General features: G+C 70.9%; 41 protein-coding genes. 24 read left to right on the top strand and 17 right to left on the bottom strand.

Going from position 1 to position 46,975, the window contains the following annotated elements; all coding sequences use genetic code 11:
* Positions 1–56: 56 nt before the first annotated feature.
* Positions 57–1,142 (bottom strand): hypothetical protein, encoded by a 1,086-nt coding sequence (locus BQ9890_RS09180; RefSeq protein WP_075891017.1) that lies wholly within the window; start codon positions 1,140–1,142, stop codon positions 57–59.
* A 132-nt stretch (positions 1,143–1,274) separates the two neighbouring features.
* Here BQ9890_RS09180 and BQ9890_RS09175 point away from each other — a divergent pair, with 132 nt between their 5' ends.
* Positions 1,275–2,846 carry an aspartate:alanine exchanger family transporter gene (locus BQ9890_RS09175; RefSeq protein ID WP_075891015.1) on the top strand — a complete coding sequence of 524 codons (1,572 nt, stop codon included), beginning with the start codon at positions 1,275–1,277 and terminating at the stop codon, positions 2,844–2,846.
* A 51-nt stretch (positions 2,847–2,897) separates the two neighbouring features.
* On the opposite strand, the gene BQ9890_RS09170 is transcribed toward BQ9890_RS09175, so the two are convergent.
* The gene (locus BQ9890_RS09170) at positions 2,898–3,542 is read right to left on the bottom strand and encodes a hypothetical protein (RefSeq protein ID WP_075892972.1); all 645 of its coding nucleotides are present in this window, start codon (positions 3,540–3,542) and stop codon (positions 2,898–2,900) included.
* A gap of 167 nt (positions 3,543–3,709) precedes the next feature.
* Here BQ9890_RS09170 and BQ9890_RS09165 point away from each other — a divergent pair, with 167 nt between their 5' ends.
* A complete protein-coding gene (locus BQ9890_RS09165) occupies positions 3,710–4,264 on the top strand; it encodes an NUDIX hydrolase (RefSeq protein ID WP_078062346.1) in 555 nt (184 codons plus the stop codon).
* Between the two features lie 174 nt (positions 4,265–4,438).
* On the top strand, positions 4,439–4,873 hold the full coding sequence (locus BQ9890_RS09160; protein ID WP_075891013.1) for an organic hydroperoxide resistance protein: 435 nt from the start codon (positions 4,439–4,441) through the stop codon (positions 4,871–4,873).
* Between the two features lie 182 nt (positions 4,874–5,055).
* Here BQ9890_RS09160 and BQ9890_RS09155 read toward each other — a convergent pair whose 3' ends face one another.
* Positions 5,056–6,480 (bottom strand): IS1380 family transposase, encoded by a 1,425-nt coding sequence (locus BQ9890_RS09155; protein ID WP_230297884.1) that lies wholly within the window; start codon positions 6,478–6,480, stop codon positions 5,056–5,058.
* A 261-nt stretch (positions 6,481–6,741) separates the two neighbouring features.
* Positions 6,742–8,034: a M18 family aminopeptidase gene (locus BQ9890_RS09150; RefSeq protein WP_075892970.1), complete on the bottom strand. Its 1,293-nt coding sequence runs from the start codon at positions 8,032–8,034 to the stop codon at positions 6,742–6,744.
* A gap of 87 nt (positions 8,035–8,121) precedes the next feature.
* Between BQ9890_RS09150 and BQ9890_RS09145 the strand changes: the two genes are divergently transcribed.
* Entirely contained in the window at positions 8,122–8,970 is an 849-nt protein-coding gene (locus tag BQ9890_RS09145; RefSeq protein WP_075891011.1) for an aldo/keto reductase, read from the top strand.
* A gap of 98 nt (positions 8,971–9,068) precedes the next feature.
* On the opposite strand, the gene BQ9890_RS09140 is transcribed toward BQ9890_RS09145, so the two are convergent.
* Entirely contained in the window at positions 9,069–9,668 is a 600-nt protein-coding gene (locus BQ9890_RS09140; RefSeq protein WP_075891009.1) for an NAD(P)H-dependent oxidoreductase, read from the bottom strand.
* Positions 9,669–9,786: 118 nt separating this feature from the next.
* Here BQ9890_RS09140 and BQ9890_RS09135 point away from each other — a divergent pair, with 118 nt between their 5' ends.
* Complete coding sequence (locus BQ9890_RS09135; RefSeq protein ID WP_075891007.1) at positions 9,787–10,287, top strand: MarR family winged helix-turn-helix transcriptional regulator; 501 nt, start codon at positions 9,787–9,789, stop codon at positions 10,285–10,287.
* A gap of 13 nt (positions 10,288–10,300) precedes the next feature.
* Positions 10,301–10,996 (top strand): hypothetical protein, encoded by a 696-nt coding sequence (locus BQ9890_RS09130; RefSeq protein WP_075891005.1) that lies wholly within the window; start codon positions 10,301–10,303, stop codon positions 10,994–10,996.
* 43 nt (positions 10,997–11,039) lie between these two features.
* On the opposite strand, the gene BQ9890_RS09125 is transcribed toward BQ9890_RS09130, so the two are convergent.
* The 5 genes from BQ9890_RS09125 to BQ9890_RS09105 all read right to left on the bottom strand — a co-directional run bounded on the left by BQ9890_RS09125 (position 11,040) and on the right by BQ9890_RS09105 (position 15,817).
* Positions 11,040–11,489: a GNAT family N-acetyltransferase gene (locus BQ9890_RS09125; protein ID WP_075891002.1), complete on the bottom strand. Its 450-nt coding sequence runs from the start codon at positions 11,487–11,489 to the stop codon at positions 11,040–11,042.
* A gap of 69 nt (positions 11,490–11,558) precedes the next feature.
* Complete coding sequence (locus BQ9890_RS09120) at positions 11,559–12,092, bottom strand: GNAT family N-acetyltransferase (RefSeq protein ID WP_075891000.1); 534 nt, start codon at positions 12,090–12,092, stop codon at positions 11,559–11,561.
* Positions 12,089–13,288: a bifunctional glycosyltransferase family 2/GtrA family protein gene (locus BQ9890_RS09115; protein WP_075890998.1), complete on the bottom strand. Its 1,200-nt coding sequence runs from the start codon at positions 13,286–13,288 to the stop codon at positions 12,089–12,091. Before BQ9890_RS09115 ends, BQ9890_RS09120 begins: the two co-directional genes overlap by 4 nt.
* Positions 13,285–14,376, bottom strand: a complete 1,092-nt coding sequence (locus tag BQ9890_RS09110) for a phosphodiester glycosidase family protein (protein ID WP_078062345.1) — start codon at positions 14,374–14,376, stop codon at positions 13,285–13,287. Before BQ9890_RS09110 ends, BQ9890_RS09115 begins: the two co-directional genes overlap by 4 nt.
* A 250-nt stretch (positions 14,377–14,626) precedes the next feature.
* Positions 14,627–15,817, bottom strand: coding sequence for a methyltransferase domain-containing protein (locus BQ9890_RS09105; protein WP_075890996.1), 1,191 nt, complete (start codon positions 15,815–15,817; stop codon positions 14,627–14,629).
* 600 nt (positions 15,818–16,417) lie between these two features.
* Here BQ9890_RS09105 and dnaK point away from each other — a divergent pair.
* The 7 genes from dnaK (at position 16,418) to BQ9890_RS09070 (ending at position 23,957) form a co-directional block, all read left to right on the top strand.
* The gene (dnaK, locus tag BQ9890_RS09100) at positions 16,418–18,301 is read left to right on the top strand and encodes a molecular chaperone DnaK (RefSeq protein ID WP_075890994.1); all 1,884 of its coding nucleotides are present in this window, start codon (positions 16,418–16,420) and stop codon (positions 18,299–18,301) included.
* A complete protein-coding gene (locus BQ9890_RS09095) occupies positions 18,298–18,993 on the top strand; it encodes a nucleotide exchange factor GrpE (protein WP_230297890.1) in 696 nt (231 codons plus the stop codon). The genes dnaK and BQ9890_RS09095 overlap by 4 nt, the downstream gene beginning before the upstream one ends.
* Positions 18,994–19,039: 46 nt before the next feature.
* Entirely contained in the window at positions 19,040–20,113 is a 1,074-nt protein-coding gene (locus BQ9890_RS09090) for a DnaJ C-terminal domain-containing protein (RefSeq protein ID WP_075890992.1), read from the top strand.
* Between the two features lie 35 nt (positions 20,114–20,148).
* Positions 20,149–20,679, top strand: a complete 531-nt coding sequence (locus tag BQ9890_RS09085) for a heat shock protein transcriptional repressor HspR (RefSeq protein WP_075890990.1) — start codon at positions 20,149–20,151, stop codon at positions 20,677–20,679.
* 164 nt (positions 20,680–20,843) lie between these two features.
* Positions 20,844–22,259, top strand: a complete 1,416-nt coding sequence (locus BQ9890_RS09080) for a Mur ligase family protein (protein ID WP_075890988.1) — start codon at positions 20,844–20,846, stop codon at positions 22,257–22,259.
* Complete coding sequence (locus BQ9890_RS09075; RefSeq protein ID WP_075890986.1) at positions 22,252–22,998, top strand: type 1 glutamine amidotransferase; 747 nt, start codon at positions 22,252–22,254, stop codon at positions 22,996–22,998. Before BQ9890_RS09080 ends, BQ9890_RS09075 begins: the two co-directional genes overlap by 8 nt.
* 95 nt (positions 22,999–23,093) lie before the next feature.
* A complete protein-coding gene (locus BQ9890_RS09070) occupies positions 23,094–23,957 on the top strand; it encodes a hypothetical protein (protein ID WP_075890984.1) in 864 nt (287 codons plus the stop codon).
* A gap of 118 nt (positions 23,958–24,075) precedes the next feature.
* Here BQ9890_RS09070 and BQ9890_RS09065 read toward each other — a convergent pair whose 3' ends face one another.
* On the bottom strand, positions 24,076–26,346 hold the full coding sequence (locus BQ9890_RS09065; protein ID WP_075892964.1) for a prolyl oligopeptidase family serine peptidase: 2,271 nt from the start codon (positions 26,344–26,346) through the stop codon (positions 24,076–24,078).
* 139 nt (positions 26,347–26,485) lie between these two features.
* Positions 26,486–27,028, bottom strand: a complete 543-nt coding sequence (locus BQ9890_RS09060) for a TetR/AcrR family transcriptional regulator (RefSeq protein ID WP_075890982.1) — start codon at positions 27,026–27,028, stop codon at positions 26,486–26,488.
* Between the two features lie 287 nt (positions 27,029–27,315).
* On the opposite strand from BQ9890_RS09060, the gene clpB reads away from it, so the two are divergent.
* The 4 genes from clpB (at position 27,316) to BQ9890_RS09040 (ending at position 32,659) form a co-directional block, all read left to right on the top strand.
* Positions 27,316–29,967 (top strand): ATP-dependent chaperone ClpB, encoded by a 2,652-nt coding sequence (clpB, locus tag BQ9890_RS09055; RefSeq protein WP_075890980.1) that lies wholly within the window; start codon positions 27,316–27,318, stop codon positions 29,965–29,967.
* A gap of 354 nt (positions 29,968–30,321) precedes the next feature.
* Positions 30,322–30,861: an RBBP9/YdeN family alpha/beta hydrolase gene (locus BQ9890_RS09050; protein ID WP_075890978.1), complete on the top strand. Its 540-nt coding sequence runs from the start codon at positions 30,322–30,324 to the stop codon at positions 30,859–30,861.
* A 150-nt stretch (positions 30,862–31,011) separates the two neighbouring features.
* Positions 31,012–31,752: a TetR/AcrR family transcriptional regulator gene (locus BQ9890_RS09045; protein ID WP_075890976.1), complete on the top strand. Its 741-nt coding sequence runs from the start codon at positions 31,012–31,014 to the stop codon at positions 31,750–31,752.
* Between the two features lie 10 nt (positions 31,753–31,762).
* Positions 31,763–32,659: a serine hydrolase domain-containing protein gene (locus BQ9890_RS09040; protein ID WP_075890974.1), complete on the top strand. Its 897-nt coding sequence runs from the start codon at positions 31,763–31,765 to the stop codon at positions 32,657–32,659.
* A gap of 175 nt (positions 32,660–32,834) precedes the next feature.
* On the opposite strand, the gene BQ9890_RS09035 is transcribed toward BQ9890_RS09040, so the two are convergent.
* Positions 32,835–33,647, bottom strand: a complete 813-nt coding sequence (locus BQ9890_RS09035) for an exodeoxyribonuclease III (RefSeq protein WP_075890972.1) — start codon at positions 33,645–33,647, stop codon at positions 32,835–32,837.
* A 239-nt stretch (positions 33,648–33,886) separates the two neighbouring features.
* On the opposite strand from BQ9890_RS09035, the gene BQ9890_RS09030 reads away from it, so the two are divergent.
* The 3 genes from BQ9890_RS09030 (at position 33,887) to BQ9890_RS09020 (ending at position 36,784) form a co-directional block, all read left to right on the top strand.
* Positions 33,887–34,681, top strand: coding sequence for an SDR family NAD(P)-dependent oxidoreductase (locus BQ9890_RS09030; protein WP_075892962.1), 795 nt, complete (start codon positions 33,887–33,889; stop codon positions 34,679–34,681).
* Between the two features lie 204 nt (positions 34,682–34,885).
* Complete coding sequence (pyrE, locus tag BQ9890_RS09025) at positions 34,886–35,452, top strand: orotate phosphoribosyltransferase (protein WP_075890970.1); 567 nt, start codon at positions 34,886–34,888, stop codon at positions 35,450–35,452.
* Positions 35,453–35,755: 303 nt separating this feature from the next.
* The gene (locus BQ9890_RS09020; protein WP_075890968.1) at positions 35,756–36,784 is read left to right on the top strand and encodes a DUF559 domain-containing protein; all 1,029 of its coding nucleotides are present in this window, start codon (positions 35,756–35,758) and stop codon (positions 36,782–36,784) included.
* 251 nt (positions 36,785–37,035) lie between these two features.
* Here BQ9890_RS09020 and BQ9890_RS09015 read toward each other — a convergent pair whose 3' ends face one another.
* Positions 37,036–37,860 (bottom strand): HAD-IIA family hydrolase, encoded by an 825-nt coding sequence (locus BQ9890_RS09015; protein ID WP_075890966.1) that lies wholly within the window; start codon positions 37,858–37,860, stop codon positions 37,036–37,038.
* A gap of 307 nt (positions 37,861–38,167) precedes the next feature.
* Between BQ9890_RS09015 and BQ9890_RS09010 the strand changes: the two genes are divergently transcribed.
* The 3 genes from BQ9890_RS09010 to BQ9890_RS09000 all read left to right on the top strand — a co-directional run bounded on the left by BQ9890_RS09010 (position 38,168) and on the right by BQ9890_RS09000 (position 41,470).
* A complete protein-coding gene (locus BQ9890_RS09010) occupies positions 38,168–38,788 on the top strand; it encodes a TrmH family RNA methyltransferase (RefSeq protein ID WP_075892960.1) in 621 nt (206 codons plus the stop codon).
* A gap of 86 nt (positions 38,789–38,874) precedes the next feature.
* Positions 38,875–39,900, top strand: coding sequence for a class II fructose-bisphosphate aldolase (gene fbaA, locus BQ9890_RS09005; protein WP_075890964.1), 1,026 nt, complete (start codon positions 38,875–38,877; stop codon positions 39,898–39,900).
* Between the two features lie 379 nt (positions 39,901–40,279).
* Positions 40,280–41,470, top strand: coding sequence for a hypothetical protein (locus tag BQ9890_RS09000; protein ID WP_075890962.1), 1,191 nt, complete (start codon positions 40,280–40,282; stop codon positions 41,468–41,470).
* Between the two features lie 147 nt (positions 41,471–41,617).
* Here the strand turns inward: BQ9890_RS09000 and BQ9890_RS08995 are convergent, their stop codons facing one another.
* The 3 genes from BQ9890_RS08995 to BQ9890_RS08985 all read right to left on the bottom strand — a co-directional run bounded on the left by BQ9890_RS08995 (position 41,618) and on the right by BQ9890_RS08985 (position 45,209).
* Positions 41,618–42,370 (bottom strand): glycerophosphodiester phosphodiesterase family protein, encoded by a 753-nt coding sequence (locus BQ9890_RS08995; RefSeq protein ID WP_075890960.1) that lies wholly within the window; start codon positions 42,368–42,370, stop codon positions 41,618–41,620.
* A gap of 32 nt (positions 42,371–42,402) precedes the next feature.
* Positions 42,403–43,752: a DUF4032 domain-containing protein gene (locus tag BQ9890_RS08990; RefSeq protein ID WP_078062570.1), complete on the bottom strand. Its 1,350-nt coding sequence runs from the start codon at positions 43,750–43,752 to the stop codon at positions 42,403–42,405.
* Between the two features lie 326 nt (positions 43,753–44,078).
* Positions 44,079–45,209: an ABC transporter ATP-binding protein gene (locus BQ9890_RS08985; RefSeq protein ID WP_075890958.1), complete on the bottom strand. Its 1,131-nt coding sequence runs from the start codon at positions 45,207–45,209 to the stop codon at positions 44,079–44,081.
* A 224-nt stretch (positions 45,210–45,433) separates the two neighbouring features.
* On the opposite strand from BQ9890_RS08985, the gene BQ9890_RS16300 reads away from it, so the two are divergent.
* Positions 45,434–46,975 (top strand): serine/threonine-protein kinase (locus tag BQ9890_RS16300; RefSeq protein WP_075890956.1); only part of this gene is annotated, 1,542 nt, incomplete at its 3' end.

The raw sequence follows: 46,975 nt of genomic DNA, 5'->3' as shown, positions 1-46,975 counted from the left end.
GGGGGGGGGGAGCCGTCACCGGGGCCGTCGGCGGCCGGTCCCCGGCGTTCCCGAGCTCAGTCGCGCAGCGTGACGGCCGACATGCCGGGACCACACAGGGTCAGCACGGTCGCCGCATTGAACGCCGCGACCGTGGCCACCACCTCGGCACGGGTCGCTGCGGCGGGGCGGTCACGGTCCAGGTAGAAGTCCGCGATCCGCTCGAAGGACCAGGTGTCCACCACGAAGGACTGGGGGGCGGCGTTCCCGGGCAGGGCACGGGCGAGCAGGTGGGACACCCGGGGGATGTCCACGGTGGTCCCGGGGATGGCGTTGGCCAGGACCGCGGCCTCGTGGTGCTGCCCGTGCATGACGGGAAGCGGCGCCTGGGCGTAGCCGGAGACCACACCGACGATCCCGTCGCCGGGAGGCAGGGTGAGCGCCAGGGCGGCGCAGCGCCCGACCACGGGTGCCGGCAGGTCCCCCGGGTCGACACCCCACTGGCGCAGGAGGACGTCCACCCCACGCGGGCGTTGCCCGAGCAGTGCGAGGATCGTCCCCAGGGAGTCGGCCGCGCCGCACCCGCAGTCCGCACCCTCCGCGTGGTCATCGGTGTGGGCCGAGACGGGAAGGCCCGCATCCCTCAGGGCCGCGCAGGTGAGGGACAGCCAGGCCGGGGTCCAGGTCTGGAGCTCCTCGCCCAGTCGTCCCGGGGAGATGAGCGCCATCTCGTCGGTGTCCGCCCCCCGGCGGGGGGCCTCGGGTGGCTCGGGCCGGAAGAGGCCGGTCAGCAGCAGGTCGACGATCCAGGTCGACAGGGTTCCCCCGGCCACACAGGGCGTGCCCGGATTGTGTGGCGCGGGCAGTGTCGTGGCACCCGTGGAGCCGTTGGTGGCGGCGATGCCCGCCGGGGCCGACGCCGTACCCGCTGCATCCGGGGTGGTCGGACGCCCGGTGCTGCGCCGTGGAGGGTGGCCCCAACCCCCGGTGGGCAGTGAGGGGACGTCCCAGGGGCGACCGTCCAGGCAGTGTGCGGGGTAGTCGTGGGTGACGGGGACCACCAGGTCCCGGGGCCTCTGCCGGAGTTCCTCCAGCAGTGCCGCCAGGACCTCCTGTTCCTCGGGACCGGGCTCGACGCGCCCGATCGCCCCTTCCAGTGTCATGACCCCACCCTATCGGGGTCCGTGGTCACGCCCGTGCACCCACCCTGCCCACCCACGGCCTCCCGCCCCCGGTGGGGCACCCGCGCTGGTCAACCCCCCGGGCGCGGGGCCCGCCCTCGCTACCCTTGCCCCATGGGCAACCTCCTCGCCGAGAACCACCTCCTCACCCTCTTCCTGGTGGTGGGTGTCGGCGCGGCGCTCGGCGCCATCCGCTTCGGCCCCCTGCGCTTCGGGGCGGCCGGGGCCCTCTTCGTCGGCCTCGCCGTGTCCGCCTGGCGCCCGGACGTCGGGGAGGGCATGGAGATCGTCCAGCAGATCGGTCTGGCCTTCTTCGTCTACACCGTCGGCATCGGTGCGGGGGCGACCTTCTTCCAGGACCTGCGACGCCAGACCGGTCTGCTGGCCGCATGTGCTGGCGCGTGCCTGCTGGGGGCGCTGGTGGCCGTGGGCGGGGGCTCCCTGCTCGGCCTGGACAGGGGACTGAGCACCGGGCTCTTCACCGGTGCCCTCACCGCGGCCCCCGCCCTGGACGCCGCCACCCGGGTGACCGGCGACCCGCAGGCAGCAGTCGGGTACGCCTTCGGGTACCCCATCGGCGTCGTCGTGGGCATCGTCGTGGTCACCATGACCGTGACGCGTTCCTGGGCGGGACGCAGGGACACCCCCTCCCTGGCGGGGACGGGCCTGGACGCCCTGACGGTGCGGGTGCGCCACACCGTGGGCACGCGCAGCATTCCGGCGTGGGCGGACCAGCGCATCCGCATGTCCTACCTCCGCCGGGAGGGCCGCACCCGGGTGGTCGTGCCCGGTGAGGAGCTGCGCGAGGGCGACCTGGTCCTCCTGGTCGGCGATCCGACGTCCCTCAACGAGGCCTTCAAGGACATCGGGGACCCCGTCAGCCACCACCTCTCCGACGACCGCACGGATGTCGCCTTCGAGCGCGTCGTCGTGTCGAACCCGGAGGTCGCGGGTCGCACCGTGGGAGAGCTCGGCATGGCCACACGCTTCGGGGCCGCCATCACCCGGGTGCGCCGCGGGGACCTGGACCTGCTCGCCCGCGACGACCTGGCCCTGCAGCTGGGTGACCACGCCGCGGTCGTCGTGCCCACGGAGGAGCTCGACGCCGTCCAGACCTTCCTCGGGGACTCGGAGCGCCGCGTCGCCGAGGTGGACGCCATGGCCTTCGGCATCGGCATGGTGCTCGGCATGCTCCTGGGGGCGGTGTCCTTCCCGATGCCCGGCGGTTCCACCTTCCAGCTCGGCTCGGCGGCGGGTCCCCTGGTGGTGGGCATGGTGCTGGGCGCCCTGCGTCGCACCGGGCCGTTGGTGTGGACCCTTCCGGAGTCCGCGAACCTGACGATCCGCCAGATCGGGCTCATGCTCTTCCTGGCGGCCCTGGGCCTGGGCGCCGGGCCCGACCTGGGAGGACTGCTGGTCTCCCCCCAGGGGTGGAGGGCCGCACTGCTGAGCGTCGTCATGGTCGCGGTGTGCTGCGTCGCCCTGGCGGTGACCGGCCGCTGGACGGGGCTGTCCGCCCCGCGCACCGCCGGGGGAGTGGCCGGGTTCCTCGGTCAACCCGCCGTGCTCCAGGCCGCCGCGGCCCGCCTGCCCGATGAACGCATCGAGGCCGCCTACGCGACCCTCTTCGCCTTCTCGATCATCGTCAAGATCCTCCTCGTGCCCCTCATCTGGGCGCTGCCCTGAGGGCGGTCGACGCCGACCACCCGATCCCGGGTCACGCCCGCCCGGGCGGCCTCACAACCGGGGCGGGGTGGAGTTGTTCGTCATGAGCACCGGACCCTCGAAGCCCGCGCTCCGGAGCGCGCCGGTGAGGGAGCGCTGCACCTCGACGGGGCGCGCGAGCCCGGCGTTGAGCTCCAGGTGGATGACCTCCAGGGCGGCGAGCCCGGCGGGCTCACGCACGGGGGCGACCTCGAAACGCGGGTTGAGCGCGAGAGCGACGTCCGCGAGGTCCCCCGGTGCGCCGAAGATCCAGGTCGTGGCACCGATCCCCTCGGGGGCGTCGTGGATGAAGGTGTGCACCAGGACGACACGCCGGCCCTCGTGGGGATGCGCGACTCCCACGCGGGTGAAGGCGTCGACGTGTGCGTCGGCGACGTCGTCGTGGACCAGGGTGTGGGCGTATGCCCCGATGCCGCGCAGCGTGAGCTCGTCGGCGATGCGGCCGAGCATGTCGTCCTCGACGTCCTCCTCGGCGAAGTACATGACGGCTCCGCCCCCGGGCTGGTCCTCCCCGACCAGGGACGTCTCGATCCCGGCGTCGCCGAGCGTCCGGTGGACCAGGGAGGAGGCCTCGCCCGGCCAGGTGTGGACGAGTGCGACATTGGCACCCATGCGCTGGACGAAGGCGTAGGTGTCGAATCCGGGTCTGGTCTGCATGCGGGTGGGCCTCCACGTGTGGGGACGCAGGAAGATGGGGGACACCTGCGTGCCCCCGCTCCTGGGGGTCCATCCTAGGTTCTGCCCGTCGCCACCGGGAGGGCCGACGGTGGTGGGGCCCCGGAGCGTCCGCGGGGGCTCGGGGCCACGTGGGTAGGGTGGAGGGCATGACGACTCCCCAATTCATCCTCGACCTGCGTGAACACATCGGCCATGCACCGCTGTGGGTCCCCGGCTGCACGGCGGTGGTCCTGCGCCGGGACGGTGTGGACGCGGAACCCGAGGTCCTCGTGGTGCGCCGCAGTGACACCCACGCCTGGACCCCCGTGACGGGGATCGTGGACCCCGGTGAGGCCCCTGCCGTGGCCGCAGCCCGCGAGGTCCTGGAGGAGGCGGACGTCGTGGCCACCCCGCGGCGCCTGGTCTCCGTGGACGTGGTGGGCCCTGTCGTCTACGACAACGGGGACGTCTCCAGCTACCTGGACACGGCCTTCGTGATGGACTGGGTCTCGGGGGAGCCGAGGCCGGCGGACGGTGAGAACACCGAGGCCCGTTTCGTGCCCGCCTCGCAGTTGCCCCCGATGAACGAGCGTTTCCGGCGTGTCATCGCCCGCGCACTCTCAGGAGAGGTCGCTGCCGCTTTCGAGGCCCCCCGGGGTCAGGCGTCGGGGGCGGGCTCGGTCGGTGGGTCAGCTGCGCAGCCGCGCCCCGCAGGTCTCTGAGGCCCTACTCCCCTTCGGGTCCTGACACCCCTGCACGCTGCGTCCGCTCCCCTCCCGGCCGTCCGGCGCGAGCGACCGTTCCTGCGCACCAGTGGGGCGGTGCGCACCCCACTCCCATGACGACGGTCACATCCAGCGGTTGCGGGCCCACCGACCCGGTGGTGGGATGAGGACATGGGGAACAAACCGGAGAAGATCGTGTACACCGCCGTCGCTGAGTCGACGGGAGGACGCTCGGGACGTGCCGTCTCGACGGATCCCGACATCAGCCTCGACCTGAGGGCACCCAAGGCCATGGGAGGGCCCGGCGACGGGACCAACCCCGAGCAGCTCTTCGCCATGGGCTACGGAGCCTGCTTCCAGGGGGCACTCGGACTGGCCGCCAAGGAGGCGGGGGTCTCCGTGAAGGACTCCGTCGTGCGCACCTCGGTCGGGATCGGCCCGGAGGGCGAGTCCTTCGCCATCTCCGTCCTGCTGGAGGTCTACATCCCCGACCTGCCCATCGAGCAGGTCGAACAGCTCGCCAAGCGCACCCACCAGCTCTGCCCCTACTCGAAGGCGACGCGCGGCAACGTCCCCGTCGAGGTCTCGGCGGTCGAGTCCCTCTGAGCCCTGATCCACCGTTTGTGGGGGTGGGGGTGGTGTGAGGCGAGCGGGATGGGGTTGTGGTGGTGTGTTTGTGCTGGTGTGAGGGTGTTCGGGTTCCGGGGTGTGGTGGGGTCTCCGACCACTGGTGTCGGCTTGTCCTGGGGTTCCTCGGGTTGGGCCCGCTGGGGCTGGGTGGGTGGTGGTCAGGCCGCCAGGGGCGGGTCGCTGCCGGTGGCGTGGCCCCACAGGTCCATGAACTGGCGTTGCCAGGGCCAGTGGGTCGGGTAGTGCAGGAAGCGGCGCCTGGACCTCGTGGCCACTCGTGCTGGCACGTGGATGAGTCGGGTGCGGATGGTGGGCATGCGGGCGGTGTTCATGCCTGCGGCGTGGGCTGCGGCCCGGGAGATGTTGAACGCCAGGACCGCCAACTGCAGCCAGGCGGCGTTGGCCTGGAACTTCCCCGAGGGCAGGTGCGCCAGGGCATTGCCCTTCAACTCGGCCATGACCTGCTCGATGATCGCATGTCCCCGGTGACGCTCATCGGCCTGGACCATGGGGAGGGTGGAGTTGGTGATGAAGGGGTGGTACCGGTACGTGTCGAACAGTTCCCCCTGACCCGGGCTGGCCTTCGGGTTCAACCGCTTGACACGGCGCACGACGAGCCTGCAGGTGACGTGTTCACTCACCGTGTGGGAGGTGAAGGCGGTGAAGGGGACTTCTGCGACCTCGGCGTCACTAATCCATTCTCCCGTGTCTTCTTCGAAGACGGCGTTGGGGTAGTGGATCCCCACCCACTCCTCCTCCCGGATCGCACTGATGGCTCGGGTGACGGTCTTCCACTGGGGGACGGTCACGGAGAACCAGCACCCGGCGTCGAGGAAGGCGTGGACGAAGTCGCACGTGCAAAACGCGCTGTCAGCCCGACCCATCACCCTCGCATCCGGGCGGACGCGTCTGAGGACTGTGAGGGCTCTCTTGGCGTGCCAGGCGGCGTTGCCCCCGCTGCGGATGTTGCCCCGACGCAGTTGGGCCCCGGCGATCACGGGCGGGGTGTGCTCGGTGCTGATGGTGGCGACGAGGGCGTTGAGGCCCTTGACATGGTTGTAGCCGTAGGCCACCGCCTGCTTCGAATACCCGTGCACCTCCCGGATGGTGTCATCGAGGTCCACCATCACCAGCTCATCACTGCCGAACAGGGTGGGGACCCTGGGGGCCAGGTTGGCCAGGAGCTGGCGGTTGATGGCTCCCAGCTGGAGGGTGTGACCGTGGGTGAAGGACCGCAGGAAGGTCCCCAGGGTGGAGGGGGCACGCACCGCCCCCACCACCTTCGCCGTGCCCCCCGAACGCAAGACATCCATCCCGTCAATGTCATCGGCCCCCGCCAGCATGCCCGTCACCAGCGCGCGCGTCTTGACCACCGCGTTCGGGGATGCCACCGTCAGCCGCTCGTTCAGCAGATCAGCGAGCCCGGCCCGCTGGGCCAGGCCCATCACCGCGGGCAGGCCCCCGGCGGAGACGAGGTGGTCCTCATCGAAGACCGGGGTGAAACGGCGGGTGGGAGTGTGAGACGATTGCACCTGAGCGATGCCCCCTCGACTTGGTGAAATGGTTTGTCTGGCGACACCCATTATCCCAGATCAGAAGGGGCATCCTCCCTTTTTCACACCCCCACAACCCACCCCCTAAACGGTGGATCAGGGCTGAGTCGGGGGCCGGTGCGGGTCCGGAGGTGACCCCGGCCCTGCGGACGGCCCGAGCAGTACCACGGTGCCGAAGTCGGCACGGGCACGATGCCCCCACCGGAGCGGTGGGGGCATCGTGCTGCCAGCGGGGAGGTCGCGGGACCCAGGGGGACAGTACCCGCCCGCGCGGGGTCCGGGCCGGGGCCCTCAGGCCCCCATCCAGTAGGCGTGCAGGGCTGCGGACATCGCCTGGAGGTCAGCGATGTGGCTCATCTCCCGGGCCGAGTGCATCGACAGGAGGCCGATGCCGACGTCGACGGTGGTGATCCCCAGACGGGTCGTGGTGATCGGACCGATCGTGGAACCGCAGGGCATGGCGTTGTTGGAGACGAACTCCTGGTGGGCCACACCGGCAGCGGTGCAGGCCCGGTCCCACAGCGCGGTGCCCACCGCGTCGGTGGCGTAGCGCTGGTTCGCGTTGATCTTGAGCATCGGCCCGCGCCCCATGACGGGCCGCGTGCCGGGGTCGTGGCGGTCGGCGTAGTTGGGGTGCACCGAGTGCCCCGCATCGCAGGACACGCACGAGGACGCCGCCAGCAGGCGTGCCGTGCCCTCGGCGTCGCGCCCCAGCGCCCACGCGGTGCGGCGCAGGACGTCCTCGAGGACGGGGCCGGCAGCTCCTGAGCGCGTCGCGGACCCGACCTCCTCGTGGTCGAAGCAGGCCAGGACCAGGACGTCGCCGCCGGCCGGGGGCTCCGCGGCGAGGGCCTCCAGGGCGGTGAGTGCGGAGTGCACGGAGGAGAGGTTGTCCTGGCGTCCCGAGGCCACGAACTGGCCCGTCTCGCCGAAGAATCCCGGGCCCTGTGCGGGGATCGTCACCAACTCGTAGGAGGCGATCCGGTCCTTGTCCTCCAGGCCGGCATCACGGGCCACGACGTCCAGGACGTCGGCACCGGGGTGCCCCACCGTCCACACGGGGTGGAGATGACGCTGGGGGTCGAGCTTGAGCCCGTCCCCGTTGACACCCCGGTCCAGGTGGATGGCGAGCTGGGGGATGCGTGCGACGGCCCCCGTGCGCACGAGGACCTCATGTCCGTCCGTGGTGATGAGGCGACCGGCCAGGGCGAGCTCGCGGTCGAGCCACGAGTTCCACAGCATGCCGCCGTAGACCTCGACACCCAGCTGGCCCCATCCGTCGGTCGTCGTCGTGGAGGCATTCGGCTTGAGCTTGAAGGCGGGGGAGTCCGTGTGTGCGCCGATGATGCGGAACCCTGCGTCCTCACCCACCTCCTCGGGGACGAACCAGGCCATCACCGCGCCGTCGCGGACCATGACGTGTCCGCCCGGGGTCGCCTCCCACGGGCGGGTCTCCTCCTGGAGGGCGAAGCCGACGTCCTGGAGTCTCTGGGAGACCAGGTGGGCTGCGTGGAAGGAGGAGGGGCTGTCGGCCAGGAAGTGGGCGTAGTCGATCGCGTGTTCGCGGGTGGCATCCAGGGGCATGGTGCCATGGTAGGCCGAGCCCCCTGCGGGCTCCGTCCACCACGTCTCGCCGGGCGCGCAGGGGGTCATCGGAATTACGCTGGGTGCATGGACACGGATCTCGACATCCCCACATGGACCCTCAATGACGGCGACGTCGTGCCCGCGATCGCGCTGGGGACCTACAAGCTCAGCGGCGCCAGCGGCGTCGACGCCATGGTCTCGGCCATGCACCAGGGCTACAGGCTGCTCGACTCGGCCTTCAACTACGAGAACGAGGGCGCACTGGGCGAGGCCGTGCGCCGCGCGGGCATCCCACGCGAGGAATTGCGCCTCACCTCGAAGCTGCCCGGGCGCCACCACGACTACGACCAGGCCATCGACACGGTCCACGAGTCCCTCTACCGGGCAGGGCTGGACTACTGGGACCTCTACCTCATCCACTGGCCCAACCCCAAGGTCGGGAAGTACGTCGAGGCGTACCGGGCGCTCGCGGACCTGCAGCGTGAGGGACTGATCCGCTCCATCGGCGTCTCCAACTTCCTGCCCGAGCACCTCCACCGCATCATCGACGAGGTCGGGATCGTCCCGGCCGTCAACCAGATCGAGCTGCTGCCCTACTTCCCCCAGACCGAACAGCTGGAGGTGCACGCCCAGCTGGGGATCCGCACGGAGTCGTGGAGCCCCATCGGGCGCGGCAACGCCGTCGCGAAGGACCCCGTGGTCGAGGGGATCGCTCGTGCCCATGACGTCAGTCCCGTCCAGACGATCCTGCGCTGGCACCACCAGCTGGGATCGATCCCCCTGCCCAAGTCCTCCAATCCCGGACGCCAGCGCGAGAACCTGGACGTCTTCGGGTTCGCACTGAGCGACGAGGAGATGGCGGCCATCACCGCCCTGGGGCGCCCCGACGGGCGCACCAAGGGTCAGGATCCCGCGGTCTACGAGGAGTTCTGAGCGCTGCCGGTGGCGTGAGGACACGGCGGAGGGGCCCGCACCGGACCGGTGCGGGCCCCTCCGTGTCGACTGTGTCAGTCGGTCCCCGCAGTGGGGGCTCAGGCCCCGAGGCGGCGCGAGACCGAGATCGCGCGCGTGACCTGGACGTCCAGGGCGTCCAGCGTGGCCTCCGAGAGGGGCTCCGTGTTCTCCGGGCCCGTCGCGTGGGAGGTCCCGTAGGGGTTCCCGTCGACGAACTTCGTCGGGTCCGTGTACCCGGGGGTGACGAGGATGCCGCCGAAGTGGGCGATCATCGTGTTGATGTGGATCAGGGTCGACTCCTGTCCACCGTGCAGTGTCTGGGAGGACGTGAACGCGGTGTAGACCTTGTCCGCGAGCTTGCCCTGTCCCCACAGGGGCCCCAGCGTGTCGATGAAGGCCTGGAACTGGTGGGTGACGGCGGAGTAGCGCGTCGGGGAGCCGAGGATCACGACGTCGGCCCACTCGAGGTCCTCGGGTGTCGCGGTGGGGTACTCGGCGACCTCGGCGGCGTTCGCGGCCGCGGGCGGGATGGCCGCGATGCGCTCGGCAGGGGTGTCGTCGGCGACGGGCCGCACGCGGACCTCCGCGCCGAGGGCCTCTGCGGTGCTCGCCAGGCGCTTGGCCATGGCGGTCCCGTGCCCGGTGAATGAGTAGTAGACGATGGCGACCTTGGTCATCCGGTTCTCCTCAGGTGATGCTCCGTGACCCCGGCGGAGTGCCGGGGTCGTTGATCTGGCAACAATCTCACGTTACCCGCGAGATGTTGCTCAGTCAACTGAATGATAGGGTTGACGCATGTCGGACGACCGGGAGCTCCCCGAGGGCGAGCAGATGGGCGCGTGGCACAGCTGGATCCTGGCGGCGCGCACCTTCACGGCGCATCTCGATCGCGTTCTCGGGGCCGAGGTCGACCTCGCCCTCGTCGACGTCGAACTCCTGGACGGCCTGGCCGCCACCCCTGAGGCACGACGCATGTGCGACCTGGGGAGTTCGGTCGCCCTCACCCGCTCGGGGGCCACGCGTGCGGTGACCCGCCTCGAGAAGCTCGGCCTGGTGCGCCGCCTCCCCTCCCCCTCCGACCGGCGTTCCACCGTCGTGGAGCTGACCGAGGAGGGGCGGGAGCTGCACGCACGCGCGAGCACCGTGGTCGACCGTGAGGTGCGTGCCAACTTCGTGGAGGCACTGGGAGTGGACGACACGCTCGCGATCGGGGCATGTGCGGACCGGGTCCGAGCCGCCTTGCTCGGCACCCCGGCCTGCCGGGCGCAGGCCCGGGAGGACGCCCGACCCCTGTGACACAATCGGGCCGGTGTGGTCCTACTTCGGAGCGATGACCCTGCTGGGCGGGCTCGGGTTCGACCCGGGGCCCATGCTCATCTCCGTGGGGGCCCTCTCACTGGGCGCGCGGCGGCGCACCGTCGTCCTCTTCGCCGCCGTCCTGGTCCTCGCCACGACCGCGTGGGGCGTCGCCCTCACCCTCGTCGCCGGCCCGGCGATCCGCCACGTGCACTGGTCCGCACTGGCGGAGTCCCCCCTCGGACTCGGGGTGGCCGCCCTCGTCGCGACGGCCCTCCTCGCATGGGGAGTCCTGACACTGCGCCGTCGTGCCACGACCCGGGGTGCCGCGGAGGACCCGGGGCGCGCCCGCCGGGAGACGCGCACGGCCGCCCGCATCGCCGCGGGGCCGCTCCCGCTGCTGCTGGTGGCGCTGTTCTTCGTCGCGATCGTGCTGTCCGACCCCCCGTTCCCCGCAGGTGTCGTCCTCTCCTCGCACCGCGCGGTCCCCGAGGTCGTCCTCGGCTTCCTCGTGTGGTCGCTCGTGTCCCAGTCACCCGTGGTCCTGCTCGCCGTGGCGCTGGTGGCCGGGGCGGGCGAGCGCTTCGTCGCACTCACGCGCCGCGTCACGACCCGCATCGCCCCCTCGGTCACCCTCGTCGCGGCAGGGGCAGCCGCGCTGGGAGGGGTGCTCCTGGGGAGCTGGGTCGTGGTCCGCCTGGTGGGGTGAGGGTCCCCGACGGGGGTGTCCCCCCTCCGCGGACCGGGTGCGCTCAGTCGGCCAGGCTGTAGCGGTAGACGTTGGTCTCGCGCTGCTGGAACCCGCACCTGCGGTAGAGGCGGTTGGCGGCCTCCCGAGACGGACGCGAGGTGAGGTCCACCGTGCGGGCACCGAGGGTGCGGGCATGGGCGAGTGCCGCCTCCACCAGGGCCTGGCCCGCACCCGAGCCCCGTGCCCCGTTGTCGACGACGACGTCCTCGATCCAGGCGCGCAGACCCGTGGGGATCGCGAAGGTCGCCAGGGAGAGCATGCCGAGGATCCGGCCGGCGTGGGGGGCGCCCTCGTCGGCGCGGAAGACGAACAGGTGCACGCTCTCCTGGGAGACGAGACGGTCGGTGGCCGCGGCGTCCAGGGGTTCGGCACTGCGTGACAGCTGCGGGACCAGGAGCGCCATGGCCTCGACCAGTTCGGGGGAGGACGTGGTGACGAGTTCGACGGACATGGGCACTCCTTCGTGTGGGTGGTGGTGGGATCCTATCGGTGTCCGGTGCGGGACGGCCGGGTGGTGGCGTCAGGCGGTGGGCGTGCCCTCCGCCCAGGGCCGGAACGACGTCCGCGGGCAGGACATCTCGATGAGGCGGCGGGTGCGGCCGTCCAGTTCGGTGTCGAAGACGACACCCGTCTCCTCGAAGCCGAGTTCGGCGTAGAGGGCGCGGTTGGCACGGTTGTGCTCGTAGACGCCCAGGGTCATGAGGTCGATCCCGGTCTCGGTGAACCCGGCCTCGACACTCCGCTCGACGAGGGTGCGTCCGTACCCCTTGCGGCGCTTGACGGGGTTGATCAGCACGCGGCCGAAGCGGCCGATCGTGCCGTCGTCGCTGGTGATGAGCGAGGCATGGCCCACCGGAAGCCCATCGCCCTGGACGGCCGTCCAGAGGATGCGCCCGTTCGCCGTGGCCTCCTCCAGATCCTGTGCGAGCTGGTCAAGATCCAGGGGCCAGTGGAACGACGTGCCGGACCAGAGGACGAGATCCGTGGCGGTCGGGACGCACCCCATCAGGATCGGGAGGTCGGACAGCTCGGTGCGTCTCAGCTGGAAGGTCACCCCTCGATTATCCTCTGTACCCGCACGGTCGACGAGCTCCTCAGCTGTGGGGGGACGCACGTTGAGCGTGTGGTCAGGTCGCGTGCGGTTCCGGCCCCCGTGGTCCGTGCCACACGCGCGCCGGTGGGTCCGGTCGGTGTCCGGGGTGGGAGTGGCCCCGACCGGCGGGACTGCACGGACCGTGGTGGGCCGGGGGCGAAGACGAAGCGCTCCTGGACGTGGAAGCTCAGCAGGTACAGTCCACCGTCCCCCACCACCTTCGCCGCCCACAGGGGAAGGCCCAGCGTGGTGAGGACGGTGAGTGCACCCCAGGAGGCACCCACCATCGCGAGTGCGAGGAGGCCGTAGCGCAGACCCGTGCGTGCCGCGGTCCCCTTCCGCGCGCGGAAGATGCGCCGGTTGAGCCCGTGGTTCACCGTCGCGGAGACGAGGCGTGCCCCGATGACGGGGAGCAGCAGGCCGGAGAAGAACGGGCGCAGGAACAGGAGGACTGCCAGGTCGACACCGAAGGCGGCCAGCGAGGATGCCGAGAACGCCACCAGGGGTGCGAAGATGCGCAGCGAGTCCCGCACGGGGCGGAAGTGGGAGGTGGCATTCCCCCTGTCGTAGACCGTCTCGATGGGCACCTGCTCGGAGGGGAGGTGTGCGCGGGCCGCGGAGAGGAGCACGTTCAGCTCGTACTCGTAACGGTCCCCGGGGATCCCCACCAGCCAGTCCAGCTGCTCGGCGGGATGCCCCCGCAGCCCGGTCTGGGTGTCCGCGAGGTTCCAGCCGGTCGAGAGGCGGAACAGCAGGGCGGTGATGTCATTGCCGATCTGGCTGCGCAGGGGCACTTCCCCCGAGAACTCCCGGACGCCCAGGACCAGGGTGCCCGCCTCCTCGAGGGTGTGGACGACACGGAGGATGTCGCCGACGCGGTGCTGCCCGTCGGCGTCGGCGGTGACCACGTCCGATCCCGGGTGGTGCCTGCGCACGTGCTCGAAGCCCGTGCGCAGGGCCGCGCCCTTGCCCCGGTTCGCGGCCAGGTGGAGGACCTCGGCGCCGCGTTCCGCGGCCCCTGCGAAGAGGTGGGCGGAGTCGGGTCCGGAGCCGTCGTCGACGACCACGACGAGGAGGTCGCGCCGGGCCCGTCGGAGTCCGGTGACGAGGGCGAGGAGGCGTTCGTCCGGTCGGAAGGCCGGGATGAGGACGATCATGACCCGGCCCGGATGTAGAGGATGTCGGAGGTGGCTCTCTCCCCGCCGTTGGAGGGCTGGTTGACGACCTCGCCGTTGAACCACAGGGTGGAGGAACCGCCGCCGTCGAGGTTGTAGGCAGTCGTCGCACCCAGGTCCTTCATGATCCGGGCGAGTTCCGTCATCGTCACGCCACGGGAGTGGCCCTCGGAACGTCCGTCGATGACGACGAGGACCAGGTGGTTCTCGTCGATGACCCCGATGGCGGTCCGGGGCTGGTCCCCCTGGACGGAGTGGTTGCCGAAGTTCGTGTCGATCTCGACGGAGTCGATGCCGTCGACGACCTCTGCGTCCTCGACCAGCGCCGGGCCGAAGGAGAGCGTGTTCCACACGCCCTCGTCGACGAGGGTCCGGGCGTCGGTGGTGGTCTCGTCGTAGACCTCCACCCTCCCGTCGCGGTAGAGGGCCAGGCCCTCCCGGGCGCCCTCGTCGCGGTAGACGACCCCGTTGCGGATGACGATCCCCGTGTCACGGAACCCGTAGTAGTCACCGTTGATGGCCAGGACGGCGCCGTTCTCCGTGGCGATCTGGGAGGTCTTCTCGGTGATGTTCTCCCCGAAGGAGTCATCGGCGAACGCGGACCTCAGATCTGTCGCATCACTGAGCCGGACGTCGGCCACGTAGTACGTCACCGTGTCGGATCCGCTGCCCGTGGTGACGGCGGAGAGGGAGACCGAGGTGTCCCCCGACCGGTAGCTGGTCGCGGTGGTGGTCGTCGAGGAGGTCGGGCTGTCGTCCTGTGTGCCGTCCTCCGCCGTGGAGGACCCGGAGGAGGTGTCACCCGGACTGTCGGTGCCGGCCGAGGAGTCCCCGGCCGAGGTGGTGGACTCCAGCGCCGAGGCATTGGTGACCTCGACGTGCGGGATGACGAACCTGTCGAGGGCCCACGCGCTCGCCCCTCCCAGGGCGAGCAGGAGGGTGAGGGCGCCAGTGAGGAGGGCCCTCCCTGTCCTCTTCCCAATCCGTCGTCCGTCACTGGCGTCGGCGTCGGCGCGGTCAGTGTCCCGGTCCGGCTCGCGCTCCGGAGGGGTGTCGTCGTTTCGCTCCATGCCCGGCAGGATCGCCGGTGGACTTCGTGCGCCGGTGTGGTGCTGCTGTGTCCGTGCTGTGCACCTCGGTCGCCGGGCGGGGGTCCGGCGGTCCCGTGCCCCCGGTCCCCGGCGGGTCCCGTGCTGCACTGTCCGGCTGCGCCACCGGTGCGCCGCAGTGGGGTGTGTCGCAGGCCGACAGTCCTGTGGTGCCGCTGCCGTGCTGTCCGGTCGACCCTGCACAGGGTTGCGGTGGGTCGCCCTCCCGGGGTCAGTCCCTCCGGGTCAGTCTGATGGCGACCTCGGCGTGTGCGGTGTGGGGGAACATGTCGAACAGGCGCGCCTCCTGGGGGCGCAGGTGCGGCATGGCGAGGAGGTCCCGGGCCAGGCTCTGCGGGTTGCAGGAGGAGTAGACGACCAGGCCGACCCGTGAGTCGTCCAGCCATCGGGCCAGGTCAGGCCCGATCCCCCGGCGGGGAGGATTGACCACGACGGCATCCGGGACCGACTCCTGCCCCAGGGCCCACTCCGTGGCGTCCGCTGCCACGAAGCGTGCGGCACCGGACCCCGTCGCTGGGTGGACCGACGAGGTGCTGCCCGGGGCTGCGGTCCCGGACAGCAGGTCGTCCGCAGCCTTCCGGGCCGAGGCGATCGCCTGTCCGGAGACCTCCACCCCGGTCACCTCCGCGACTCCGGCCCGCGCTGCGTGGAGCGCGAAGCCACCGACCCCGCAGTAGAGGTCCCACAGGCTGCGGGCCCCGCCCTCGTCGACCCACCGGGCTGCCTGGCGGTAGAGGTCACCTGCGACCTCCGTGTTCGTCTGGGAGAAGCTGCGCGGGCCGGGATCGAGGACGACGTCGCCGACGCGCATGGGGAGCGTGGCGGACCCGGTGAGCACGATCTCCTCGGGGCCCTCGATGATGGCCTCGTGGACGGGGTGGATGTTCGCCGTGACGACCCGTGTGGAGGGCACCAGTTCCAGGAGCAGCCCCAGGTTCCGGCGCAGGGAGGCGAGCTGGCGACGGGAGCGCAGGACGAACCGCACCATCAGCGTGCCGTCATCGGCCGAGGTCACCAGGACGTACTTGAGCTCGCCGCTCCTCCGGGGGACGTCGTAGGGCACGAGTCCCGTCCGTCGGATGAAATGGGCGAGGCCGGGCATGGCGGCCCGCAGGGCGGGATCCATGACCGGGCAGTCCCTCAGGTCGACCCCGTGGCGGTCGGTGTCGAGGATTCCCAGGGTCGGGTCCTGCGTGGTCCCGCCGACGACCATCTTCGCCCGTGTGCGGAACCCTGTCTCCGCCGAGGTGCGCGCCGGGAGCCAGGTGATGTCCGCAGCCCCCGGGACCTCCGCCAGGGCGTGCTCGACGGAAGCCTGCTTGTCCGTCACCTGGTCGGCGTAGGGGATCTCCAGCCAGGTGCACGAACGGCAGACTCCCGCATCCCAGTACGCGCACTCCACCCGGGGATTCTCCCACGGCGGGCGCACTCCTCCCCACCCCTCCCCCTCGGCGAAGTCCGCTCTGTTCCAGGCTCGAAGTCCGCTCTGTTCGGGGGTCGAGGTCCGCTCTGTTCGGGGGTCGAAGTCCGCTCTGTTCGGAGGTCGAAGTCCGCCCTGTTCGGGGATCGGAGTCCGTTCTCCCGCGACCGCCGGGGGATCTGAACGTCGACGGCGCGTGGGTCGGGGCCCGGTCCGGTCCGGGGGTGACCCGGTGTCGAGAGCACAGGTGGTCGGTGTCGCGCCACGCTGGGCGACGTCGACCCGCGGGATCGGGCGCGCAGCGCCGTCTGCGCCGGTCACCTGGCCTCGGGGAGCGCCCTCGCCCCGCCCTCGTCGATGGGGATCCGGGCCACGGGAATAAACCCACCCCCCATGAGTTGAGTACAGCAGACTCAAGTTTGAGGCCCGCCGGGTTGCCACCCGGGAGGCAACACTCTAACCTTGAGTGGAGGAGACTCAAGCAAGAGCCCCGAACAACGACACACACCGAACCGGCACCGCCGGCGGCCCACCGGCCGCCACGGAAATCCACACCGGGACGGACGGAAGGAACAGACACACATGGCACGAGCAATCGGCATTGACCTCGGCACCACCAACTCCGCGATCGCGGTCCTGGAAGGTGGCGAGCCCACCATCATCGCCAACGCGGAGGGGCAGCGCACCACGCCCTCCGTCGTGGCATTCTCCAAGACGGGTGAGGTGCTGGTCGGCGAGATCGCCAAGCGCCAGGCCGTCACCAACGTCAGCCGCACCATCTCCTCCGTCAAGCGCCACATGGGCACTGACTGGACCACCGAGATCGACGGCAAGAAGTACACCCCCCAGGAGATCTCCGCGCGCATCCTGGCCAAGCTGAAGCACGACGCGGAGGAGTACCTCGGCGAGCCCGTCACCGACGCGGTCATCACCGTCCCCGCCTACTTCAACGACGCGCAGCGCCAGGCCACGAAGGACGCCGGTCAGATCGCCGGCCTCAACGTGACCCGAATCGTCAACGAGCCCACCGCCGCGGCACTGGCCTACGGCCTGGAGAAGGGCAAGGAGGACGAGAACATCCTGGTCTTCGACCTCGGTGGTGGCACCTTCGACGTGTCCCTGCTGGAGATCGGCAAGGATGACGACGGGTTCTCCACCATCCAGGTCCGCGCGACCGCCGGTGACAACCGACTCGGTGGCGACGACTGGGACCAGCGCATCGTCGACTGGCTGATCCAGCAGGTGAAGTCCAAGACCGGTGCGGACCTGTCGAAGGACCCGGTGGCCCTGCAGCGTCTGAAGGAGTCCGCTGAGCAGGCGAAGAAGGAGCTGTCCTCCGCGACGAGCACCAACATCTCCCTGCAGTACCTCTCGATGACCTCCGACGGCCCGATCCACCTGGACGAGACCCTCTCGCGCGCCAAGTTCGAGGAGATGACCTCCGACCTGCTCGAGCGCACGAAGAAGCCGTTCCACGACGTCATCCGCGAGGCCGGCATCAAGGTCTCCGACATCAACCACGTCGTGCTGGTGGGTGGTTCCACCCGTATGCCCGCCGTGACCGAGGTCGTCAAGGAACTGACCGGTGGCAAGGAGCCCAACAAGGGCGTCAACCCCGATGAGGTCGTCGCCGTGGGCGCGGCCCTCCAGGCCGGCGTCATCGAGGGCGACCGCAAGGACGTCCTGCTGATCGACGTCACCCCGCTGTCCCTGGGCATCGAGACCAAGGGCGGGATCATGACCAAGCTCATCGAGCGCAACACGGCCATCCCGACCAAGCACTCCGAGGTGTTCTCCACCGCTGAGGACGGACAGACCTCCGTGCTCATCCAGGTCTACCAGGGCGAGCGCGAGTTCGCCCGTGACAACAAGCCGCTGGGCACCTTCGAGCTGACCGGCATCGCGCCGGCCCCGCGTGGCGTCCCCCAGATCGAGGTCACCTTCGACATCGACGCCAACGGCATCGTCCACGTCTCCGCCAAGGACCGTGGCACCGGCAAGGAGCAGTCGATGACCATCACGGGTGGGTCCGCCCTGCCCAAGGAGGACATCGACCGCATGGTGCACGAGGCCGAGGCACACGCCGAGGACGACAAGAAGCGCCGCGAGGCCGCCGACACCCGCAACCTGGCCGAGCAGACCGTGTACTCGATGGAGAAGCTCCTCAAGGACAACGCGGACAAGATCACCGAGGGCACGCGCACCGAGGTCCAGGGCGACATCGACGCCCTGAAGAAGGCCCTGGAGGGCGAGGACACCGACGCGGTGAAGTCCGCCCTGGACAAGCTCAACGAGTCGGGCATGAAGGTCGGCCAGGAGGTCTACTCCGCCCAGCAGGCCTCCGAGTCGGAGACCCCCACCGGTGACGAGGGCGCCCAGTTCTCCTCCGAGGAGGGCCAGTCCTCCAGCTCCGACGATGACGACGTCATCGACGCCGAGATCGTGGACGAGGACGACGACAAGTGAGTGAGGAACCGATGAACGGCGAGTCGGGCGAGGAGCCCGGCACCCCCGCTGGTGCATCGGGCCACACCGACGAGGGCGGCGCCGCCGAGGCGGCGCAGGCGGGCGCCTCGGCGCCCGCCACCCCCTCCGGCGCCGGGGAGCCCGACACCGGGCACGACGACGCCGGGGAGACGGACGCACCCGCAACGGGGAAGGAGGGGCACGACATGTCGGACTTCGAGGCCGATGTCGAGGACTCCGAGCTCGCCGGGGCGATGGCCCGTATCGGCGAGCTGGGGGATGACCTCGCCCGCGCGAAGGCGGACCTGTTCAACCTCAACCAGGAGTACGGGAACTACGTGCGCCGGGCCAAGGAGGCCGCCTCCGCCCACCGCGGGTCGGGCCACGAGGAGGTCGTGGAGTCCCTCATCGGAGTGCTCGACGACATCGACGCGGCGAGGGCCCACGGCGAGCTCGAGGGTCCCTTCGCGTCGATCGCCCAGAAGCTGGAGGACACACTGTCCACCCGTTTCCACCTGGAGCGCTTCGGTGCCGTCGGGGACGACTTCGACCCCGCACTGCACGAGGCCCTCATGGCGCGCACCAGTGCCGAGGTCGACCACCCGGTGGTCGCCCAGGTGCTCCAGCCGGGGTACCGGATGGGTGACAAGGTGCTGCGGCCCACGAAGGTGCTGGTCGAGAATCCCGAGTGAGGATGACCACGGAGCACACGACAATGGATCAAGGAGGTGAGTTGCGGTGAGCGGACAGGACTGGCTCGAGAAGGACTTCTACAAGACCTTGGGCGTCGACAAGGACGCCGATCAGGATGCCATCAAGAAGGCGTACCGCAAGCTCGCCCGGAAGTGGCACCCGGACCAGAACCCGGGTGACGCCAAGGCCGAGGAGAGGTTCAAGGAGATCGGCGAGGCGTACGCCGTGCTCTCCGACGCCGAGCAGCGCAAGCAGTACGACGCACTGCGGGCGATGGCCGGCGGCGGGGCGAGGTTCTCCGCCGGACCCGGCGGCTCCAACGGCGCCGGGTTCGAGGACGTCTTCTCCTCGATGTTCGGTGGCGGCAACGGGGGGACCCGTGTCCGTTACAGCACCAACGGTGGCTCGGCCAACGGGGGTGGCGACTTCGACGACATCCTCTCCAACCTGTTCGGCGGGGGAGGCGCGGCCCCGGGCGGCGCCTCCTTCGGGCGGGGCAGTCGTTTCGGTGCCGGGGCGTCCTTCGGTGGGACGTCAGGAGGTGGCTCCGGCTTCGGGGGTGGTTCCCCGCAGCGCGGTGCCGACCTGAGGGCCTCCACCTCGTTGTCCTTCCGTCAGGCGCTCGAGGGCACCACGGTGCGGATGAGCGTGGACGGGAAGTCGATGACGGTGCGCATTCCCGAGGGGGTGCGTGACGGCCAGAAGATCCGTCTGCGCGGCAAGGGCCGTCCCGGCCAGCTCGGGGCGCCCGCGGGCGACCTCGTGGTGACCATCAAGGTCGAGCCGCACCCGGTGTACTCCCGCTCCGGTGACGACCTGCGCATGCACCTGCCGGTGACGTACGCGGAGGCCGCACTGGGTGCCAAGGTGTCCGTGCCCCTGCCCGACGGGAAGAGCATCTCACTGAAGGTCCCCGCCGGGACGGCCTCGGGCACGGTGCTGCGGGTGCGCCGTCGCGGTGTCCACCACGGCAAGCGCACCGGTGATCTCCTCGTCGAGATCCAGGTCGCGGTGCCCAAGGACATGGATGCCGACCAGCGCAGGGCCGTGGAGGCCCTGGCCGCCAGCCAGGGTGACTGGGACCCGCGTGCGGGTCTGGCCGACCGGGCACGGGTGTGAGCACCGTGGCGCGTGATCAGGGTGAGCCCCGGGGGATGCTGTTCGCCATCTCGGTCGCTGCCGAGCTGGCGGGCATGCACCCCCAGACCCTGCGTCAGTACGACCGCCTCGGTCTGGTGACGCCCGCCCGCTCCAAGGGGCGCGGGCGTCGCTACACCTCACGCGACGTGCAGCGTCTGCGCGACGTCCAGCGCATGTCGCAGGAGGACGGGATCAACCTGGCGGGGATCCGTCGGATCCTCGACCTGGAGGCCCAGGTGGAGCACCTGCGTGAGCAGGGTGCGCTCCTGAGGGACCGCCTCGAGGAGCTCGAGGAACGTCGGGACCGTGTCTTCGCGGCCTCGGCCACCGGGGAGGTCTCGCCGCTGCGGCGGGGACAGCGCGCCACGTGGACCGAGGGGAGCGGCGGGCACCGCGCGGACCTGGTCCTGTGGGACCCGTTGCGCGCGGCGATTGCCCACCGGGCCGCCCGGGCGACCATCGAGGCGGCCCGACCCGCGGGCGGCACATCTGTGCGTCCACGCGGGGGGAGTCGTGTCGTGGAGGGCACCTTCGGCGCCTTCTGACACCCACTCCTCTCCCGGCACGGGGCCCCAGGGGTCCCGGTACGCCCTGCCCCCTCCCGTCAGCATCCGACCCCGGAGTCCGCTGTGGACCCGGGGTCGATCCATGTCCGCGACCCCCGCGGGCCCGGGCGCGCACCGGTGTGGCACCGCGCTAGTGTGACCCCATGAATCAGCCCGGGGGAGCAGCACAGGGGAACTCGGTGCGCGAGCACATGTCGGTGCGTTCACACCTGGCGACCGGGGTCGGGCGACTGGCCCGGGCGGCCTCGCGCACCCTCGGCCGCGGGTCCGGCGGGATGATCGGCGGTGAGGTCGCGCTCGCGGTCTCACCACGTGTCCTCGCCGACCTCGCCCGCGGGCGTCGGTGCGTCACCGTGACAGGGACGAACGGGAAGTCCACCACCACCCGGATGGTGCGCGCCGCACTGTCGACCCGCGCCGCGGTCGCCTCCAATGTCAATGGCGACAACATGCCCCCCGGCATCGTCACCGCCCTCATGGAGGCCCCCTGGGCACCGTTCGCAGCCCTCGAGGTCGACGAGATGCACCTGCCCCTGGTCGCCGCGGACGTCGACCCCGCGGTGATGGTCCTGCTCAACCTCTCGCGCGACCAGCTCGACCGCGTCGGGGAGATCGGTACCGTCGAGAGGCGCCTCCGCTCGGCGGTGGACACCCACCCCGCGGCAGTCGTGGTCGCCAATTGCGACGATCCCCTGATCGCCTCGGCCGCGTGGGACTCCGACCACGTCGTGTGGGTGGCCGCCGGAGGGGGCTGGGGGGCCGACTCGGTGGGCTTCCCCCGAGGTGGTCGCGTGGTCCGCGCCGACGGTTCCTGGCACGTCGCCGACGGACCGACGGCCTTCGCCCGTCCCGACCCGCAGTGGTGGCTGGAGGATGCCGAGCCCGGTTCCGCCGGTGCCGACGGCGCCAGCGCGGTGCTGGTCGGTCCCGGAGGGATCCGCGAGCAGCTGCACCTGGCACTCCCGGGGGTGGCCAACCTCGGCAACGCGGCCCAGGCCGTCGCCGCCGCCGTCGCCCTGGGGGCCGATGCGCACGAGGCCGCCGCCGCCGTCTGCGGTGTCAGTGAGGTCGCCGGGCGCTACTCGGTCCACGAGGTCGACGGGCGCCGCGTGCGGGTCATGCTGGCCAAGAACCCTGCGGGCTGGCAGGAGGCCATGACGATGATCGACCCGGAGGTCGACCAGGTGGTGGTGGCCGTCAACGGCCAGGTCCCCGACGGGCAGGACCTCTCCTGGCTGTGGGACGTGGACTTCTCGGCCCTGGAGACCGGGCGCCGACGCACGGTCGTGGCCTGCGGCGAGCGCGGGGCGGACCTCGCAGTGCGCCTGGAGTACGACGGACTCCACTGCCGTCGTGTCGGGACGCCCATGGAGGCCATCGCGCTGTGCCGCCCCGGCAGGGTCGAGCTCCTCGCGAACTACACCGCCTTCCGTGATCTCAAGAGGGTCCTCGACGCCCGCGGTCGCGGTGCGGTCGGGAAGGGCTCCGACGAGGGCGGGGCCGCGAGCACTCCTGACGACTCCGGTGAGACGACTCCGACGAGGGGGAGCGATGAGTGATTCCGTCCTGGGCATCGGCGTCCTGCTGCCCGAGGTCCTCGGGACCTACGGGGACACCGGGAACGCCTGGATCCTGCGCGAGCGCGCACACCGGCGCGGCTTCGAGGCCGAGGTCCACGTCATCGACCTGGACACGCCGATCCCGGAGGGTCTCGACATCTACACCATGGGGGGTGGCGAGGACACCGCACAGGCACTGGCGGCGGGAAAGTTCGCCAGCGACCCGGGCCTGGTGCGCGCCCTCGACGCCGGTCATCCCCTGCTCGCGATCTGTGCGTCACTGCAGGTGCTCGGGCACTGGTACCGAGATGCCCGAGGCGAGCGCGTCGCCGGCATCGGGGTCCTGGACGTGACCACCGACCCCCAGGGGCACCGCACCATCGGGGAGCTCGTCTCCGAACCCCTGGTGGAGGGGTTGACCGACCTGCTCACGGGTTTCGAGAACCACGGGGGTGGAACGGTGCTGGGCCCGGATGCCGCCCCCCTGGGCCGCGTGCTGGTGGGCACCGGCAACGGGACTCCTGAAGGGACAGAGCCCGCAGCGGTGGCCACTGACGGTGTCGTCCAGGGTGCGATCATCGCGACCTACATGCACGGCCCCGCCCTCGCCCGCAATCCTCAGTTGGCGGACCTGCTGCTCTCCCGAGCGGTGGGGCGCGACCTGGAGCCCCTCGACGTTCCCGGGGTCCCTGAACTGCGTCGGGAACGTCTGGAGGCGACGGGCGCCCTGCGCGCCTGAGGCCTCCCGCACCCCGTCAACCGTCTCCCCGGGCGACCGCCGAGCGGGCCCGGCTAGACTTCAGTCATCACGCTGAACCCCTGGAAGGGGCCGAGATGTCCACTCCGAACGACCCGACACCTGACGATCGCCCGCGCTTCGGTCAGCGCTCACCCGGCTGGAAGCCCGAGGACGAGTCCGCGGCACAGCCCGGCGAGGCCTCCGGTACCCCTTGGCCGCAGTACGGCCAGACCTCCGGTCCGGCCTCCGGGTCCCCGTGGCCCCAGGCCGGGACGCCCGGCGGGCCCGGCTCCCAGGCCGGATCCCAGGGAGGTCCTGCGACCCCCGCCGGTCCCGGGTACGGGTCCCTGCCTCCCTACGGCCAGGCGGGGCCGGGCGCACCCTCGGGCCCCTACGGTCCTGTCGGCGGTGGACCCGCCCAACCGTTGCCGTCCCGCGCCTGGGCGATCGTGCTGATCGTGGTGGGGGCGCTGACGGCGACCGTGCTCGCCCTCGGGGTGTTCGTGACGGTGCTGCTCACCGGCGTGGGGTTCCAGGACCTCGTCTCCAGTGCGAGTGAGGTGACGTCAGGATCGACGGTGACCGTCGACCAGTCGGGCTCCTACCTGGTCAGTGCCACGGGTGGGGAGGCGGTCAGCTGCACCCTGGAGGGTTCCGACGGTTCCACCCATGCACTCGGCGAGACGACCGGGAACTCCTCCGTCGTCCTCGGACTGGGTATCCCCGCCGGCGACTACACCCTGGAGTGCACCGGCGCGACAGGACAGCTGGTCGGGATGACCGGGGTCGATGCCTCGGCGCTGACATCTGCCGGGACCCGTTCGTTCCTGTGGGGGACGGCGGTGGGCGTGCTCGGCATCGCGCTGACGATCGGCGGGATCATCTGGTTGGTGCGGGTGAACCGTCGTCGTCGCGAGATCCAGCGCGGACAGTGGAGCATGGGTCCCTACCGCGCGTGATCCGCACGTCGTGTGCTCGCTGCGCCCCGGGTCCCGGGCCGCGTGTCCGACGGCTCCGGCACGCGGTGGTCCGGTCGCTCCCACGGGCGCCCCGACCGGAGGACCAGCTGCGGGGTGATCAGTCACCCAGTCGCTGCCAGAGGAACTCCCACACGAGTGCCTGGACGTGTGCGCGCTGGGCATTGTCCGCGGCTCCCGCGTGTCCGCCCTCGATGTTCTCGAAGTAGAGGACGTCCGCGCGTCCCTCCAGCATCCGCCAGGTCATGGTCCGCGCATGTGCGGGGTGGACCCGGTCGTCACGCGTGGAGGTCGTGATGAGCACCGGGGGATGGGCCAGTTCGGGGTCCCAGCGGTGGAAGGGGCTGTACTCCTGCAACCACTCCCACTGCCCGGGGTCGTCGGGGTCCCCGTACTCGGCCGTCCAGGAGGCTCCCGCCAGGAGCGTGTGGTAGCGGCGCATGTCCAGGAGAGGGACCTGGACGACGACCGCGCCGAACAGATCAGGCTCGCGCACCAGCATGTTCCCGGTCAGCAGTCCGCCGTTGGAGCCTCCCTGGATGCCCAGGTGCGACGGGGTCGACACGCCACGGGCGACCAGGTCCCTGGCGACCGCGGCGAAGTCCTCGTAGGCGCGGTCGCGGTGCTGGCGCAGGGCGGCGCGGTGCCACGCGGGGCCGTACTCACCGCCACCCCGGATGTTGGCGACCACGTAGGTGCCGCCCTGTTCCAGCAGGGCCCGGCCCACGCCCGGGGCGTAGTGGGGGAGGAGGGAGACCTCGAACCCGCCGTAGCCGTACAGGAGGGTGGGCGCCGTCGGGTTCCCACCGGGGCGGCCGACCTGGAAGTAGGGGACGCGTGTCCCGTCCGGTGAGGTCGCGAAGTGCTGGCTGACCTCGATGCCGGTGGGGTCGAAGAATGCGGGCGCCTGCCGCACGACCCGGGTGGAGCCCACCGCACCCGAGGTGTCGAGTTCCAGGAGCACGAGGGTCGTCGGTGTGGTGAAACCGGAGACGGTCAACCACAGCCGGTCGTCCTCGAACGGGGTGACGGCACCCACCGACACCGTCGCCAGGGAGGGCACCGCGGTGTCACCCAGGTCCAGGTCGCGCACGGTCCACGCAGCTGCGCTCGGGTCCGATCCAGGCACAGGCACAGGCACAGGCACAGGCACAGGCACGGGCACAGTCGCCGGGGCGGACACTCTGGCGGCCGCCGAGGGGACGGCGTCGCCCTCGTCCGCTCTCCCGGTCGCGTCCGCGCCCCCGCTCGTGTGGACGTCAGCCTCGGTTCCGGCCACCGCTCCCGTCCCGGACCGCGGTGGGGTCGCCACGCGCAGACGTGAGGTGACGTCGTCGAGCAGCGAGAGGACGACGTGGTGCCGGGTGGCGGTGAAACCGTCCAGGAAGGTGTGCGCGTCCGGCTGGAAGACCGGGTGTGCCAGTCGGGACCCCGCCAGGAAGTCGTCCAGGTCGAAGGCGAGCAGCGAGCCCGCGGCCCAGGTCCTGCCCTCCAGGTCCCAGTCCTCCCGCAGTGCCACCAACAGCCACTCCCGCCAGGCGGAGACGTCGGCGGAGGAAGGGACCGCGATGGGGACCGGCACGAGTCCTCCCACCTCCGCGGCGCCCTCCTGCGCGCTGTCCAGCAGGTAGGTCGTCGAGTGGTGGAAGTCGTGGGCGACCTCCGCCCACGAGCGTCCGAAACCGGGGGTGTGGTCGTGGTGTGCACCCACGGCCAGGTCGTCCGCGTCGCCGCTGATGACCGCTGCGGCGTCCGAGGGATCCTGACCGCGTCGCACCCGGCGCGCCTGCAGTGGGTACCCGGAGGTCGAGGTGGTACCCGGTCCGAAGTCGTTCGAGACCCACACGGTGTCGCGGTCGATCCAGGACATCGACCCCTTCGCCCGCGTCCGCGTGAAGCCGCCCTCCACCCAGGAGCGGGAGGGGATGTCGAACTCGCGGGTGGTGTCGGCGTCCGAGCCGCCCTCGGAGAGGTCGATGAGGGCCCGGTCGCCGTCGGGGTGGAGCACGTTGGCACCGTGCCACACCCAGGAGCGGCCCTCCTCGGCGGAGAGGGCGTCGACGTCGACGAGGACGACCCAGTCGTCGCCCCCTGCGAGGTAGGTGTCGAGGTCCTGACGTCGCCACAGTCCACGGGGGTGGTCGGCATCGGTCCAGAAGTTGTACGCCCACGACTCCCGCACCCGGACGAAGGGGATGCGGTCGGGGGCGTCGAGAACCTCACGGAGCCGGGTCTCCAGGTGCTGCAGGTGCGGCCCTGCGAGCTCGGCCTCCGTGGAGGCGTTGCGCTCGCGGACCCAGTCCAGGGCCTGCTCCCCTTCGATCTCGTCGAGCCAGGCCGGAGGAGTGGGTGGGGAGGCGGGGTTCGTCATGCCCCCATTGTGCGCGAGGGTGTGGGCATCAGTGCGCACGGGCGTCGGAGGTGCGTGACGTGGAGGGCGGATGACGTCCGCGTGCTCCGCCACCGGCAGGCACACGGCCCCGGCCCGCCTGACCGGGTACCGGTGGGCCTCAGGTGAGCATGCGCCCGACGTGGGCGAGGGTGCGCTCCATGGCGGGGCGCCCGAACTTCTCCACCGAGGGGGACTGGGCGACGCCGTAGAGCATCGCCAGGACCAGGAGGATGTCGTTGACACTGAGATCCGCGCGCACCACCCCGGCCCGTCGGGAGATCTCGAGGGGTTCGGCGAAGACCGACTCGGTGCGCTCCCACAGCTGCGCAGCCTGCTCGGAGGCCTGGGCATTGGCGTGGATGATGCGGAACATCCCGGGGATGGTGTGCTGGTCCCAGGCCATCATCTCGATGACGTCCAGGAGGACTCCCGGGTCCCCCGCGTGGGTGCGTGTGTGGGCCAGGTACCGGTCGAGCCGAGCACCGTAGATGGCCGAGATCAGGGAGATCCTGCTGGGGAAGTGCCGGTAGAGCGTGCCACGCCCCAGGCCGGAACGGGCAGTGACCAGCGCCAGTGGTGCGTCGGGTCCGTGCTCGGTGAACACGGCTTCGGCCGCATCGAGGAGTGTCTGCCGATTGCGTGCGGCATCGGAGCGGGTCATGTCGACATGCTACGGGCGGAGGGTGCGGTCACGGCCGGGTTCGGGGCGTCCTCGTGGCGGGTGCTCGCCCCTCCCGTCGTCGCACCCGATGTGTGGGTTCCGGGGCACACGGGGGAGACAGGCAAACTTGAGTGGAATACACTCAAGGTTGTGAACGTTGAGATCTGCAGACACCGGGACGAGTGGGGAACACCCCCTGCACACCCGGTCAATGCACATGTCACAGCGCCCGCACACAGGTCCCTGCCGGGGACCGGCGCGACGCGGCGCCACATCAGGAGGTAGACGTGAACCATCAATTCACGACCAAGTCGCAGGAGGCCATCAGCTCCGCCGTCCAGGCAGCTGGGGCCGCGGGCAATCCCCAGGTGGAACCCGCACACCTGCTCGGGGCACTCCTCGAGCAGGAGGAGGGCATCGCACTGTCACTGCTGGCAGCGGTCGGTGCCGACCGGAAGGTCGTGGGGACCCGCGTGCGCAACGTGCTGGTCTCCCTGCCCTCCAGCTCGGGATCGTCCGTGGCCCAGCCACAGTCGTCCCGCTCCCTCATGAACGTCCTCAACGAGGCGGGGAGGCGCGCCGACGAGGGCGGGGACACGTTCGTCTCCACGGAGCACCTGCTCATCGCACTGGCGGACTCCGACACCGAGGCGGGCCACATCCTCACCGAGGCCGGCGCGACGCCCGACAAGCTGGTCGCGGCCCTGAAGGAGCTGCGTCCCGAGCCGGTCACCTCGGCCGACCCGGAGGGTTCCTTCGAGGCACTCAAGAAGTACGGCCGTGACCTCACCGAGGTGGCGCGGGAGGGCAAGCTCGACCCCGTCATCGGCCGGGACACCGAGATCCGCCGTGTCATCCAGGTCCTGTCCCGGCGCACCAAGAACAACCCCGTGCTGATCGGTGAGCCCGGCGTCGGCAAGACCGCAGTGGTCGAGGGCCTCGCCCAGCGCATCGTCGCCGGCGACGTGCCGGAGTCCCTCCGCGACAAGTCGCTCATCGCCCTCGACATCACGTCGATGGTGGCCGGGGCCAAGTACCGCGGCGACTTCGAGGAACGCCTCAAGAGCGTGCTCAACGAGATCAAGCGCTCCGAGGGTCAGGTCATCACCTTCATCGACGAGCTCCACACCGTCGTCGGTGCGGGCTCGGCCGAGGGCTCCATGGACGCGGGCAACATGCTCAAGCCCATGCTGGCCCGTGGCGAGCTGCGCCTGGTGGGTGCGACCACCCTGGACGAGTACCGCGAGAACATCGAGAAGGACCCCGCCCTGGAGCGTCGTTTCCAGCAGGTCTTCGTCGGTGAGCCCTCCGTGGAGGACACCATCGCCATCCTGCGTGGCATCGCGCCGAAGTACGAGGCCCACCACAAGGTCACGATCTCCGACGGTGCCCTGGTCGCCGCAGCCACGCTGTCCGACCGCTACATCACGGGGCGCCAGCTGCCCGACAAGGCCATCGACCTGATCGACGAGGCCGCCTCCCGGCTGCGCATGGAGTTGGACTCCAGCCCCGTCGAGATCGACGAGCTGCGCCGTCAGGTGGACCGCCTGCGCATGGAGGAGTCCTACCTCCAGGAGTCCGATCCCGACGCCACCGACGAGGCGACCCAGGACCGCCTGGCCCGCCTGAGGAGCGACTTGGCCGACAAGCAGGAGTCGCTGACGGCGCTCACCAGTCGCTGGGAGGCCGAGAAGGCCGGCCACAACAAGGTCGGTGACCTGCGCGTGCAACTCGACGAGCTGCGCACGCAACTGGACCTGGCGGTGCGCGAGAACCGCTGGGAGGAGGCCGGTCGTCTCCAGAACGGTGAGATCCCTGCGATCGAGCGTCAGATCGCGGAGGCCGAGGCCGCCGCAGACGAGAACAGTGCCGACGGCAACGCCCCCGAGCCCATGATCGCCGAGAAGGTCGGGGCCGAGGAGATCGCCGAGGTCATCGAGGCCTGGACGGGGATCCCCACCGGGCGCCTGCTGCAGGGTGAGACCGAGAAGCTCCTCCACATGGAGGAGGTCATCGGCAAGCGCCTCATCGGACAGAAGTCGGCCGTCCACGCGGTCGCCGACGCCGTGCGCCGCTCGCGCGCGGGCATCTCCGATCCGGACCGTCCCACCGGTTCGTTCCTGTTCCTGGGTCCCACCGGCGTCGGCAAGACGGAGCTGGCGAAGTCCCTGGCGGAGTTCCTCTTCGACGACGAGCACGCCATGGTCCGCATCGACATGTCGGAGTACTCCGAGAAGCACTCGGTCGCGCGTCTGGTCGGTGCTCCCCCGGGGTACGTCGGCTACGAGGAGGGTGGCCAGCTCACCGAGGCCGTGCGGCGGCGTCCCTACAGCGTCGTCCTGCTCGACGAGGTCGAGAAGGCGGACCCGGAGATCTTCAACATCCTCCTCCAGGTCCTCGACGACGGCCGCCTGACCGATGGCCAGGGCCGTACCGTCGACTTCCGCAACACGATCCTCATCCTGACGTCCAACCTCGGGTCCCAGTACCTGGTGGACCAGACGCTGGACGCGGAGGCGAAGCGGGAGGCGGTGATGGCGGAGGTGCGCCGGTCCTTCAAGCCCGAGTTCCTCAACCGCCTCGACGAGACCCTGATCTTCGACCCGCTGTCCCAGGACGACCTGGCCCGCATCGTGGACCTGCAGGTCGAGGACATGGCACGCAGGCTCGCCTCGCGCCGCATCACCCTGGACGTCTCCGAGCCCGCCAAGGGCTGGCTGACCAGGGTCGGGTACGACCCGGCCTACGGTGCCCGTCCGTTGCGTCGGACCGTCCAGCGCGAGATCGGTGACCGTCTGGCGACGCTGCTGCTCTCCGGTGACGTCGAGGACGGCGACCGGGTGCGCGTGGACGTGTCGGAGGACCTCTCCGGGCTCACCGTCACCTCCGCCGCCGTGGCCGACCTCCCCTCCGAGGAGGACACCGACCAGGACTGGTGACCCGGCTGCCCGAGCGGCAGTCCGGAGGATCCGTCCGGACCACCTGTGGCCCCGCCCTCGTCACTGACGAGGGCGGGGCCACTGCCGTCCTCGGGGTCGGAACCCACTCCTCATCCCTGCCGGCCCCTCGGCCGGCGACCCGCCCGTCCACGGCCGTGTGCCCGGGAGGGACCCACCCGCTTCGTCCCTTCCCGGAGGCGTCACTCCGTGGAGGCGCTGTGTCACGCTGCTCCGCTGGCCGGACCGGGCGGACCCCTCCATCCGCAGTGGTGTGAGACTGTCGCCCGGGTCCGGTGCCCACCCGCACCGGTGCCCGCCCGACACCGACACCTGCACCACGGGCTGGAGGCCAGCATGCACGTCGTCACCGTTCCCGGCTACGAAGGTTCCGGACCCGCGCACTGGCAGACCGCGTGGGAGCACGCACATCCCTCCTTCGTCCGTTTCGCGCCCTCGTCCTGGGACGAGCCGGATCCCACCGACTGGTCGGCAGCCCTCGACCGGGCGGTGCCGGACGGACCGGCCGTCCTCGTCGCACACAGCCTCGGGTGCCTGGCCGCGGCCGACTTCGCCCGGCGCCACCCCGCGCGCGTCCGGGGGGTGTTCCTCGTGGCGGTGCCGGATCCGGGCGCCCCGGCCTTCCCCCAGGCGGCACGCTCGTTCGCCGCACGTCCGCTCGGTGGGGCACTGGGCGTGCCCGCCCTCGTCATCGCCAGTGGGGATGACCGTTTCTGCACCACAGGGCGTTCCGCGGACATCGCGCGGGCCTGGGGCGCGGGGTGGGTCTCGGTCGGGAACCTCGGACACATCAACTCCGACTCCGACCTGGGGGAGTGGTCGGGCGGATGGGCCCTGTTCACGGCCTTCGCGGCCGGGCTCGGCGCCCGGGTCTGACACCCGCCCAGGAGGGGACACCGGCTGCGGACAGTGGGATCGTCCGCTGTTCGTCCAGGAGGTCATCTGCTCCCCCCGGGCCGTGGAAGAATGGTGGACACGGGTCGCAGGTGGCACCCGTGAGGTGAAGGTGAGCGAAGGAGGCCGAGGATGCCCGCGGAACGCAGGACACGAGGCTCCTACTCCGCAGGCCTCGCGACGCGCGAATCGATCCTCGAGACCTCCATGAGGCTGATCGCGGACTCCGGGTACCACGGTTTCTCCCTGCGTGACGTCGGCCGGAGCGTGGGCATCTCCCATCCGGCCGTCATCTACCACTTCCCCTCCAAGGAGGCGCTGCTGCTGGCCGTCGTCCAGCGCTACGAGCGGGAGTTCGGTCTGCTCAACATCGACATCGACGAGGACACGGGCGCCATCATCGAGAAGGGCGTCCGGCCGGCGAGCATCGGGGAGCTCGGACTGGCCATGATGCGTCTGGCGAAGCTCCCCGACTCGTCGACGATCATGGCCCTGGACTGCGTCCTCGGTGTGGAGGCCGCTTCCCCCTCCCACCCGGCCCACGACCACTTCTCCTACCGCTTCGAGGCCCTCCACGCCTTCCTCACGACCGAGCTGGACCGGCTGCTGGCGGCCGGTACGGTGAACTTCGACCTCGTCTCCTCCTCGATGGCCTGCGCCCTGATCCGGGACTGGTACGGAATGGCCGTGCACGCCCGGTACCTGACCGGCGAGGACGCGGAACGACACACGATCGCAGGGTTCCTCGCCGCCTGCAGCCGCACCCTCGAGCTGCGCCCGGAGGTGGTGCTCAGCCTGGCCGCCTCCATCCCCGAGGACCTCGCCGACGTCTTCGCCCGCTCCCTCAAGATCTACCGGGACATGCACGCATGAGCTCGGGTGTGTGCCCGTGACGGCCGCTGACGTCTACCCCGTCCCCTTCGAGCACGCCCTCGCCGTGCTGGTGGGAGGGGAGGTCGTCCACCACGAGGGTGACCTGCAGCGGCGTTTCGACCTCGCCTCGCTCACCAAGGTGTTGGCCACGCGCGCGGCCCTGGTGGCGGTGGAGCGCGGGATGCTCTCCCTGGAGGATCCGTTGGGTCCCCCCGGCTCCACGCTGCGCCACCTCATGTGCCATGCCTCGGGCCTGGCCATGGACTCCGACACGGTGCTCGCCCACCCCGGCGCGCGCCGCATCTACTCCAACCGGGGGATCGAGGTCCTGGGCACCGGCGTCGAGGCGGCCACCGCCACGCCCCTGTCCCGCTGGATCGAGGAGACGCTCCTGGAGCCCCTGGGCATGGACGCCACGGATGTGCCCGGCTCGCCCGCCCACTCCGGCGTCGCCAACGCGCAGGACCTGCTGGCGCTCGCGGGTGAACTGCTCCACCCGCGCCTGGTGGGGGAAGAACTGGACGCGGAGGCGACCTCCCCGGTGTTCCCCGACCTGGTGGGTGTGGTGCCCGGGTACGGCCGACAGACACCGTGCCCGTGGGGGCTCGGTGTCGAGATCCGCGGACACAAGCACCCCCACTGGACGGCGCCGGGAGCCTCACCGGAGACCTTCGGGCACTTCGGCGTGTCGGGCTCCTTCCTCTGGGTGGACCGGACGCGCGACGCCGCAGCGGTCTTCCTGGGCACGGAGCCCTTCGGCCCGTGGCACCAGGAGCACTGGGCCGAGCTGAACCAGGCAGTCCTCGACCGCTTCCTCCCCTGCCCCTTTCCCCGGCGAGGTCCGCTCTGTTCTGACCTCGAAGTCCGCTCTGTTCTGGGGTCGAAGTCCGCTCAGTTCGGGGCGTGAGGTCCGCCCTCGTCCCCCGGGCATCCGGCTCCGTGGAGCGCCGGTCCGCCCTCGTCCTCCGGGTATCCGGCTCCGTGGAGCACAGGTCCGCCCTCGTCAGTGCGGGAGCACCCCACCGGCGCGGACCCGGGCCGCACCCCTGCGCCCCGACCGCTGGTGAGCCGCGCCCCTGTGCTCAGTCGACGTCGATGACCACCGGCACGTGGTCGGACGCGCCCTTGCCCTTGCGCTCATTGCGGTCGATGGAGGCGCCGGTGACCTCGGGCGCGAGCGCCGGTGAGGCGTAGACGTAGTCGATGCGCATGCCCTCGTTGCGGGGGAAGCGCAGCTGCTGGTAGTCCCAGTAGGTGTAGTTCGTGACGCGCGGGCGTGTGACCTCCACCCAGCCGTCCTCGGCGAAGGCGTCGAAGGCGGCGCGCTCGGGCGGGGAGACATGCGTCCTGCCCTCGAAGAACCCCATGTCCCACACGTCGGCGTCGGTCGGGGCCACATTCCAGTCACCCACCAGGACGATGCGGGCCGCCGGGTTCTCCTCCAGCCACCCCTTCGCGTCGCGGCGCAGGGTGGCCAGCCACTCCAGCTTGTACCCGTAGTGGGGGTTGTCGAGCTCCCGCCCGTTGGGCACGTAGAGGCTCCACACCGTCAGGTCGCGCGGGCTCCCACCCGTCGACGAGGGCGGCTGCGCGACCGTCACGCCGAGCGCCCTCGCCTCCACCACACCCGGATCCCCCCAGGTCGGCTGGTCGGGGAAGCCCCGATGGACGTCCGAGATGGGCAGCCGGGACGCGACGGCCACCCCGTTCCACTGGTTGAGCCCGTGCACCGCCACCTGGTAACCGGCGGCCTCGAAGGGGGCAGTGGGGAACTGGTCGGGTCGGCACTTGATCTCCTGCATGGCCAGGACGTCGGTGTCCGAACGTTCCAGGAAGGCGACGACCCGGTCGACGCGGGTGCGGATGGAGTTGACGTTCCAGGTGGCGATCCTCATGGGCCCAGCCTAGGGGGCGCGCCGCAGGGGCACCGCCCGGGGATGGGCGCGCGGCTCGGGTGGCATTGCGGGGCCGTCGTGGGCGCCCGGGGTGCGCCGGCGTCCCCCGACCATTGACGAGGGCGCTCCCGCAGCCTGCCGAGGGATCGAGTGCACGGCGCCCGCCCGGCGGGCACCGAGGACCGGACCCCACCGCTGCGGTCGCGGTTGCACTCGTGCGGACTCACTACGATGACCTCATGGGCACAGCACTGGTCACCGGCGCGACATCCGGACTCGGCGAGGAGTTCTGCTGGCAGCTCGCCGCAGCCCGTCATGACCTGGTGGTCGTGGCCCGCACGAAGGACCGTCTCGAGGAGCTCGCCACCCGCCTGCGACAGATTGCGGGAGTGGCGGTGGAGGTCCTGCCCGCTGACCTGTCCGACGCCACCGATGTCGCCCGGGTCGCCCAGCGCCTGCCCGGCCCCGCCTCGCCCGGAGGTCTCCCGCCAGCCGGTGGTCCCGCGCCCATCGGCCTCCTGGTCAACAATGCCGGGTTCGGCCTGGGGCGTCCCTTCCTCGCCGATGACCTCGCCTCCGAGCAGAAGGCCCTGGACGTCATGGTCCGGGCAGTCATGGTGCTCTCCCACGCGGCCGCACGCTCCATGGTCGCCCGCGGGCGGGGAGCCGTGCTCAACGTCGGGTCCGTCGCCGCCGACACCGGGATGGGCACCTACTCCGCCCACAAGGCCTGGGTGCGGACCTTCACCGAGGGGCTGAGCGAGGAGCTGCGGGGGAGCGGGGTCACCGCCACCGTCGTGAGCCCGGGACTCACGCACACGCACTTCCACGAGGCCGCGGGCCTGGACGTCTCCGCGACGCCCGGGTGGGCCTGGGCCACGCCCGAGCAGGTCGTCTCCGCTGCCCTGGATGCGGTGCGCCACGGTCGCACACTGGTGACGCCCACGCCCCTGTACAAGGTGACCACTGCGGTGACCCGTCTGGCGCCCCGCTGCGTGGTCCGCGCCGTGGTCCGGCGCCTCCCCCACACCTGAGTCGCCGCCGGGCACGCGTGTCCGGGTGCCGGCCGACACCAGCGGGCGGGCCCCGCGCACCCCCGGCTCCGATCCTTCCCTCCACGGGCAGCTGTCTGCGGGTCCCGGCCGCCCCTCCCTCCTGGGCACCCGGCGCCCACCGCCCGTACTCCCCGCCACGGACGAGGGCGGGGGCGCCCTCGTCGATGCCGATAGGCTGGCACCATGACGAACGACTCCCAGAAGGCCCGCCTCGCCGAACTCGTACGAGACCTGGCCGTGGTCCACGAGAAGGTCACCCTGGCGTCCGGGCGCGAGTCCGACTTCTACGTCGACATGCGTCGAGCGACCCTGCACCACGAGGCGGCACCCCTCATCGGGCACGTCATGCTGGACCTCCTGGAGGAGTCCGGGTTCGCTCCCGGCGACTACGACTCCGTGGGCGGTCTGACCATGGGCGCCGATCCGGTGGCCACTGCGATCCTGCACGCGGCCGCCTCGCGTGGACTGGACGTCGACGCCTTCGTCGTGCGCAAGGCCGCGAAGGACCACGGGATGCGCAGGCGCATCGAGGGCCCCGACATCACCGGCCGCCGGGTGGTGGTCCTGGAGGACACCTCGACCACGGGCGGGTCGCCCCTGGAGGCTGCTGCCGCGGTGGAGGAGGCGGGAGCAACCGTCGTCGCCGTCGCGGTGGTGGTCGACCGTGACACGGGCGCGAAGGAGCGCATCGAGGCCGCCGGCTACCCCTACCTGCACGCCCTGGGCCTGGGGGACATCGGCCTGGCGTGACGCCGTGGGCTGACGGGTGCGGGCGCTGGTGCGTGGGCGCCCGAGAGGCCCGGGCGAGGGCCCGGGGGGCGTGCGGAGGACCGCATCAGTGCTGGCTCGGGGACCTTCCTGCATCGAGGTGTGGTTTCGATGCAGGAATGGGCTCTCCAGGGGCATTGCACGCATCGAGACCACACGTGGATACACGGGTGCCCCTGAAATCGTGAGTCATCGCGCGTTCTGACGCGCTGGCGGCCGTCCGAGGTTGTCCACAGATCGCAGTCGACTGATCCGAACTGTCATCACATGCGATGAAATACCAGCGTGATCCTTGCTGTCCATGTCGTCGTGAACTTGGTTGTCGCGAGCTCGCGCTCCTCCAGGGAGGCTTCCCGGCGCGAGGCGGCGGGCGAACTGGTCCGCGTCTTCCGGTACGTCTTGGTCAGGACGGACTTCCTCGACGTCAGCGATCGGTGGGAGCGCGCCCGCCGTGTGAACGCGGTCCGGGCGGTGGCCGGAGCGATCGTCACCGGTGGCGGTGCGGTGGTGGGGCATCTGGGGGCTGCGGTCCTGCACGGGATCCGGACGGTCGAGGAGTTCGTCGATGTCCACATCTGGACGTCGCGCCCGTGGGGCCGCCCGCCTGTGAGGATGCCGGAGATCCGGATCAGGGGCGCCCTGGTCGCGCCTGAGGTCACGCTCGTGCGCCACGGTGGAGTGAATGTGCCCGCCAGGCCGCGGGTCATGGACGGCATCCTCATCGCCGACCTGGAGGACGTCGGTGTGCAGTGTGCGCGCATGCTCGCCCCCCGGGAGGCGGTGGTGGTCCTGTCCGGAATCCTCCGCGTGCTGTCCAACTTCGACCGCTTCGAGCAGGAGGGCAGTCGTCACCGTGAAGAGGTCCAACGCACAGCGCTCCTCGAGCTGCTCGCCTCGCAGGACGACATGCGAGGGCGTGCCAGGGCGCGCGAGGTCATACGTGCCTGCGATGCCGGCTGCGAGTCGGTGCAGGAGGCGCTCCTGGTGTGGATCCTCAAGGCGGCGGGCTTCCGTGATGTGCGCACCCAGGTGCGGTACGAGGTCCGTGGACGGAGCTACTTCGTGGACGTCCACATCGGAGGGACGCGGGTCGTCATCGAGTTCGACGGGAGGGCCAAGTACGGCCACGCGGCCGAGGACGTCCTGGGGGCCTTCTCCCGGCAGAACCGACGACAGAAGGCGTTGGAGTCGCTCGGCCTCGTGGTCGTGAGGTTCGAGGCCCGCGAGTTGGACGATCCACGGATTGTGGTCGAGGAAGTCGTGCTGCGGGCGGGACTGGACAGGAGCCCCCGGCCCAGACGCCTGCTCCGGTGAGGGTGTCGTGCATGCATCCCGCACGGTCGAACGCATCGACGTGTGGTCTCGATGCAGGAAACATGTCTGCGGCGGTCCTCATCGCATCGAGACCGCACTTCGATGCTCGAGGGCCGGTCGCCGGACCGCCCGATCGCCCGTCGGCGGGCAGTCCGGCCCGCCACCGGGCCCCGTCGCGGGCGATGCGGGAACTCACTCCCTGCCCGGGCGCTGGGCCCCGGCTCCCGGCTCCCGGGCCCCGGTCCGGGAGCTCAGCCCTTCGACGCCTCCACCAACGGCACCAGGTCCCCGATCCCGTTGTGGATCTCGAAGGGGCGGAAGGGGAAGTTCGCGACCTGGTCGGCGCGCGTGGACCCGGAGAGCACCAGGTGGGTGCGCAGACCCGCCTCGACACCGGCGCGCACGTCGGTGTCCATGCGATCCCCGACCATGGCGGCGTCCTCGGAGTGGATGCCCAGCCGGTTCAGACCGGCCCGGATCATCACCGGGTTCGGCTTGCCCACGAAGTAGGGGGAGTGCCCGGTCGCCGCATTGATCATCGCGGCCACGGACCCGGTCGCCGGCAGGGTGCCCTCGTCCGAGGGCCCGGTGACGTCGGGGTTGGTGGCGATGAACTTCGCGCCGTGCTCGATCAGGCGGATCGCCCGGGTCAGTGCATTGAAGTCGTAGTTGCGGGTCTCCCCCAGCACCACGAACTCAGGGTCGGTGTCGGTCATGACGTAGCCCGCATTGTGGAGGGCCGTGGTCAGTCCGGCCTCGCCGATGACGTACGCCGTCGAGTTGGGGGACTGCTGGGTGAGGAACGCCGCGGTGGCGTTGGCCGAGGTCCAGATGCGCTCCTCGGGCACCTGCAGTCCTGCCCGCAGGAGGCGGGCGGAGAGGTCGCGGTTGGTGAAGATCGAGTTGTTCGTGAGCACCAAGAAGGGCATCTTGTGCGCCTGGAGCGTGTCGAGGAACTCCTGGGCGCCGGGCAGTGCCCGGTTCTCGCTGACCAGCACCCCGTCCATGTCGGAGAGCCAAGCGGTGATCGGGGGCATCTCGGACAGGGGGACCGAGTGGGGAGCTGTGCTCGTCATGCCACCAATCTAGCCGTTCGCGCCCGTCCCCCGCACCCGTCCCGGCGTCCTCCGCCGGTAGGGTGTGCGCATGTCCGAGCGCGTCCCGATCCCCGAGGTGTCACCCCTGGACGAGGGCGGCTCCGTCGGTGGCGTCCGGGGTGACAGGTGCACGTGCGCGACTCCCGTTTCGGTCGACGAGGGCGGGGCCCGGTCCGTCCCGGTCGGAGGGGATCCCACCGGGGGCCCGTCGGCACCGGCGGGAGCCGGGAACGTGCACGGCGCAGTGTCCCCTCCTGCCACTGCCGTCGCACATGGTGCTGTCGGGATCTTCCCCGTCACCGACCCGGCCGTCGGAGTCGGACCGTGGCCGGGTGGGCGCGGGTCCTGGCCGGACGATCCTCGCCTGGATCCAGGGTTGCTGGAGCTGGGTGACCGCCGCAATGTCGAGGATCGGTACCGGTACTGGCGCATGGACGCCATCCGTGAGGACCTGGGACGGCGTTCCCGGGGCTTCGAGGTGGCCGTGGAGAACCTCAACCACGATTTCAACATCGGCTCCATCGTCCGCACCGCCAATGCGCTGGGTGCGACGCGTGTCCACATCGTCGGAAAGCGGAGATGGAACCGACGCGGGGCCATGGTCACCGACCGCTACCTCGAGGTGGACCACCTTCCGGACGCAGCTGCCCTGCAGGAGGAAGCGCGTGCACGCGGGCTGTGCGTGGTCGGCATCGACAACGTGCCGGGGTCCGAACCCCTGGAGGAGGCCGTGATGCCGGAGAAGGCGGTGATGGTCTTCGGTGAGGAGTCAGGAGGCCTGAGTCCGGACATGCTCCAGGTCTGCGACAGGGTCCTCCACATCACGCAGTACGGCTCGACGCGGTCGATGAATGTCGGTCATGCGGCAGCGATCGCCATGTGGGCGTGGGTGACACGAGGGCGGTGAGTCGAAGGGACCTTCACCCCTCCACGGGGGCGCGCAGGTGTGGGACAATCAGAGCTGACAGATTCTCAGTCAACAAGGAGGCTCCTGTGCCCATCGCAACCCCTGAGGTCTACAACGAGATGCTCGACCGCGCGAGGGACGGCAAGTTCGCCTACCCCGCCATCAACGTCACCTCGTCGCAGACCCTGAGCGCCGCCCTGCGCGGTTTCGCCGACGCCGAGTCGGACGGCATCATCCAGGTGTCCGTCGGCGGTGCCGAGTACTGGTCGGGCTCCACGGTCAAGGACCGTATCGCCGGATCCCTCGCGATGGCCGCCTACGCCCGCGAGGTCGCCAAGAACTACCCGGTGACCGTGGCCCTCCACACCGACCACTGCGCCAAGCAGAACCTGGACTCCTGGACCGAGAAGCTCATGGAGATGGAGGTCGAGGAGGTCAAGGCGGGTCGTCTGCCCTGGTTCCAGTCCCACATGTGGGACGGCTCCGCCCTCCCGCTGGAGGAGAACCTGGAGATCGCGAAGCGCCTGCTGGCCCTGGCAGTCGCGTCCCACACCATCCTCGAGGTCGAGATCGGTGCGGTCGGCGGTGAGGAGGACGGCGTCGTCGGCGAGATCAACGAGAAGCTCTACACCTCCACGGCCGACGCCATCAAGACGGTCGAGGCCCTCGGCCTGGGCGAGAAGGGCCGCTACATCACGGCCCTGACCTTCGGCAACGTGCACGGCGCCTACAAGCCCGGCCACGTGAAGCTGCGCCCCGAGATCCTCGGCACGATCCAGGACGAGGTGCAGGCGCACTACAAGCTGGACCACCGCCCCTTCGACCTGGTCATGCACGGTGGCTCCGGCTCCACCGACCAGGAGATCGCCACCGCCGTCGCCAACGGCGTCATCAAGATGAACGTCGACACCGACACCCAGTACGCCTTCACGCGTCCGGTCGCCGACTGGATGTACAAGAACTACGACGGCGTCCTCAAGATCGACGGCGAGGTCGGCAACAAGAAGACCTACGACCCGCGCGCCTGGGGCAAGGCCGCTGAGGCAGGCATGGCCGCCCGCGTGGTCGAGGCCGCCGAGCGCCTCGGCTCCGTCGGCACCAAGATGGCCTGAACCTGGTCGACAACAGCTGTGGCTGACCGAGTGTCAGCTGCGCCGGGTGGGGGCCCGTCACGGAACGCCGTGACGGACCCCCACCCGTCTGTGCTGGCGGGACGTGCTGCGTGACTCCGGACCAGTCCCGGCCCTGGGTGCCCGTCGTGGCGGCTCCCGCCCTGAGCCGCGCTCCCACCGCGCACGAGACCGCCGCCGCACCTCCCACTCCGTCTGCGCGACCCGCTCCCACCGCGCACGCGACCCCTGCCGCCGCATCCGCTGCCTGGTCCGTGTCCCAGTCCCGACTCCGTGGACTGCGCATTCGGGCCACGTGAGGACACCACACACGATTGCGTGATGAGATGATGGGACCACGACGGCTACGAAGGGGACCACGATGACGGGACACGGATGGGTACGCGTCGAGGGCATGATCATCGCCCGGGCGCTCGACCCGCAGGAGGTGGCCGACGAGTTGGCCTCCCGGGGGATTCTGGCTCAGCTGGAGTGGTTCGAGAGATCCCCGCAGCTCCTGGGGATCGTCGTGACGGTGCAGGACGGGGCGGTGGCCGTCATCGACGCGGATGCCGACACACCCCACCCCGGCCCTGACCTCCAGGAGCTGACCGAGGAACTGGCCGTGCTCTTCGACGCAGAGGTGCGTCTGGGCTCCTGTGCCGCTGACCACCTCCCCGAAGGCGAGTCGCCCCTGGCGGATGCCCCGGCGGAGGACTCTGCGGTCACCTCACGCGTGGTGGAGATCGGCCGTACTCCGGCCTCCTCGGTCCCGCTGCTCGCGGCTCTGGAGGGTGTCGACATCGCGGATGAGGAGCTGCCCGACGGCCAGCGCATCCTGCTTGCGGAGCTGCCCCCGGAACGCACGGGATGGAACTTCGGCGACGTCCCCCTGGTGTCGCTGTCGGTGGCGGAAGGAGAGTTCCAGGCATTCCTCGTCACGGACGACGACCCCGAGAACGTCGTCTCCCACAACTGGGGCATGCTCACCCGGCTGGTCCCCGGCTCCCGTGCTGATGTGTCCACGCTTCCCGCGGACGTGGCGGGTCTGGTGGGGGACCGCGACGACCTGGTCGCCATTGCGTCCCACGTGCCCGGCGCCGATGCGGAGGCCTTCGTCGCCGCCGCGCGACTGCAGGGCGCCGACGCCGTGCGCGCTGCCGTGGGTGCCCTCGGCCTGGACGAGGGCGTCGCCGGATTCCTCACGGGTGACACCCAGCTGGCGGACGTGGACGGTGCGGAGATGCACCTGGCCCGGGGCATCTCGAATGCCATCGGCCGCAGCGTCGACATCATGCTCAAGGAGCCCGACTCCCCGACGTTCCCCATCTGGGACGCCTATCACACGACCGCCGTGGAGCGCCCGTGGGTGGTGCGCATCGGTGCGAGCGTGGAGGCCGCAGCTGGCGCCGTCCTGCTGGCCCTCGCGATCCGGGCCGGGAAGCCGCGCAGTGGCTGGACCAAGGTCGGGGGAGTGCTCGGATCGTTGATGATCATCGACTCCGTCGCCGAGGTCTCCCTGGCGAAGTACCTGGGCATGCGCGACTCACGCAGGAACGGCGAGCAGGCCTGACACCTGCCGGCCCCGGGGCTCGGCGCTGGTCCCGGGGCTTGTTGCCCGTCCCGGGGCCCGCTGCCACGCCCGGTCTCGCCCCCAGCCCCGGGGCCCGCTGCCCCATCCTCGCGTCGCCGCCCGCCGCCCGCCGCCCGGGGACCGCGCTCACTGCGCCAGGGCAGACTCCGGGAAGTCCTGGGGACGGTTGGTGAAGATCCCCGTCACGCCCCACCGCGCGAGTTCGCGCGCACGCTCCAGGTCGTCCACGGTCCAGACGTTGACCTCGAACCCGGCCTCCAGCATCTCGGCGACCTCAGCCTCCGTGAGGCCCGTGTCGCCGGGGTTGATGGCGCGGCACCCGAGCTCCGCGGCACCCGTGCGCCAGTCCTCGCGCGACGCATCATCCCTCTCGAAGAGCCACCCCAGGTCGATCTCGGGACGGGCGGCGTGGAAACGGGCCAGCAGGTCGTGGTCGAAACTGGACACGAGGAAGTTCTCCCGGTCCTCCAGGACGTCAATGGTGTGCACCAGGGTCTCGATGACCCGCTCGCGCAGGACCTCCCCGCCCAGGCACGGCTTGATCTCCAGGTTGCCGTGGAGGCCTGAGGCATTGAGGAACTCGATGACGTCCGCGGCCTCGGGCACGGGTTCGAAGCGGTAGACGTCGGAGAACCACCCACCGGCATCCAGGCGTCGCAGGTCGGAGAAACCCTTGTCGTAGTAACCGCCCCGGCCGGTGGTGGTCCGGTCCAGGGTGTGGTCGTGCATGACCAGCAGGGTGCCGTCGCCCATGATGTCGACGTCGAACTCGATCCAGTGGGCGCCGACCTCCATGGCCTTGACGAAGGCGGCCATCGTGTTCTCCGGCGCCAGTGACGAGGCGCCCCTGTGGGCGAGGATCCGTGGGAAGTCGGACATGGTGTCCTTTCGGGGAGGGGTGGTGGGAATGGTCAGGCGTCCGCGGGGAGTGCGTCCCCCGGGCGCGCGGTGGCGGGGTCGTCATCGACGAGGGCGGGACCGGTGGAGTCCTCCGGGTCCTCGGGTTCCTCGGGGATGGCGGCGGGCATCTCGGCGGTGTCCTGGGGTCCCGGGTCCAGAAGGATGGCCTCGTCGCGCTTGGTCGGCAGGATCGAGTGGACGTAGGAGTCGATGACCTGGTCCAGGGGGATGTCGTGCCCGGCCCGCTGAGCGAGGAACCACCGGTGTTCGAGCACCTCGTGGAAGATCTGGGCGGGTTCCAGTTTCGCGCGCAGCTCGGGGGGGACCCCGTTGATGATCGGCTCGAACACGTCCCGCATCCACTCGTGGGCCACGATCTCGATGGGCTGTCCCTGACGGCCGGTCATGGCCCTGTAGGTCTCGAGGTCGTTGAGCATGCGCTGGGCCTGCATCTCGCCCACGTCCATCCCGGTGAGGCGCATCATCTGCCGGTGGAAGTGTCCCGAGTCCACGACCTTGGGCCGGATCGTCAGGTGGGTGCCGTCCAGGTCGGAGACCATCTGCAGTTCACCGACGCTGAAACCGAGCTCGTTGAGCCGGTCGATGCGCTCCGCGACCCTCCATCGCTGACCGGTCTCGATGGACTCCGGAGCCGTGAGCTCGCGCCAGAGTTCCTCGTAGCGGGAACGGATGCGGTCCCCCACCTCGATGGGGTCCTCGTCCTCGGGGAAGTAGGACCCGGCCTGGAGGTCCATGAGCTCACCGATGATGTTCGTCCGTGCCAGGTCCACGTCGTAGTCGCGCTGGCCGGTGGTCAGGGAGGGGTGGAGCTCACCCGTCTCCGCGTCCACCAGGTAGGCGGAGAAGGCCCCGGCATCGCGACGGAAGAGGGTGTTGGAGAGCGAGACGTCGCCCCAGTAGAAGCCGAGCAGGTGCAGACGCACCAGGAGCACGGCCAGGGCGTCGATGAGGCGCGTGGCGGTGTCCGGGGTCATGTACTGGCTGAAGAGGGCCCGGTAGGGGAGGGAGAACTGCAGGTGTTCGGTGACCAGGACGGCGTTGAGTTCCTCACCTGCGCTGTCACGCCGGCCCGTGACGACCGCTGTGGGCAGGACGGAGGGCGCGTCGATGCGTGAGAGGTCGCGCAGCATCTCGTACTCGTGGTGGGCGACCCTCTCCCCGATCTCCTTGACGGCGATGACTCGTCCCGACAGGTTGACGAAGCGCACGATGTGGCGCGAGAGCCCACGGGGAAGTGCCGCGAGGATGTCAGAGGGCCAGTCCTCCAGGGGTACCTCCCAGGGGAGGTCGAGCAGGGCCGGGTCGATCGTCGCGGCCGTGATCTCCAGCGAGTGGGGCATGGTCACCATTGTCGCACTCCGGCGGGGACGGGGACACGGCCCGGGAGACAGTGCGGCACGGCTCCGGTGTGCGCGGGTCCGGTGCGCCCGGGGATGCTCCGGACGTCAGGTGCGGGTCTCCCGGAGCTGACGTTGCTCCCGGTGGTGGGCCCTCTCCGACCGCCGGACCGGCAGCCCCCCACCCCGGGGGCCGTGTGGGCCCTGTCCGACCGCCCGTCCGCCACTCCCGCCCCACCCGGGGGGCACGTGGCCCCCTGTCGCTGTCCTCCCGCACGACGTCGCCCCGCCCCCCGGGGAGGGGGCGGGGCGACGTGTCGAGCTGTGGCTCAGGCAGGCAGGCGCACGCCGGTGGCGGCGGAGAACGCGTGCTGCTGGCCGGGGATGATGCGCGCGTGGACCACGTTGCCGCGCTCGGGCGCGGTGCGCGGGGGCACGCGGACGATCAGCTGCTCGGCCTTGCCCTCGTTGCCGGAACCCAGGCCGTGACCGCTGCCCGCACCGGCCAGGTGGCCGTAGATGTAGGCATCGGAGCCGAGCTCCTCCACGAAGTCGACCTCGATCGGGATGGTGTCCACGACATCGGGTCCCACCAGTTCCAGTCCCTCGGGACGGAAGCCGATGATGATCTCGCCGTTGTCGGCGGGGGTCAGGGCGGCCACGGTGGCGGGGGTGAGCCTCACCTTGGCGGTGTCCAGGGTCGCGAAGTCACCGTCGACCTTGAACTTGCCCAGGTTCATGGCGGGGGAGCCGATGAAGCCGGCGACGAAGGAGTTGGCCGGAGTGTCGTACATCTCTGCGGGTGTGCCGACCTGCTGGAGGATGCCGTCACTGAGCACCGCGATGCGGTCGCCCATGGTCAGGGCCTCGGTCTGGTCGTGGGTGACGTACACGGTGGTGACGCCGAGCTCGCGCTGCAGGGAGGCGATCTGGGTACGCGTCTGCACTCGCAGCTTCGCATCCAGGTTGGAGAGGGGCTCGTCCATGAGGAAGACCTGAGGCTTGCGGACGATCGCGCGACCCATGGCGACACGCTGGCGCTGGCCGCCGGAGAGTGCCTTCGGCTTGCGCTCGAGGTAGGGCTCGAGGTCGAGGATCTTGGCAGCCTCGTCGACGCGCTTGCGGATCTCGTCCTTCGGCGTGCCGGCGATCTTCAGGGCGAAGCCCATGTTGTCCCGCACCGTCATGTGCGGGTAGAGCGCGTAGTTCTGGAAGACCATCGCGATGTCGCGGTTCTTCGGCTGGACGTCGGTGACGTCGCGGTCACCGATGAAGATGCGGCCGGAGTTGACGTCCTCCAGGCCGGCCAGCATGCGCAGCGAGGTGGACTTGCCGCAGCCGGAGGGACCGACGAGGACGAGGAACTCGCCGTCGGCGATCTCCAGGTCGAGGGCGTCGACTGCGGGCTTGTCGGAACCCGGGTAGATCCGGGTTGCCTTGTCGAAGGTGACGGTTGCCATGATTCTCCTCCACCGGCAGGTACGTGCCGAACGATCCGAGTAGAGACGAGGCGCCAGCGTCTGCGCTGACGTCGGACCCGGCTCCTGCTGGCGCAGGGACGTGACCGATCCCAAAATACCACGTCCCGGGGGGCCGGAGCACGGGACGGGCACCGTTCCTCCGATCTCCCGGCCGCCCCGGCGTCACGCCGGGCGGGAGACATGGGTGCCGATACGCTGGACAGGTGGACGAGCACCGGGAGCAGTGGCTGGGAGGGTACCGCCTCCTGCGCCGACTGGGTGCCGGGGGTGCGGGTACCGTCTGGCTGGCCGAGGACGGCGCCGGGGAACGGGTGGCCCTCAAATTGCTCCACCCCGCGCTGGCCTCCACGGAGGAGGCGAGGCGCCGTCTGGCTCGTGAGGCGACGACGGTCAACCAGGTGCGGTGCACCGGCGTCGCCCGCGTCCTCGACGTCGAGGTCGACGACTCCCAGCCCTTCGTCGTCACGGAGTTCGTGGAGGGCCCCACCCTGGCCCTGCGCCTGCGTTCCGGGGCCCTCGCACCACGGGAGGTCGCGGCTCTCGCCTCCTCCCTGCGCCACACCCTCACCGCCGTCCACGCGGCCCGCATCGTCCACCGCGACGTCAAGCCCTCCAATGTGATCCTCAACCCGATGGGCCCCGTGCTCATCGACTTCGGGATCGCCATGGTCCAGGACGACGACCGCCTCACGCACACGGGCCTGGTCTCCGGAACTGCGGGCTTCACGGCCCCCGAACTGCTCCGGGGGGGACCCGCCTCCGCCGGGACGGACTGGTGGTCCTGGGCGGCGACCCTGCTGGAAGCAGCGACCGGCCGCCCGCCCTTCGGCGCGGGGAACTCCCAGGCCGTGATGCTGCGTGTCCTGGAGGGACGGCCCGACACGGGTGGCCTCCCGGTCGCGGTCGCCCGCCAGCTGTGCGCAGCGCTGGCTGTCGATCCCTCCTCCCGTCCGGATCCGGGAGCCGTCGTCGAGCACCTCTCGCGGCCCTCCGCCTGGACGGGCCCCGTGCTCGGTCCGGACGCGCCGGCACAGGCAGGGGCATCTGCGGTCGAGGGGGCGGCGGCAGGGGTGGTCGACGGGAGTGATGGGGAGACACGTGTGCCCCGCACCGAACTCCTCGGGCCCCCGGGGGCTGCGGGGGTCGGCGCTGGGTCGGGTGTCGCGGGCGCGGGGGGTGTCCCGGCAAGTCTGGGCACCGGGGGTGTTGCCGGTGCGGCGGTCACTCCCGATGGTGGCCTTCGGGGCACGGGGCGCGACACCGCTGGTCCGGACGCCCCCGGTCCGGACGCCCCCGGTCGCGGCGAGGACGCGGGCGGCAGCCACCGGGGGAGTGACCATGACCTCGACCGCCGTCGTCCGGGTGGGGACGCAGGAGGAGGGGGTGACGACGGTGCGACCGCGCAGCTCCCCTCCGCTGCCACCGAGGTCCTGGGCGGCGACGAGGGCGGGGCTCCCACCACTTCGCTGTCCCAGTCACCTCATGCCTCCGGGCACTCCTCCGAGTGGGTCGCGCCCACGGCGCAGATGCCACTCGACCAGGGGACCGGCGCCACGGCCCCGCCCTCGTCGACCTGGAACGGGACCGGTGGGACGCAGGTGCTCCCCGCCGCACAGCCCGGCGCGGACCGGGGGGTGGAGCCCCGTCGGAGCGCTCCCCTGTCGGGAAGTGTCCCCCCGCCCGGGGGCTCGACCCGGACATCGCCCGCCGGGTGGGTTCCGGGGACCCCCGGCGATCCCTCGGGG

Origin of the sequence: Actinomyces provencensis (genome assembly GCF_900155435.1) — a bacterium.
GTDB classification, from domain to species: domain Bacteria; phylum Actinomycetota; class Actinomycetes; order Actinomycetales; family Actinomycetaceae; genus Pauljensenia; species Pauljensenia provencensis.
The sequence above is the reverse complement of the archived record's forward strand: the minus strand, read 5'-3'. Positions and strand labels throughout refer to the sequence as shown.

What these genes read in the sequence shown, in the direction of transcription:
- BQ9890_RS09110 (WP_078062345.1), bottom strand. Translation starts at nt 14,376, where the DNA reads ATGGAGCGAAACGACGACACCCCTCCGGAGCGCGAGCCGGACCGGGAC.
- BQ9890_RS09035 (WP_075890972.1), bottom strand. Translation starts at nt 33,647, where the DNA reads ATGAGGATCGCCACCTGGAACGTCAACTCCATCCGCACCCGCGTCGAC.
- BQ9890_RS09135 (WP_075891007.1), top strand. Translation starts at nt 9,787, where the DNA reads ATGTCGGACGACCGGGAGCTCCCCGAGGGCGAGCAGATGGGCGCGTGG.
- pyrE (WP_075890970.1), top strand. Translation starts at nt 34,886, where the DNA reads ATGACGAACGACTCCCAGAAGGCCCGCCTCGCCGAACTCGTACGAGAC.
- BQ9890_RS09165 (WP_078062346.1), top strand. Translation starts at nt 3,710, where the DNA reads ATGACGACTCCCCAATTCATCCTCGACCTGCGTGAACACATCGGCCAT.
- BQ9890_RS09080 (WP_075890988.1), top strand. Translation starts at nt 20,844, where the DNA reads ATGAATCAGCCCGGGGGAGCAGCACAGGGGAACTCGGTGCGCGAGCAC.
- BQ9890_RS09085 (WP_075890990.1), top strand. Translation starts at nt 20,149, where the DNA reads ATGCTGTTCGCCATCTCGGTCGCTGCCGAGCTGGCGGGCATGCACCCC.
- BQ9890_RS09115 (WP_075890998.1), bottom strand. Translation starts at nt 13,288, where the DNA reads ATGATCGTCCTCATCCCGGCCTTCCGACCGGACGAACGCCTCCTCGCC.
- BQ9890_RS08990 (WP_078062570.1), bottom strand. Translation starts at nt 43,752, where the DNA reads ATGCCCCACTCGCTGGAGATCACGGCCGCGACGATCGACCCGGCCCTG.
- BQ9890_RS09070 (WP_075890984.1), top strand. Translation starts at nt 23,094, where the DNA reads ATGTCCACTCCGAACGACCCGACACCTGACGATCGCCCGCGCTTCGGT.
- BQ9890_RS08985 (WP_075890958.1), bottom strand. Translation starts at nt 45,209, where the DNA reads ATGGCAACCGTCACCTTCGACAAGGCAACCCGGATCTACCCGGGTTCC.
- BQ9890_RS09145 (WP_075891011.1), top strand. Translation starts at nt 8,122, where the DNA reads ATGGACACGGATCTCGACATCCCCACATGGACCCTCAATGACGGCGAC.
- BQ9890_RS09160 (WP_075891013.1), top strand. Translation starts at nt 4,439, where the DNA reads ATGGGGAACAAACCGGAGAAGATCGTGTACACCGCCGTCGCTGAGTCG.
- dnaK (WP_075890994.1), top strand. Translation starts at nt 16,418, where the DNA reads ATGGCACGAGCAATCGGCATTGACCTCGGCACCACCAACTCCGCGATC.
- BQ9890_RS09150 (WP_075892970.1), bottom strand. Translation starts at nt 8,034, where the DNA reads ATGCCCCTGGATGCCACCCGCGAACACGCGATCGACTACGCCCACTTC.
- BQ9890_RS09175 (WP_075891015.1), top strand. Translation starts at nt 1,275, where the DNA reads ATGGGCAACCTCCTCGCCGAGAACCACCTCCTCACCCTCTTCCTGGTG.
- BQ9890_RS09155 (WP_230297884.1), bottom strand. Translation starts at nt 6,480, where the DNA reads ATGGGTGTCGCCAGACAAACCATTTCACCAAGTCGAGGGGGCATCGCT.
- BQ9890_RS09015 (WP_075890966.1), bottom strand. Translation starts at nt 37,860, where the DNA reads ATGACGAGCACAGCTCCCCACTCGGTCCCCCTGTCCGAGATGCCCCCG.
- BQ9890_RS09180 (WP_075891017.1), bottom strand. Translation starts at nt 1,142, where the DNA reads ATGACACTGGAAGGGGCGATCGGGCGCGTCGAGCCCGGTCCCGAGGAA.
- BQ9890_RS09050 (WP_075890978.1), top strand. Translation starts at nt 30,322, where the DNA reads ATGCACGTCGTCACCGTTCCCGGCTACGAAGGTTCCGGACCCGCGCAC.
- BQ9890_RS09125 (WP_075891002.1), bottom strand. Translation starts at nt 11,489, where the DNA reads ATGTCCGTCGAACTCGTCACCACGTCCTCCCCCGAACTGGTCGAGGCC.
- BQ9890_RS09065 (WP_075892964.1), bottom strand. Translation starts at nt 26,346, where the DNA reads ATGACGAACCCCGCCTCCCCACCCACTCCTCCGGCCTGGCTCGACGAG.
- BQ9890_RS09045 (WP_075890976.1), top strand. Translation starts at nt 31,012, where the DNA reads ATGCCCGCGGAACGCAGGACACGAGGCTCCTACTCCGCAGGCCTCGCG.
- BQ9890_RS09140 (WP_075891009.1), bottom strand. Translation starts at nt 9,668, where the DNA reads ATGACCAAGGTCGCCATCGTCTACTACTCATTCACCGGGCACGGGACC.
- BQ9890_RS08995 (WP_075890960.1), bottom strand. Translation starts at nt 42,370, where the DNA reads ATGTCCGACTTCCCACGGATCCTCGCCCACAGGGGCGCCTCGTCACTG.
- BQ9890_RS09060 (WP_075890982.1), bottom strand. Translation starts at nt 27,028, where the DNA reads ATGACCCGCTCCGATGCCGCACGCAATCGGCAGACACTCCTCGATGCG.
- BQ9890_RS09075 (WP_075890986.1), top strand. Translation starts at nt 22,252, where the DNA reads ATGAGTGATTCCGTCCTGGGCATCGGCGTCCTGCTGCCCGAGGTCCTC.
- BQ9890_RS09170 (WP_075892972.1), bottom strand. Translation starts at nt 3,542, where the DNA reads ATGCAGACCAGACCCGGATTCGACACCTACGCCTTCGTCCAGCGCATG.
- BQ9890_RS09030 (WP_075892962.1), top strand. Translation starts at nt 33,887, where the DNA reads ATGGGCACAGCACTGGTCACCGGCGCGACATCCGGACTCGGCGAGGAG.
- BQ9890_RS09000 (WP_075890962.1), top strand. Translation starts at nt 40,280, where the DNA reads ATGACGGGACACGGATGGGTACGCGTCGAGGGCATGATCATCGCCCGG.